This is a genomic window from Micromonospora sp. NPDC005172, from assembly GCF_040608555.1.
Classification (GTDB): Bacteria; Actinomycetota; Actinomycetes; order Mycobacteriales; family Micromonosporaceae; genus Micromonospora.
Window position 1 is genome coordinate 54,761 of record NZ_JBEXIL010000004.1, and the last position, 57,112, is coordinate 111,872.

Annotated in this window: 52 protein-coding genes (2 of these 52 cut by a window edge); 30 read left to right on the plus strand and 22 right to left on the minus strand. The window is 72.2% G+C overall.

Annotation, left to right across the window (positions count from 1 at the left end; all coding sequences use genetic code 11):
• Window positions 1–1,238 carry the final stretch of an ATP-dependent helicase HrpB gene (gene hrpB, locus ABZV06_RS04205; RefSeq protein ID WP_355618704.1) on the plus strand. The gene continues 1,369 nt to the left of window position 1, outside the view, so only the last 1,238 of its 2,607 coding nucleotides appear in the window; its start codon lies beyond the left edge, outside the window; the stop codon is at window positions 1,236–1,238.
• Between the two features lie 7 nt (window positions 1,239–1,245).
• Here the strand turns inward: hrpB and ABZV06_RS04210 are convergent, their stop codons facing one another.
• The gene (locus ABZV06_RS04210) at window positions 1,246–1,971 is read right to left on the minus strand and encodes a protein phosphatase 2C domain-containing protein (protein ID WP_355237819.1); all 726 of its coding nucleotides are present in this window, start codon (window positions 1,969–1,971) and stop codon (window positions 1,246–1,248) included.
• Window positions 1,972–2,221: 250 nt separating this feature from the next.
• On the opposite strand from ABZV06_RS04210, the gene ABZV06_RS04215 reads away from it, so the two are divergent.
• Entirely contained in the window at window positions 2,222–4,831 is a 2,610-nt protein-coding gene (locus ABZV06_RS04215; RefSeq protein WP_355618500.1) for a glycoside hydrolase family 9 protein, read from the plus strand.
• A 67-nt stretch (window positions 4,832–4,898) separates the two neighbouring features.
• Here ABZV06_RS04215 and ABZV06_RS04220 read toward each other — a convergent pair whose 3' ends face one another.
• Window positions 4,899–5,549 (minus strand): HAD family hydrolase, encoded by a 651-nt coding sequence (locus ABZV06_RS04220; protein WP_355237825.1) that lies wholly within the window; start codon window positions 5,547–5,549, stop codon window positions 4,899–4,901.
• Window positions 5,550–6,012: 463 nt separating this feature from the next.
• On the opposite strand from ABZV06_RS04220, the gene ABZV06_RS04225 reads away from it, so the two are divergent.
• Window positions 6,013–7,263 carry a DUF222 domain-containing protein gene (locus tag ABZV06_RS04225; RefSeq protein WP_355618503.1) on the plus strand — a complete coding sequence of 417 codons (1,251 nt, stop codon included), beginning with the start codon at window positions 6,013–6,015 and terminating at the stop codon, window positions 7,261–7,263.
• A 163-nt stretch (window positions 7,264–7,426) separates the two neighbouring features.
• The gene (locus tag ABZV06_RS04230; protein WP_355618506.1) at window positions 7,427–7,960 is read left to right on the plus strand and encodes a GNAT family N-acetyltransferase; all 534 of its coding nucleotides are present in this window, start codon (window positions 7,427–7,429) and stop codon (window positions 7,958–7,960) included.
• A 3-nt stretch (window positions 7,961–7,963) separates the two neighbouring features.
• Here the strand turns inward: ABZV06_RS04230 and ABZV06_RS04235 are convergent, their stop codons facing one another.
• The 5 genes from ABZV06_RS04235 to ABZV06_RS04255 are packed head-to-tail and all read right to left on the minus strand — an operon-like array spanning window position 7,964 to window position 12,527.
• Window positions 7,964–8,221: a UBP-type zinc finger domain-containing protein gene (locus tag ABZV06_RS04235; protein ID WP_355050245.1), complete on the minus strand. Its 258-nt coding sequence runs from the start codon at window positions 8,219–8,221 to the stop codon at window positions 7,964–7,966.
• Window positions 8,218–9,792 carry a Na+/H+ antiporter gene (locus tag ABZV06_RS04240; RefSeq protein ID WP_355618509.1) on the minus strand — a complete coding sequence of 525 codons (1,575 nt, stop codon included), beginning with the start codon at window positions 9,790–9,792 and terminating at the stop codon, window positions 8,218–8,220. Before ABZV06_RS04240 ends, ABZV06_RS04235 begins: the two co-directional genes overlap by 4 nt.
• Before the next feature lie 37 nt (window positions 9,793–9,829).
• A complete protein-coding gene (locus tag ABZV06_RS04245) occupies window positions 9,830–10,795 on the minus strand; it encodes a TIGR03885 family FMN-dependent LLM class oxidoreductase (RefSeq protein WP_355618512.1) in 966 nt (321 codons plus the stop codon).
• A 40-nt stretch (window positions 10,796–10,835) separates the two neighbouring features.
• The gene (locus ABZV06_RS04250) at window positions 10,836–12,251 is read right to left on the minus strand and encodes an NADP-dependent succinic semialdehyde dehydrogenase (protein ID WP_355237840.1); all 1,416 of its coding nucleotides are present in this window, start codon (window positions 12,249–12,251) and stop codon (window positions 10,836–10,838) included.
• A gap of 12 nt (window positions 12,252–12,263) precedes the next feature.
• On the minus strand, window positions 12,264–12,527 hold the full coding sequence (locus ABZV06_RS04255; RefSeq protein ID WP_355237843.1) for a DUF6343 family protein: 264 nt from the start codon (window positions 12,525–12,527) through the stop codon (window positions 12,264–12,266).
• 187 nt (window positions 12,528–12,714) lie between these two features.
• Between ABZV06_RS04255 and ABZV06_RS04260 the strand changes: the two genes are divergently transcribed.
• On the plus strand, window positions 12,715–13,566 hold the full coding sequence (locus ABZV06_RS04260) for a GDSL-type esterase/lipase family protein (RefSeq protein WP_355237846.1): 852 nt from the start codon (window positions 12,715–12,717) through the stop codon (window positions 13,564–13,566).
• Between the two features lie 23 nt (window positions 13,567–13,589).
• Here the strand turns inward: ABZV06_RS04260 and ABZV06_RS04265 are convergent, their stop codons facing one another.
• The 3 genes from ABZV06_RS04265 to ABZV06_RS04275 all read right to left on the minus strand — a co-directional run bounded on the left by ABZV06_RS04265 (window position 13,590) and on the right by ABZV06_RS04275 (window position 15,547).
• Window positions 13,590–14,345: an EcsC family protein gene (locus tag ABZV06_RS04265; protein WP_355618515.1), complete on the minus strand. Its 756-nt coding sequence runs from the start codon at window positions 14,343–14,345 to the stop codon at window positions 13,590–13,592.
• Window positions 14,346–14,391: 46 nt separating this feature from the next.
• Window positions 14,392–14,538, minus strand: a complete 147-nt coding sequence (locus tag ABZV06_RS04270) for a hypothetical protein (protein ID WP_355237852.1) — start codon at window positions 14,536–14,538, stop codon at window positions 14,392–14,394.
• 106 nt (window positions 14,539–14,644) lie between these two features.
• On the minus strand, window positions 14,645–15,547 hold the full coding sequence (locus ABZV06_RS04275) for a peptidase M23 (RefSeq protein WP_355618518.1): 903 nt from the start codon (window positions 15,545–15,547) through the stop codon (window positions 14,645–14,647).
• Window positions 15,548–15,948: 401 nt separating this feature from the next.
• On the opposite strand from ABZV06_RS04275, the gene ABZV06_RS04280 reads away from it, so the two are divergent.
• The 5 genes from ABZV06_RS04280 (at window position 15,949) to ABZV06_RS04300 (ending at window position 18,981) form a co-directional block, all read left to right on the plus strand.
• Complete coding sequence (locus ABZV06_RS04280; RefSeq protein ID WP_355618521.1) at window positions 15,949–16,869, plus strand: PAC2 family protein; 921 nt, start codon at window positions 15,949–15,951, stop codon at window positions 16,867–16,869.
• An 84-nt stretch (window positions 16,870–16,953) separates the two neighbouring features.
• Window positions 16,954–17,751 carry an exodeoxyribonuclease III gene (locus ABZV06_RS04285; protein WP_355618524.1) on the plus strand — a complete coding sequence of 266 codons (798 nt, stop codon included), beginning with the start codon at window positions 16,954–16,956 and terminating at the stop codon, window positions 17,749–17,751.
• A gap of 46 nt (window positions 17,752–17,797) precedes the next feature.
• Window positions 17,798–18,115: an antibiotic biosynthesis monooxygenase gene (locus ABZV06_RS04290; protein ID WP_355237864.1), complete on the plus strand. Its 318-nt coding sequence runs from the start codon at window positions 17,798–17,800 to the stop codon at window positions 18,113–18,115.
• A gap of 70 nt (window positions 18,116–18,185) precedes the next feature.
• Entirely contained in the window at window positions 18,186–18,557 is a 372-nt protein-coding gene (locus ABZV06_RS04295; RefSeq protein ID WP_355618527.1) for an alpha/beta fold hydrolase, read from the plus strand.
• A gap of 1 nt (window position 18,558) precedes the next feature.
• Window positions 18,559–18,981 carry a hypothetical protein gene (locus ABZV06_RS04300; protein ID WP_355618530.1) on the plus strand — a complete coding sequence of 141 codons (423 nt, stop codon included), beginning with the start codon at window positions 18,559–18,561 and terminating at the stop codon, window positions 18,979–18,981.
• On the opposite strand, the gene ABZV06_RS04305 is transcribed toward ABZV06_RS04300, so the two are convergent.
• Together ABZV06_RS04305 and ABZV06_RS04310 are read right to left on the minus strand one after the other, a co-directional pair.
• On the minus strand, window positions 18,908–19,573 hold the full coding sequence (locus ABZV06_RS04305) for a class F sortase (RefSeq protein WP_355238288.1): 666 nt from the start codon (window positions 19,571–19,573) through the stop codon (window positions 18,908–18,910). The genes ABZV06_RS04300 and ABZV06_RS04305 overlap by 74 nt on opposite strands.
• Before the next feature lie 197 nt (window positions 19,574–19,770).
• Entirely contained in the window at window positions 19,771–20,376 is a 606-nt protein-coding gene (locus ABZV06_RS04310; protein ID WP_355238291.1) for a hypothetical protein, read from the minus strand.
• A gap of 178 nt (window positions 20,377–20,554) precedes the next feature.
• On the opposite strand from ABZV06_RS04310, the gene trmB reads away from it, so the two are divergent.
• Entirely contained in the window at window positions 20,555–21,208 is a 654-nt protein-coding gene (trmB, locus tag ABZV06_RS04315) for a tRNA (guanosine(46)-N7)-methyltransferase TrmB (protein WP_355238293.1), read from the plus strand.
• A gap of 75 nt (window positions 21,209–21,283) precedes the next feature.
• Entirely contained in the window at window positions 21,284–23,797 is a 2,514-nt protein-coding gene (locus ABZV06_RS04320) for a DUF3516 domain-containing protein (RefSeq protein ID WP_355237867.1), read from the plus strand.
• Here the strand turns inward: ABZV06_RS04320 and ABZV06_RS04325 are convergent.
• Window positions 23,775–24,857 (minus strand): acyltransferase, encoded by a 1,083-nt coding sequence (locus ABZV06_RS04325; RefSeq protein ID WP_355618533.1) that lies wholly within the window; start codon window positions 24,855–24,857, stop codon window positions 23,775–23,777. The two genes, ABZV06_RS04320 and ABZV06_RS04325, sit on opposite strands and share 23 nt — an antisense overlap.
• 223 nt (window positions 24,858–25,080) lie before the next feature.
• On the opposite strand from ABZV06_RS04325, the gene ABZV06_RS04330 reads away from it, so the two are divergent.
• On the plus strand, window positions 25,081–25,725 hold the full coding sequence (locus ABZV06_RS04330) for a hypothetical protein (RefSeq protein ID WP_355237873.1): 645 nt from the start codon (window positions 25,081–25,083) through the stop codon (window positions 25,723–25,725).
• Between the two features lie 194 nt (window positions 25,726–25,919).
• Window positions 25,920–26,813 (plus strand): hypothetical protein, encoded by an 894-nt coding sequence (locus ABZV06_RS04335; protein ID WP_355618536.1) that lies wholly within the window; start codon window positions 25,920–25,922, stop codon window positions 26,811–26,813.
• 197 nt (window positions 26,814–27,010) lie between these two features.
• Here ABZV06_RS04335 and ABZV06_RS04340 read toward each other — a convergent pair whose 3' ends face one another.
• From ABZV06_RS04340 to ABZV06_RS04360, 5 genes are read right to left on the minus strand one after another with little or no spacing between them, the layout of a single operon-like run.
• Window positions 27,011–27,958, minus strand: a complete 948-nt coding sequence (locus ABZV06_RS04340) for an iron-siderophore ABC transporter substrate-binding protein (protein WP_355618539.1) — start codon at window positions 27,956–27,958, stop codon at window positions 27,011–27,013.
• A complete protein-coding gene (locus ABZV06_RS04345) occupies window positions 27,958–28,932 on the minus strand; it encodes an ABC transporter ATP-binding protein (RefSeq protein WP_355237883.1) in 975 nt (324 codons plus the stop codon). The genes ABZV06_RS04340 and ABZV06_RS04345 overlap by 1 nt, the downstream gene beginning before the upstream one ends.
• Window positions 28,933–28,952: 20 nt before the next feature.
• Window positions 28,953–30,041, minus strand: coding sequence for an iron ABC transporter permease (locus tag ABZV06_RS04350; protein WP_355618542.1), 1,089 nt, complete (start codon window positions 30,039–30,041; stop codon window positions 28,953–28,955).
• Window positions 30,038–31,084 (minus strand): iron ABC transporter permease, encoded by a 1,047-nt coding sequence (locus ABZV06_RS04355; RefSeq protein ID WP_355237889.1) that lies wholly within the window; start codon window positions 31,082–31,084, stop codon window positions 30,038–30,040. The genes ABZV06_RS04350 and ABZV06_RS04355 overlap by 4 nt, the downstream gene beginning before the upstream one ends.
• A 60-nt stretch (window positions 31,085–31,144) precedes the next feature.
• Window positions 31,145–33,088: a multicopper oxidase domain-containing protein gene (locus ABZV06_RS04360; RefSeq protein ID WP_355618545.1), complete on the minus strand. Its 1,944-nt coding sequence runs from the start codon at window positions 33,086–33,088 to the stop codon at window positions 31,145–31,147.
• 122 nt (window positions 33,089–33,210) lie between these two features.
• On the opposite strand from ABZV06_RS04360, the gene ABZV06_RS04365 reads away from it, so the two are divergent.
• Entirely contained in the window at window positions 33,211–33,570 is a 360-nt protein-coding gene (locus ABZV06_RS04365) for a YciI family protein (RefSeq protein ID WP_355237894.1), read from the plus strand.
• Between the two features lie 4 nt (window positions 33,571–33,574).
• Here ABZV06_RS04365 and ABZV06_RS04370 read toward each other — a convergent pair whose 3' ends face one another.
• A complete protein-coding gene (locus ABZV06_RS04370) occupies window positions 33,575–33,943 on the minus strand; it encodes a cytidine deaminase (RefSeq protein ID WP_355237897.1) in 369 nt (122 codons plus the stop codon).
• A 118-nt stretch (window positions 33,944–34,061) separates the two neighbouring features.
• On the opposite strand from ABZV06_RS04370, the gene hrpA reads away from it, so the two are divergent.
• Window positions 34,062–38,108, plus strand: coding sequence for an ATP-dependent RNA helicase HrpA (gene hrpA, locus ABZV06_RS04375; protein WP_355618548.1), 4,047 nt, complete (start codon window positions 34,062–34,064; stop codon window positions 38,106–38,108).
• Between the two features lie 52 nt (window positions 38,109–38,160).
• Here the strand turns inward: hrpA and ABZV06_RS04380 are convergent, their stop codons facing one another.
• Window positions 38,161–39,093: a LysR family transcriptional regulator gene (locus tag ABZV06_RS04380; protein WP_355237903.1), complete on the minus strand. Its 933-nt coding sequence runs from the start codon at window positions 39,091–39,093 to the stop codon at window positions 38,161–38,163.
• An 83-nt stretch (window positions 39,094–39,176) separates the two neighbouring features.
• Here ABZV06_RS04380 and ABZV06_RS04385 point away from each other — a divergent pair, with 83 nt between their 5' ends.
• From ABZV06_RS04385 to ABZV06_RS04415, 7 genes are all read left to right on the plus strand, one after another.
• Complete coding sequence (locus ABZV06_RS04385; RefSeq protein ID WP_255787444.1) at window positions 39,177–39,860, plus strand: succinate dehydrogenase cytochrome b subunit; 684 nt, start codon at window positions 39,177–39,179, stop codon at window positions 39,858–39,860.
• A gap of 1 nt (window position 39,861) precedes the next feature.
• Window positions 39,862–41,799, plus strand: a complete 1,938-nt coding sequence (locus tag ABZV06_RS04390; protein ID WP_355237906.1) for a fumarate reductase/succinate dehydrogenase flavoprotein subunit — start codon at window positions 39,862–39,864, stop codon at window positions 41,797–41,799.
• A complete protein-coding gene (locus tag ABZV06_RS04395) occupies window positions 41,796–42,557 on the plus strand; it encodes a succinate dehydrogenase/fumarate reductase iron-sulfur subunit (protein ID WP_355237909.1) in 762 nt (253 codons plus the stop codon). The genes ABZV06_RS04390 and ABZV06_RS04395 overlap by 4 nt, the downstream gene beginning before the upstream one ends.
• Window positions 42,558–42,666: 109 nt before the next feature.
• Window positions 42,667–43,851, plus strand: a complete 1,185-nt coding sequence (locus tag ABZV06_RS04400; protein WP_355618551.1) for a zinc-dependent alcohol dehydrogenase — start codon at window positions 42,667–42,669, stop codon at window positions 43,849–43,851.
• Between the two features lie 55 nt (window positions 43,852–43,906).
• Window positions 43,907–44,875 carry an SDR family NAD(P)-dependent oxidoreductase gene (locus tag ABZV06_RS04405; RefSeq protein WP_355237915.1) on the plus strand — a complete coding sequence of 323 codons (969 nt, stop codon included), beginning with the start codon at window positions 43,907–43,909 and terminating at the stop codon, window positions 44,873–44,875.
• Between the two features lie 108 nt (window positions 44,876–44,983).
• Entirely contained in the window at window positions 44,984–45,994 is a 1,011-nt protein-coding gene (locus ABZV06_RS04410) for a serine hydrolase (protein ID WP_355237918.1), read from the plus strand.
• Between the two features lie 115 nt (window positions 45,995–46,109).
• A complete protein-coding gene (locus ABZV06_RS04415; RefSeq protein ID WP_355618554.1) occupies window positions 46,110–47,255 on the plus strand; it encodes an MBL fold metallo-hydrolase in 1,146 nt (381 codons plus the stop codon).
• Window positions 47,256–47,279: 24 nt separating this feature from the next.
• Here the strand turns inward: ABZV06_RS04415 and dgt are convergent, their stop codons facing one another.
• Window positions 47,280–48,791: a dGTP triphosphohydrolase gene (gene dgt / locus ABZV06_RS04420; RefSeq protein WP_355618556.1), complete on the minus strand. Its 1,512-nt coding sequence runs from the start codon at window positions 48,789–48,791 to the stop codon at window positions 47,280–47,282.
• A 181-nt stretch (window positions 48,792–48,972) separates the two neighbouring features.
• On the opposite strand from dgt, the gene ABZV06_RS04425 reads away from it, so the two are divergent.
• From ABZV06_RS04425 to ABZV06_RS04435, 3 genes are all read left to right on the plus strand, one after another.
• Complete coding sequence (locus tag ABZV06_RS04425) at window positions 48,973–51,429, plus strand: Tex family protein (RefSeq protein ID WP_355618559.1); 2,457 nt, start codon at window positions 48,973–48,975, stop codon at window positions 51,427–51,429.
• Between the two features lie 78 nt (window positions 51,430–51,507).
• On the plus strand, window positions 51,508–52,398 hold the full coding sequence (locus ABZV06_RS04430; protein WP_355618562.1) for an aminoglycoside phosphotransferase family protein: 891 nt from the start codon (window positions 51,508–51,510) through the stop codon (window positions 52,396–52,398).
• A 21-nt stretch (window positions 52,399–52,419) separates the two neighbouring features.
• Window positions 52,420–52,887, plus strand: a complete 468-nt coding sequence (locus tag ABZV06_RS04435; RefSeq protein WP_355237933.1) for a hypothetical protein — start codon at window positions 52,420–52,422, stop codon at window positions 52,885–52,887.
• Here the strand turns inward: ABZV06_RS04435 and ABZV06_RS04440 are convergent.
• Window positions 52,817–53,764, minus strand: a complete 948-nt coding sequence (locus ABZV06_RS04440) for a DUF389 domain-containing protein (RefSeq protein WP_355237936.1) — start codon at window positions 53,762–53,764, stop codon at window positions 52,817–52,819. The genes ABZV06_RS04435 and ABZV06_RS04440 overlap by 71 nt on opposite strands.
• 226 nt (window positions 53,765–53,990) lie before the next feature.
• Between ABZV06_RS04440 and ABZV06_RS04445 the strand changes: the two genes are divergently transcribed.
• The 4 genes in view from ABZV06_RS04445 to ABZV06_RS04460 are tightly spaced (each overlapping or abutting the next) and all read left to right on the plus strand, a layout consistent with a single transcriptional unit that may run on beyond the window.
• Complete coding sequence (locus tag ABZV06_RS04445) at window positions 53,991–55,118, plus strand: aminotransferase class I/II-fold pyridoxal phosphate-dependent enzyme (protein WP_355237939.1); 1,128 nt, start codon at window positions 53,991–53,993, stop codon at window positions 55,116–55,118.
• The gene (locus ABZV06_RS04450) at window positions 55,115–56,170 is read left to right on the plus strand and encodes a GNAT family N-acetyltransferase (RefSeq protein ID WP_355237942.1); all 1,056 of its coding nucleotides are present in this window, start codon (window positions 55,115–55,117) and stop codon (window positions 56,168–56,170) included. Before ABZV06_RS04445 ends, ABZV06_RS04450 begins: the two co-directional genes overlap by 4 nt.
• A complete protein-coding gene (locus ABZV06_RS04455) occupies window positions 56,167–56,799 on the plus strand; it encodes a sugar transferase (RefSeq protein ID WP_355618565.1) in 633 nt (210 codons plus the stop codon). Before ABZV06_RS04450 ends, ABZV06_RS04455 begins: the two co-directional genes overlap by 4 nt.
• A protein-coding gene (locus ABZV06_RS04460) for an N-acetyltransferase (RefSeq protein WP_355618568.1) crosses the window boundary here: on the plus strand, window positions 56,796–57,112 show its 5' end (the start). It continues 457 nt past the right edge of the window; only the first 317 of its 774 coding nucleotides appear in the window; its start codon is at window positions 56,796–56,798; its stop codon lies off the right edge, out of view. Before ABZV06_RS04455 ends, ABZV06_RS04460 begins: the two co-directional genes overlap by 4 nt.

Sequence of the window (57,112 nt, forward strand, 5' to 3'; positions counted from 1 at the left end):
TCGCCCTGCTCGCCGAGGAGAGCGCCGCCGGCCCGGGAGACGACCTGATGGCCGGCTGGCGTCGGTTGCGCGCCGGAGTCGACGCGGGCGCCACCGCCCGCTGGCGCGTCGAGGTACGCCGCCTGCGCGCCGCGCTGCCCGAGGGAAACCGTGCCGGTTCCGGCCGTGCCCGGGCAGCGGCCGCGCCCGGCACCGCATCGCCGGCCGGTACCGCCGCGACTCCCCGATCCGGCGCGCCCGCTGCCCCCGACCGGCTGACCGATGACCTCGCCGCCGGGCTGATCGTCGGTCTGGCGTACCCCGAGAGGTTGGCCCGGGTGCGGCGGCCGGGCGGGTCGTCGTACCTGATGACGGGTGGCACCGCCGCGGAGCTGGCGGCCGGGTCAGGGCTGGCCGGAGCCGACTGGCTCGCGGTGGCGGTCGCGGACCGGCGGCCCGGGGCGCCGTCGGCGCGGATTCGCCGCGCGACGCCGCTGGACGAGGCGACGGCCCGGGAGGCGGCGGGCCCACTGCTGTCCACACGGCGCGAGGTCGGCTGGTCCGACGGGGACGTGGTCGCCCGGCAGGTGACCCGGCTCGGCGCGGTCGAGCTGGTGGCACGGCGACTGGACCGCCCGGATCGCTCGGAGGTGGCGGCGGCGCTGCTGACCGGCCTGCGTCAGGAGGGGTTGGGGCTGCTGGCCTGGACCCCGGCGGCACGGGGGCTGCGCGAGCGGATGGCGTTCTGCCGGCACCACCTCGGCGACGAGTGGCCCGACGTCGGCGACGAGGCCCTGCTCGCGGCCGCGCCGACCTGGCTGGGGCCGGAGCTGGCGGCCGCCCGGCGACGCGCCGACCTGAGCCGGGTGGACGTGACCTCGGCCCTGCGCCGGCTGCTGCCGTGGGCCCAGGCCGCGCGCCTCGACGAGCTGGCCCCGGAACGCATCGAGGTGCCCAGCGGTTCCCGCATCCGCGTCGACTACGCCGACTCGGCCGCGCCGGTGCTGGCGGTCAAGCTCCAGGAGACGTTCGGTTGGCCGGCGGCCCCACGCATCGCCGGTGGTCGGGTGCCGGTGCTGCTGCACCTGCTCTCCCCCGCCGGTCGCCCGGTGGCGGTCACCGCGGACCTGGAATCGTTCTGGCGTACCGGCTATCCGCAGGTCCGCTCGGAGCTGCGCGGTCGCTATCCCCGCCATCCGTGGCCGGAGGACCCCGGCACGGCGACCCCCACCCGGCGTGCCGCGCCGCGTCGGCGCTGACGGGGCGCTACTCCTCGACGACGTCGGCCACCACGACCGTGACGTTGTCCGGTCCACCGGCGTGCAACGCCAGGTCGATCAGCTTGCCGGCGCAGGCGGACCGGTCGGGGTAGGCGGCGAGCACCTCGGCCAGGGTGTCCGGACGGACGACGTTGGAGAGGCCGTCACTGCACAGCAGCCACCGGTCACCGGCGCGGGGCACCATCGTGGCGTACGACGGTGACACGTCCTCGCCCTGCAACGCCTGGGTGACGACCGCCCGGCGCGGATGGCTGCTGGCCTGGTCCGCGGTGATCACGCCCTGGTCGACGAGCATCTGGACGAAGGTGTCGTCGCGGGTGACCTGCTTGAGCACACCCTCGCGGAAGAGGTAGGCCCGCGAGTCACCGACGTGGGCGAGGGCCAGGCAGCTGCCGGTACGGGCGAACAGCAGGGCGGTCAACGTGGTGCCCATGCCCTGACGCTCGGGGTCGTCGACGACCGCCTGCTTGATCCGAGCGGTGGCCAGCGCGATGCCGTCCTGGAGGGCGGCCACCAAAGCGTCCTCGGGTGTCTCGACGTCCAGCGGAGCGACCGCGTCGATGGTGAGCGAGCTGGCGAGGTCTCCGGCGGCCATTCCGCCCATGCCGTCGGCGACCGCGACGAGCCAGGCGCCGGCGTGCAGGGCGTCCTGGTTTCCGCTGCGGATCAGCCCACGGTCGCTCGTTCCCACGGAACGCAGCTTCAGGGTCATGGGAGGCAGCCTGCCAGGCGAAGGGCTCAGTTGTCTCTAGGAGATCAGGACGACGGCGCGTGGCGCGGCCAATCTCACGTCTCGCATTTCACCGCGTGCCGCTCCCCGCGCCCTCGTCGGACGGCAGATCCCATCCAGTCAGATCAATTGACAGGAGGTATCGCCACTGGAAACATCGAGCTTCGAGCTGGGAGCGCTCCCAGGTCACCACCGCCACCTGCCTCACCTCCCGTCCCGGAAGGACTCCCCCGTGACGTCATCCAAACGCCGCCTCCTCCTGGCCGCGGCGACCACGCTGGCCCTCACCGGCGCGGGCGCCGGCGCGGCCTACGCCGACCCTCCGCCGGACGCCCCCGAGCAGATCGACAACGGGGACTTCAGCGCGGGCGTGAGCCCGTGGTTCTCCTACGGCACCGACCCGCTCACGGTCACCGACGGCCGGCTGTGCGCCACCGTCCCCGGCGGACTCGCCAACCCGTGGGACGCCGGCATCGGTCAGGACGGCGTGCCACTGATCGCCGGCGCCGAATACAAGCTCGGCTTCGACATCACCGCCACGCCCGGCACGGCGGTCAAGGCCGTGCTCCAGCTCGGCAGTGCCCCGTACACGACGTACGCCGCCGTGGACGCCGCCGCCACCGGCACCACCCAGCGCGTCGAGTCGACCTTCACCGTCCCGGACGACAACCAGAACGCTCAACTAATCTTCCAGGTCGGCGGTAGCGCGCAGGCGCAGACCATCTGCCTCGACGACGTGTCGTTGCGCGGCGGCGAGCCACCCGCGCCGTACGAGCCGGACACCGGCCCCCGGGTACGCGTCAACCAGGTCGGCCTCCTGCCGGGGGGCCCGAAGAACGCCACAGTGGTCACCGAGGCGACCACGCCGCTGCCCTGGCAGCTCCACTCGGCGTCCGGGGCCGTCCTCGCGAGCGGCACGACCACCACGCGCGGCGTCGACGCCGCCTCCGGGCAGAACGTGCAGACCGTCGACTTCTCCAGCTACCGCACGCCGGGCACCGGCCTGACGCTCACCGTCGACGGCGAAACCAGCCACCCGTTCGACATCTCCGGCACCCTCTACAAGCAACTGCGCTCGGACTCGATGCAGTTCTTCTACGCCCAGCGTAGTGGCATCGCCATCGACGGTGACCTGATCGGCGACGAGTACGCCCGCCCCGCCGGCCACCTCGACGTCGCGCCCAACCAGGGCGACACCAACGTGCCCTGCCAGCCGGGCGTCTGCGACTACTCGCTGGACGTGCGCGGCGGCTGGTACGACGCCGGCGACCACGGCAAGTACGTGGTCAACGGCGGCATCGCCACCTACCAGCTGCTGAACACCTTCGAGCGGACCAAGACGGCGGCCACCGCCAACGGCGGCGCCGGGCTGGCCGACAGCACCCTGCGGGTGCCCGAGCGCGGCAACGGCGTGCCGGACGTCCTCGACGAGGCCCGCTGGGAGCTGGAGTTCCTCCTGCGGATGCAGGTGCCGGCCGGCAAACCGCTCGCCGGCATGGTCCACCACAAGATCCACGACAAGAACTGGACCGGCCTGCCGCTCGCCCCGCAGGACGACCCGCAGCCGCGCGAGCTGCACCCGCCGTCGACCGCGGCCACTCTCAACATGGCCGCGACCGCCGCCCAGTGCGCGCGACTCTTCGCGCCGTACGACGCGGCGTTCGCGTCCCGCTGCGGCACGGCCGCGAAGACGGCCTACGCCGCCGCCAAGGCCCACCCCGCGGTGTACGCCAGCCCGACCGACGGCACCGGCGGCGGCGCGTACGACGACTCGAACGTCACCGACGAGTTCTACTGGGCGGCTGCCGAGCTGTACCTCACCACCGGGGCGCAGACCTACCTGACCGACCTGACCGCGTCGCCGCACCACACCGGCGACGTGTTCGACCCGCGCGGCTTCGGCTGGCAGAGCGTCGCCGCGCTCGGCCGCCTCGACCTGGCCACCGTCCCCAACGGACTGCCCGCCGCCGAGCTGACCCGGGTGCGTGCCTCGGTCACCGCCGCCGCCGACGCGTACCTCGCCGAACTGCGCCGGCAGGCGTACGGGCTGCCGATGCCCGGTGACGCGAACAGCTACTTCTGGGGCGCCAACAGCAGCATCATCAACAACGCGATCGTCCTGGCCACCGCCTTCGACCTGACCCGCGACGCCCGTTACCGCGACGGCGCCGTGCAGGCGATGGACTACATCCTCGGCCGCAACGCGCTGAACATCTCCTACGTCACCGGTTGGGGCGAGCACGCCGCGCAGAACCAGCACAGCCGGATCTTCGGCCACCAGCTCGACGCCAACCTGCCCCACCCGCCCGCCGGCTCCCTCGCCGGTGGCGCGAACGCCGCACTACAGGATCCGTTCGTGGCGCAGTTGCTCGCCGGCTGCAAGCCGATGTTCTGCTACGTGGACGACATCAACTCGTACTCCACGAACGAGGTGGCGATCAACTGGAACTCGGCGTTGGCCTGGATCTCCTCGTTCCTGGCCGACCAGGGCGACGCCGGCGCGGTACCGGCCGTCACCTGCTCGGTGAACTACGCCAACTACGGCACCTGGGAGGGCGGCACCGGGTTCACCGCGCAGTTGACCATCCGCAACACCGGGACCACGGCCGTCAACGGCTGGAGCGTCCGGTTCGCGTTCACCGGTGACCAGCGCGTCCGGGAGGCGTGGCTCGCAAAGGTCACCCAGTCCGGCGCGACGGTCACGGCGAAGAACGAGTCGCACAACGCCAAGATCGTCCCCGGCGGCACGGTGACGTTCGGCTTCAACGCGACGACCAACGGCGGCGCCAACCCCAACCCGGGGCTGGTCACCGTCAACGGGAACGCCTGCTCGCTGTCCTGACCCCGATCCCTGGTGGCCGCCCCCTCCCCCCTCGGGGGCGGCCACCAGGCCCACCCGGACAGCACAGCTAGTGCCTGTTGTGCCCGGCGACCAGGCCCGGCAGCTCGTGCAGCGAGTCGATGCGGAACAGGCACCGGTCGGCCACGGCCGGCATGTCGAGGATGTGGCCCCAGGGAGAGCGCCGGATCAGGCACGTCTTCATGCCGGCCTGCTGAGCCGGACGGGCGTCGTTGTCGGGCCGATCCCCGACGTACAGGATCGACGAGGCGTCGCCGCCGCCCTCGGCCACGACCCGCTCGAAGAAGGCCGGCGCCGGCTTCGCCACCCCCCAGCCGTGCGACGTGCCGATCACGTCCACGTCAAGGCCGAGAGCCCGCAGGGTCGACTCGGCGTGTGCCGGCTGGTTACCCGCCAAGCCCACCAGCAGGCCCTGGTCGCGCAGGGCGGTCAGGCAGCCGCGCGCGTCCGGGTAGAGATCCTCCGCGCCGAACGTCTCCGGCTGACCGGCGGCCGCCCGACGGGAGAGTTCGGCGTCGAGGTCGAAGTCGGGCCGGAAGGTCCGGAACGTCTCCCGGTAGTCCTGACCCCGCGCGACGACCGCGCCGAAGACCGCCGACAACGTGTGCCGAGGGACGCCGAGCCAGTCCGCCCAGGCCGCGAACTCGCGGGACTCGTCGAGAACAACACCACCGACATCGAAGAAAACCGCCTTGATCACGTACGTCCCCCGTCCTGTTCCAGCCGAAGCCGGAGATCATAGGCGGCGGAAGCCACGGTCGATGTCCCCGTGACGGGCGAAAGTCAGCCGATCCGACCCGCCTCTTCAGTCACGGCGAGAGCCGTGGAGGCGGTGGACTGACCGACGCCGAGCGTCGGGTGTGGCCGACCGAGGTGGTGCCCCGCTGGCGCGAGGACTGCCTCGTCCGTCCGGCCGCCACGGACGCACACGTGATCGCACTGGTGGCGGGCCGCATCTGGGATCTGCTGCTCGCCGACGGGGTCCGGATTGGAGCTGTCGCGTACGTCGCCGTCAGCAGGGCGAGGTGCATCTGGTCGCCGCGGACCGCGGATCCGGCCAGCACCTGGCAGAGCGCCACGCCGCTCGTCCGGCACCATAAGGTGCTTCGCCGCCGTCCCGGTCAACCCCGAAAATTGTCGTACGTGTGTTCTAACATCGATGCATGCTGGAGGGGCTGGCGCAGGCGGGGGCGGCGGTGGCCGACTGCCTCGATGCTCCGGCCTGGGCCCTTTCCGAGCACGACCTCGTCGCGGCCCTCGACGCCGCGCACCGACTCGCGCAACGCCTGGCGGCCGTCCAACTGGCGCTCGTGCGTGAGGTGGACGGCCGGGGCACGGCGCGGGCGCAGGGCGCGTCGTCGACGGCGGTCTGGCTGCGGGACCGGCTGCGGCTCGACGGTTCCGCCGCTCGCCGGCTGGTCGATCTCGCCGGGGCGCTCGATGGCGGAGCGCCCGGGGTGCGCGCCGCGCTGGCCGACGGAGACATCACTGTCGAGCAGGCGCGGGTCATCGGCGAGACCGTCCAGACGGTGCACACGGCCGCTGGCGCCGAGGCGGCCGAGAAGGCGGTCGGCGTCCTCATCCAGTGGGCCGGGACGTTCGAGCCGACCCTACTGCGCAAGCTTGGCACCCGGGTCCTCGACCATGTCGCCCCGGAGCTCGCCGAAGCCGCCGCCAGGGCGGCTTTGGAAGCCGAGGCGCGCCGCGCCGACCGCGACCGGCATGTCACGGTCTCCGAGCTACGCGACGGTCGGCTGCGACTGTCCGGCAACCTGGACGCCGAGGCGGCCGGTCTGCTGCGCGCCGCGCTCGACCCGTTGACCTCGCCGTCCGGTCCGGACGACCCGCGCTGCCCCGGGCAACGACGGCACGACGCGCTCGCCGACCTGTGCCGGCTCGCCCTGCGCACCGGTGAGCTGCCCGAACACGGCGGCGAGCCGGCGCAGATCGTTGTCACCACCAGCTACGACGTGCTGGCCCGGCAGCTCGGCGCGGGTGCCCTCGACACCGGCTTCGGACTGACCGCCGACACCGTGCGGCGACTCGCCTGCGACGCGGCGATCCTGCCCGCCGTGCTCGGCAGCGCCGGCCAGGCGCTCGACGTGGGCCGGCAGCGCCGACTCGTCACCGGCCCCCTGCGTCGCGCGCTGGTCCTGCGGGACCGAGGCTGCGCCTTTCCCGGCTGCGACCGGCCACCCCGCTGGTGCGACGCCCACCACATCCGCCACTGGGCCGACGGCGGCGACACCAGCCTGACCAACGCGGTGCTCCTCTGCGGCCACCACCATCGGCACGTCCACCGGGGCGATTGGGCCGTCCGCATCGGCGGCGACGGCCACCCGGAATTCGTCCCGCCGGCCTGGCTCGATCCCGACCAGTTCCCCCGCCGCAACCACTACCACCGGCGAACGTGACGGAGTTCCAGCCGCCAGCTGCGATGACAAGGCCTCTCGGGCCGCTGCTGTGATCAGCCTCGCGTCGTCCGATACCGCCACCCAGGCCACCGACAGTGAGCGGGCCACCCCGTGCCGACCCGGCGGGCGTTGGACACCCGCCGGGCCTAGCAGAATGCCGGGCATGACGGATCAGCCGACCTTCACCATTCACCGCGGCGGTCCCGACGACGCCGAAGCCGTGCTGCGGCTGCTCGACGTGGCCACCGCCTGGTTGGTGGCGCGCGGCCGGACCGGGCAGTGGGGCACCCAGCCGCCCTCCACCGATCCCGGTCAGATCGCCCGCGCCGACGACTGGGCCGCGAGCGGCGGCCTGTACCTGGCGAAGCGGGGCGACCGTCCGGTCGGGGCGCTGGTGGTGGGTGCCGCCACCGAGCACGTGCCCCCGGCCACCGAACCGGAACTCTACGTCCGGCTGCTGGTCACCGACCGGATGCACACCGGGCTGGGGATCGGGGCCCGGCTGCTGGAACACGCCGCCGACCTGGCCCGGGCACGGGGGTTGGGCCTGCTGCGGGTGGACTGCTACGGCGGCGACGACCGGGCGCTCGTCCGGTTCTACGAGAGCTGCGGCTTTACCGCCACCGAGCCGTTCACCGTCGTGCGACCGGGCCGTGAACCGTGGCCCGGTCAGATCCTCGTCCGTCGGCTCGACTGAGCGTCAGCCGATCTCCTCGTCGACGAAGCACCAGCGCCACGCCTCGCCCGGCTGCGCCGAGCGGATCACCGGGTGACCTGTCGACGCGAAGTGCTTGCTCGCGTGCTGGTTCGGCGACGAGTCGCAGCAGCCGACCTGGCCGCAGCTCAGGCACGTACGCAGGTGCACCCAGTAGGTGTTGCCGATGGCGACGCAGTCCGCGCACTCGTCGGGGGTAAGCGGCTCGGCCGTGCCGGCCTCGGCCAGGTGCTGACAGCTCACTGCTCCACCTCCTGCCGCAACAGCGACTCTTCCAGGTCCAGGTCACGATAGGCCTGCACCAGCACCTCCTCAGGAATCCGACCGGAGTCCCGGGCAGCCCGGAACACGTCCCGCTCGGCGTCGATCATCTCTTGTCGCAGCCGACCGTACGCCTGCGAGGGGGTTTCGCGCTCGTCGCCGCCGAGCCTTTCCCAGGCCATGTTGGTGCGGTCCTCCAGCACCCGGCGCAGCCGGTCCACCACGGGCGCCGGAGCGCTGTCGGCCAGTTCCTCCAACCGTTCCCGCGCTGCCCTGCTGGCCTGCTGCTGCACTCCGGCCGCCGACAACGCGTCCTGCACCGGGTCGTCCTGGGGCAGTTTCAGGCGGCGGGCGACCAGCGGGAGGGTGGCCCCCTGGCCGACCAGGGTGACCACGATCACCGCGAAGGCCAGCCAGATGAACAGGGCCCGCGGGTACGGCTCGTCGTCGGCCAGGGTCAGCGGCAGGGCCAGGGCGGCGGCGAGTGTCACCACGCCCCGCATCCCGGCCCAGCCGATGATGATCGGGATCTTCGGCGACGGTGCCGCGTCCCGGCGGCGGATTCGGGGAACCAACCGGGCCAGGTAGGTGGCCGGGAAGAGCCAGACGAAGCGGGTCAGGAAGACGGTGGCCAGCACCACGAACGTGATCAGGATGAGCGAGCCGGCCGGCTCGTCGAGGTCCCCCAGCACCTCGCGGAGTTGCAGCCCGACCAGGAGGAAGACCAGTCCTTCCAGCAGGAAGCGGACCAGCCGCCAGAACGCGCCCACCTGCAACCGGGACGCCTCCGACAACAGTTGCGGCAGCTTGTGCCCGAGGGCGAGCCCGGTGACGACCACGGCGACCACACCGGAGGCGTGGATGTGCTCGGCGGTGAAGACCACCGCGAACGGGATGATCAACGACAGCGCGTTGTCCAGCAGCGGGTCACTGATCCGCCGGTGCAGGAAGCCGAAGACCACCGCGCCGAGGGCGCCGATCAGGATGCCGCCGCCGGTGGCGCGCAGCACCTCGATGGCCACGTCCGTCGTGCCGACCGCCGAACCGATGGTGGCCATTGTCGCGACGCGCAGCAGCACCAGCGCGGTGGCGTCGTTGACGAGGCTCTCGCCCTCCAGGATCGTGACCACCCGGCGCGGCAGCCCGACGCGACGGGCGACGGCCGTGGCGGCCACGGCGTCCGGCGGCGCGACCACCGCGCCGAGGGCCAGGCAGATCGCGAACGGGACCTGCGGCAGCAGCAGGTGCAGCACGACGCCCACCGCGAACGCGGTGAACAGCACCAGACCCACGGCGAGCAGCAGGATCGGCCGGATGTTGTTCTTGAACGCCGGCACCGACGTCTCCAGTGCCGCGACGTACAGCAACGGCGGCAGGATGCCGATCAGCACCAGCTCCGGCTCGAGGTGGATCTGCGGGAAGCCCGGAACGAAGGACAGGGCCAGTCCGAGTACGACCAGCAGGATCGGCGCGAGCAGACCGAGTCGGCGGGCCAGCGCCGCGCCGAGGGTGGCGATCGCCAGGAAGACGACGACCGGAAACAGGCTTTCCATGGGGTACGAGCCTAGGGGTCGCGTCGCCGAGGTCGGATCAGCCCGTCGGGCGCAGCTTCGGCAGCACCTCGGCGCCGAACGCGTCGATGAACCCGCGCTGCTCCTGCCCGACGTGGTGCAGGGCGATCTGGTCGAAGCCGAGCGCCACGTACTCCTGGAGCCAGCCGACGTGCCGGCCCAGGTCGGCTGAGACGTTCACCACCTGGGCGACCCGCTCGGCGGGTACGTCGGCCGAGGCCACGTCGAAGTGCTCGACGGTCTCCAGGTCCCAGCAGACCGGAGGGGCGAAGACGTTGCTGCGCCACTGGTCGTACGCGATCGCCTCGGCCTGCGCCTGCTCCGTGGCCCAGGAGACGTGCACCTGGAGGTGCAGCGGTCCACGGCCACCGGCGTCCCGGTACGCGTCGATCATCGCCCGCAGGTGCTCCACCGGCGCGTTCACCGTGATCAGGCCGTCGGCCCACTCGGCGCACCAGCGGGCGGTGGCGACGCTGACGGCAGCGCCGACCAGCGCGGGCGGCTCCTCGGGACGCGTCCACAGCCGGGCCCGGTCCACCCGGACGAGGCCGTCGTGGCTGACCTCCTCGCCGGCCAGCAGCGCGCGGATCACGTCCACGCACTCGCGCAGCCGGGCGGAGCGGACGTCCTTGCGCGGCCACACGTCGCCGGTGATGTGCTCGTTGCTGGCCTCGCCGGTGCCGAGGGCGGCCCAGAACCGGCCCGGGTACATCGCGCCGAGGGTGCCGATCGCCTGCGCGATGATCGCCGGGTGGTACCGCTGGCCGGGGGCGTTGACGACGCCGAACGGCATGCCGGTGGCCTGGAGGGCCGCGCCGAGCCAGGACCAGGCGAAGCCGGATTCGCCCTGCCGCTCGCTCCACGGCGAGAAGTGGTCGGAGCACATGGCGGCGTCGAAGCCGGCCCGCTCGGCGTGCATCACCGCTTCCAACAGGGCGCGGGGGTTGATCTGCTCGTGGGAGGCGTGGAACCCGAACGTCGTCATGGGCGCACCTCCTACCCACGACGACGTCCGGTGATGCGTGTTACTCGGCGTGCGCGCCGGCGCCGGCCGACGCCGCCCCCTCGCCCACCCACACCGTCTTGGTGTTGCAGAACTCCCGCATGCCCAGCTCGGACAGCTCCCGCCCGTAGCCGGAGTTCTTCACGCCACCGAAGGGCAGCTCCGGGTAGGAGGTGGTCATGCCGTTGACGAAGACGTTGCCGGCGTCCAGGTCGGTGGCGAAGCTCTCCTGCTCGGCCGGGTCCCGGGTCCAGGCGTTCGACCCGAGTCCGAAGCTCGTGCCGTTGGCCACCTCGATCGCCTCCTCGTAGGACGACACCCGGTACAGGCCGGCGACCGGCCCGAACACCTCCTCGGACCACATCCGCATCTGCGGCGTCAGGTCGGTGACGACGGTCGGCGGGTAGAACCACCCGTCGCCGCTGGGCAGCTCACCGCCGCAGAGCACCGTCGCGCCGTTGTCCACCGCGTCGCGTACCTGGGCGTGCACCTCGTCGCGGCCGTGTTCGCTGGCCAGCGGTCCCACGTCGGTGTCCGCGTCCATCGGGTCGCCGACGCGCAGCGCGGCCATGTTCGCGGCGAACTTCTCGGCGAACGCGTCGAAGACGTCGGTGTGCACGATGAAGCGCTTGGCGGCGATGCAGGACTGGCCGTTGTTCTGGCAGCGGGCGGTCGTGGCCACCTCGGCGGCCCGGTCCACATCGGCCGAGGGCATCACCACGAAGGGGTCGCTGCCGCCCAGCTCCAGGACCGTCCTCTTCAGCTCCCGGCCGGCGATCTGGGCGATGGAGCGCCCGGCCGCCTCGCTGCCGGTCAGTGTCGCGGCGCGTACCCGGGGGTCGGCGAGGATGCGCTCGACGGCGTCCGAGCCGACCAGCAGGGTGGTGAACGCACCCTCCGGGAAGCCGGCGCGGCGGAACACGTCCTCCAGCAGCAGCGCGGTCTGCGGCACGTTCGAGGCGTGCTTGAGCAGGCCCGTGTTGCCGGCCATCAACGCCGGGGCGGCGAACCGCATCACCTGCCACAGCGGGAAGTTCCACGGCATCACGGCGAGCACCACGCCGATCGGCTGGTAACGGATGAACGCCCTGGTCGCCTTCACGGCGGCGGCGTCGGCCGGCTGGTCGGCGAGGAACGCGGACGCCTTGTCGGCGTAGAAGCGGGCGGCCGCGGCGCACTTGGTCACCTCGGCCTGCGCGGCCGCGTACGTCTTGCCCATCTCCGTGGTCATGATCCGGGCGATCTCGTCCCGCTCGGCGTCGAGGAGGTCGGCGGCGGCGTTCATCCACCGGGCGCGCTCGTCGACGCCTGTGCCGCGCAGGTGCCGGTACGCGAGGTCGGTGCGCTCGATGGCGGCGTCGAGCTGTTCGGTGGACATCGCCTCGTAGGTCTTGAGCACCTGACCGGTGGCGGGGTTGGTGGTGGCGATGTGGGGCATCTCGTCCTCCTGTCACTCGAACAGCGAGTGTCGTACGCCCGGCTCCTCGCGGCGGCGGGCGGCGCGGCGGCGTTGGATCACGACCAGGTCGACCACGGCTACGGCGGCGAGGATCGCGCAGAGCACGCCGAGCCAGGCGATGCCGGCCCAGAACGCCAGCACCGCGAAGACCACCATGATCACCAGACCGAAGCTGGCGAGGGTGAGCCGGAGGTTCAGGGCGCTGTACGCGTGGCCGACCGTGCCACGGGCGCGCCGGGGCTGCGATCTCGTCATACCTGACGATCTACCCCCGATCGGCGCGGTTAACCGGTAGCCGAATCCCGACGTGGCAACGCTTATAGCATCCCGTCGGCAGGTCCGGGTCCCGTTCGCCGCATACCCGACAGCAACTTCCCGCCCGACCACGTCCAGCGCATAGAGTTACCGAGCTGTCGCTCTGTGCTGCGAGACGGGGGATGTCATGCCTCGACGCTGGGTCGCCGCCCTGGCCTGCCTCGCCGCGCTGGTGGCGCTGGCCTGTGAGGGCGGCACGTCCGCGTCACCGCGTCCCACGAAGAGCACGCCCTCGTCCGGTGGTCCCGGCGGCATCGCCGCCCTCGGCGACTCGATCAGCACCGGCTTCGCCTCCTGCCTGGTGCTCACCTCCTGCGAGCGCAACTCCTGGTCGACAGGGGACGGCCTGCGGGTGAACAGCCACTACCGGCGGCTGCTCGACCAGAACTCGGCGATCCGCGGCCGGGCGTACAACCACGCGCGGCCCGGTGCCCGCGCCGACGCCCTCGAAGGCCAGGCCCAGGCAGCCGTACGCGACCGCGCCGACTACGTCACGGTGCTGATCGGGGCCAACGACATCTGCCGGGGCGGGGTGGACGCCATGACGTCGGTGACCCAGTTCCGGGCCGACGTCGACCGGGGTCTGCGGGCACTGCGCACCGGCCGGCCGAAGGCCCGGGTGCTGGTGGTGAGCATCCCCGACCTGTACCGGCTCTGGGAGGTCGGACACGACGACGGGCGGGCGACGCGCGTGTGGAAGCGGGGCATCTGCCCGGCGCTGCTGGCCAACGCGACGTCGAACGCGCCCGCCGACAAGGCCCGCCGAGCCGCAGTCCGCGAGCGGATCGACGCGTACAACGCGCAGTTGGTCGCGGCCTGCCGGGCGTACGGCTCGCGCTGCCGACACGACGGCGGCGCGGCGCACCGGGTCCGGTTCACCCTGGACCTGCTCAACCCGCTGGACTGGTTCCACCCCAACGCCTCCGGTCAGGACCGGCTGGCCGAGGTGACCTGGCGCGCCTCCGGCCTGGCCGACTGAGCCCACCCCCCGCGAGGGGCGGGTCAGGGGCGACGCGGCTCCGGGACGTCGGTGCCCCGGCGGCCGTAGAGCGCCCGGGAACGCTCGGCCAGATCCTTCGTGGCGGACGAGTTGGCCCAGGTGCCGAGCACGATCGCGGCCCCCGGGACGATCTTGGCGACGAGTCGCTTGGCCGCCCGTACACCTGCCATCTGGGCCAGCCGGACGCCGAGCTGCACCATGACCCGGCCCAGCGGACGCTGGCCCCCCAGGCCGAACAGCGCGTCGGCGCGCTCCCGGCCGGCAGCCACCCCCAGCGCGAGGCGGGCGCTCTCGGCGACCTTGTGCACCCGCTGGAGCACGAGCAGATCGGTGGCCCGGTCGCTGTGCAGCGGGTCGACGTCGTACGCGGCGGCGACGTGCAGGACCATGCGCGCCTGGGTCCAGGCCAGCACCCCGACGTCGAGGACGGCGCCCGGCAGCCCGGCCGCGCCGGAGACCGCCCCGGACAGGCGGGCCAGGTTGACGAACTTGCGGACCGCCTGGTCGGCCAGGACGTCCGCCGAGACGCCGGGGTTGTCGTGGCGAGCCCGGCCGGCCCACTGCGCGGCCTCCGGCCCGAGTCGGCGTACCGCCTCCAGGGCGAGGTGCTCCGGCGCGTACTGCGGATCGTCGCGCATCCGGTCCCACAGTCGGGCCGGCGGGCCCTCGGGGGCGGCCGCCGGCACGGCCGGCAGACCGGCCGCCGGCTCGGGGGTGGGCGCCGTGGGTTGACCGTTGGCGGGCGGGGTGTCGGTCAACGGGTCTCCCCAGAGGTGGGTACGGGCAGGACGGCCGGTGACGCGGTCAGCGACGGCGGTTGGACAGCCGGGTGGCCAACCCCTTGAGCTTCTGCTGGTTCTCGGGCTTGGCCAGCTCGCGCCGGCCCCGGTCCACCAGCTGCTGACCCTTGGGTGATCGCAGGAACGTGCTGATCCGCTGCATCAGAGACATGTCGTCCTCCTGTCGGTGATCCCTCAGTCATGTGTACCCCGAACCCGCAACGGATGTACCCGGGACGCGACAGGCTCAATCCTCACCGTCCACAGTGGTCGGTAGGCTACCGCCCGCTCGGAACGATGGCGTCGACGACCCGGGTGGCCCGCCACTCGTGCTGCTGGTAGTACTCCGGGTACGCGGAGACCTGGACCGCCTGGGCGGCGTCGGTGAGGCGCATCTGCTGCCAGCCGGGCACCTGCTCAAGTGCCGTGAGGAACTGCCGGGTCGCGAACTCCGGGTCCATCAACCGACCGACCGGACCCCAGCCACTGCTGGAGCGCTGCTGGAACAGTCCGACCGAGTCGTGGTCCCAGCCGACGCCCTGGTGCGGGTAGTCCTGCGACTCCGGCAGGACCCCGCTGGCGACGTTGTAGAGGTTGCTCTCCTGCATGGCGGTCGCCACCGCGATGACCAGGCCACGGCGCGGGATGCCCATCTTGCGGCCGGCGCGGACGATCGCCTCGGCGTTCTCCATCTGGGCCTTGTCGAGACCGGCGACGGGCGCCGGGCGGCTCGGCTTCGTCGGGACGACCTTGCGCGCGCGGGGGGTGGCGTCCGGGTCGGCGGGGGTGGCGGACGCCGACGGGGTGGCGGACGCCGACGGGGTGGCGGACGCCGACGGGGTGGCGGACGCCGACGGGGTGGCGGACGGGGCCGCCGAGCGGTCGAGCCCGCGGGACGCGGCCTGCTGCTCGGCGCGCTGCGCCAGTTCGACGCCGGAGGTCTTCTCGGTCGCCTGCGCGTCGGCGTCCTGGTCCCGGACCTGCGCGACGGCGGCCAGACCGAGACAGCAGACCACGCCGGTGGCGAGTGCCACCCGGGCGCGGCGTCGGCCGCTCAGGTCGCGGGCGTACGCCCGGAGCCGACTCGCGGCGGTTGTCCGTTCGGCTGAGGTGCCTTCCCCTGTTTCGGTAGTGGGGCTGCTCGGGGCGTACGGGTCGTCGAGGGTGCCGTCGTCACGCATCAGCCGAGGCTAGGCAGACGGAAACCCCGATCACGCACAGTGATCACGTGGCCCTCGCCACAGAATCGGGTCACCCCGGTGGACGAGCGGGGCCAGTCGACTCGCCCGAGGAACGGACCTCGCGTACCGGAGAAAAGCGGCGGACCTCGTGCGGCGACACGGACGGCGACACGGACGGACATCGGACCGCGCGACCCGACATGATCGACAAACTCGGCCTTTGGGTTGAACCGCCCATCGGCCGATTGGCGTAATCGGGTGGTTCGTCCGATCGTGCCCAGCGGGCGGGCGACGGATCGCCCGACTCAGGAATGCACCAGGATGGCCTGTACGTTGCCCGAACCGGGTGCCACCCGTCGCGACGGCATCCGAGTAGGCACATTCCAGGGAGGTCCGCACCGGTGCTCGACCCACACGAGCTCTACCAGCTCACCGACGATCTGCCCGAACTCGGGCAACCGGTCCTGATCCAGGCCCTCACCGGGTTCGTGGACGCCGGCAACGCCAGCCGGCTCGCCCGCGAGCAACTGCTCACCTCGCTCGAGGGCCGGCCGATCGCGACCTTCGACGTGGACCAGCTCTTCGACTACCGCTCCCGGCGACCGGTGATGACCTTCAACGAGGACCACTGGGAGAGCTTCGACGCGCCGGAGCTGGAGCTGCACCTGCTGCACGACGACGACGAGACTCCGTTTCTCCTGCTCACCGGCCCCGAGCCGGACCTTCAGTGGGAGCGGTTCACCGCCGCCGTCGCAGGGCTCGCCGCCCGGCTCGACGTACGACTCACCGTCGGGCTCAACTCGATCCCGATGGCGGTGCCGCACACCCGGCCGACCGGCGTGACCGCCCACGCCACCCGCCCCGAACTGATCAGCGGGTACGAGCCGTGGCTGCAACGGGTCCAGGTGCCCGGCAGCGTCGGCCACCTGCTGGAGTTCCGCCTCGGCGAGCAGGGCCGCGACGCGCTCGGCTTCGCCGCACACGTGCCGCACTACGTGGCGCAGACCGAGTACCCGGCCGCCGCCGAGGTGCTGCTGAGCGCCGTGTCCCGCAGCACGGGCCTGCTGCTACCCGGCGACGGTCTGCGCTCGGCCGCCGAGGTGGTCCGGGTGGAGATCGACCGGCAGGTCGCCCAGACCGAGGACGCCGCCGCCCTGGTCCAGGCACTGGAAGAGCAGTACGACGCCTTCGCCCGAGGCCGCGGCGAACGCAGTCTGCTCGCCCCGGACGCCGGTCCGCTGCCCACCGCCGACGAACTCGGCGCGGAGCTGGAACGGTTCCTGGCCGAACAGACCCGCCCCGGCGACACCCCGGGCAACTGAGCCGGCAGCCCTCCGCCGCCACGGACGCCGACACGGCGCGCGGCTGAGCCCGCGTCGTGGCGGCGGATGCGGCAGGGTGGAGGCATGCGCCTGGCGACCTGGAACGTGAACTCGGTGAAGGCACGGCTCCCCCGGCTGCTGGAGTGGCTGGCCGGCACCGCACCCGACGTCGTCTGCCTGCAGGAGACGAAGTGCCCGGACGGCGCCTTCCCGGTGGCCGAGGTGGGCGAGCTCGGCTACCGCGTCGCCAGCCACAGCGACGGCCGCTGGAACGGGGTCGCGATCCTGTCCCGGGTCGGCCTGGAGGACGTCCGCGTCGGCTTCGCGGGTGAGCCCGGCTTTCCCGAGCCGGAGGCCAGAGCCATCTCCGCCACCTGCGCCGGGGTGCGGGTCTGGTCGGTGTACGTCCCCAACGGGCGTACGCCCGACGACCCGCACTACGCGTACAAGCTGGCCTGGTTCGCGGCGCTGCGCGACGCGCTGGAAGCGGAGCTGGCCGGCGGCCTGCCGTTGGCCGTCTCCGGCGACTTCAACGTCGCACCGACCGACGCCGACGTCTGGGACCCGGCGGTGTTCACCCACTCCACGCACGTCACCCCGGCCGAGCGGGCCGCCCTGGCCGCGCTGCGCGACCTCGGGCTCGACGACGTGGTGCCCACGCCGATGAAGGGGCCGCACCCGTTCACGTACTGGGACTACCGCGCCGGGATGTTCCACCAGAACAAGGGCATGAGAATCGACCTGGTGTACGCCTCCGCGCCGTTCGCCCGGGCGGTCCGCTCGGCGTACGTCGACCGGGAGGCCCGCAAGGGCAAGGGCCCCTCCGACCACGCGCCGATCGTGGTCGACGCGGACCTCGTTCCGGCGGTCGAGGCGTTCTGACCGCTCGCCGCCACCGGAGGCCGTCAGCGCTGGTTAGGGTGGGCAGATGGCAGTCGTGAAGATCAACGCAATCGAGGTTCCCCCGAACGCCGGCCCCGAGTTGGAGAAGCGGTTCGCGGCGCGGGCCGGCGCGGTGGAAGGCTCCCCCGGCTTCCTCGGCTTCGAACTGCTCCGCCCGGTCGCCGGCGAGACCCGCTACTTCGTCTACACGAGGTGGGAGAGCGAGGAGGCTTACCAAGCCTGGGCCTCGGGTTCGTCGCGCCAGGCCCACGCCACCGCCGAGGGCGACACGCCCCGCCCGCCGGTCTCCAGCGGCGCGACCCTCCTGGAGTTCGAGGTGGCCCTGCACGTCCCCCAGCCCTGACCACCGACCGGCACTCCCGGGCTCCACGGAACCCCGTCCCGCCGGTGACGTGCGCTGATAGCGTCCGGTCATGTTCGACGGGTTCGAGGAATTCGACATCGCCACGTCCGGCACGACGATCCATGGCCGGCGTGGCGGCGACGGACCTCCCGTCCTGCTGCTGCACGGCATCCCCGAGACGCACCTCATGTGGCACCGGGTCGCGCCCCGGCTCGCCGAGCACTTCACCGTCGTCACCACCGACCTGCGCTCTACACGAGTCCCGCCTCTGCACGCCTCCCGCGCTCTGCCTGGCCTGCGTTCTGCACCCGGCCGGCGCTTTGCGCGTGTCCTGCCTCTGCATGCGTCCTTTGCTCTGCTTCAACCAAGGCGACACCGGAAGGCCACGAGCGTTTCCTCCGCTGAAGCAGAGCAAAGGACGTATCACCCCACCCACGCCTGAGGTGCTGGTCGACTACATGCTGGAGAACTGGCCGGAGGGCAAGGACGCCTTCCCCGCCGAGGTACGGGCGGCTTACGTGCGGCAGTTCGGTGATCAGGCCAGGGCGCACGCGATCTGCGAGGAGTTCCGGGCGGCGGCGACGCTGGACTACGACCAGGACCAGGCCGACCGAGAGAGCCGAAAGATCGCCTGCCCGCTGCTGTTCCTCTGGAGCCAACACGGCCGGGTCGCCACGCTCTACGACGACCCGCTGCTTGATCGACTCGGGTTCGGCGAAATGGGGGTGTCAGCGCTACCGGGACACCACACCATCGCCGATCTCGTGTTGATCAAGGCAAGGCCGGCGCGGGTCAGGGCTTGCGGGACGACTGGAGGGTGGCGAAGGCGATCACGTTGTCGGCGTAGCCGGTGCGACCGCCGATGAACTGGCCACCGCAGGTGATCAGCCGCAGCCCTGCCGGTCCGTCGTGGCCGTAGATGCGCTCGGCGGGTAGCTGGTCCTTCGGGAAACGCTCGACGGTGTCGACCTTGAACACCACCGTCGACCGGTCCGCCCGGGCCACCTCGATCAGGTCACCGGGCTTCAGCTTGCCCAGGTCGTAGAAGACCGACGGACCGCTCTTGGTGTCCACGTGCCCGACGATGACCGCCGGACCGGGCTCGCCGGGCGTCGGCCCCCGGTCGTACCAGCCGGTCTCGTTGTGCTTCTCCAGCGGCGGTACGGCGATCGTCCCGTCCCGCGCCTGCCCGACGGGCGCGACCGGCGCGGCCACCTTGATCGCCGGAACGGTGAGTCGTACCGGGCGGCTGGCCGACAGCCCGACCGTCTCGCTGCGGGGCGGACGGTCGTCGCCGGCCGGAGTCAGGTCGAGCGGACCGACCGAACGGCCCAGTCCCGCGCCGGTGGCGAAGACGCCCACCAGCACCAGCACCACGGCCAGCGGCACCGACCAGGGGCTGCGCCCTGGTGCACGGCTGCGCCGGGGAGCGACGGCGGTCGGCGGACGGGCGGCCACCGCCGGCCGGTCACCGGAGACACGCGACGAGCGGGACACCGCCGACCCTGCGGAGGGCCCCGCGCCAGCGGGCGGGCGCGAATCGTCGGGCAGGCGGGCATCGCCGGGCAGCCACGCGCCGCCGGACGGACGCGAGCCGGCGGACGGACGCGAGCCGTCCGGCGGCGGTGTGGGGCGGAAGATCTCCATGGCGGGGCTCAGCGGCGCCCGAGGCCACGGACGGCACGGGGCCGACGCAGGGCCACCACCGCGATGACCAGCCCGGCGACGGTGAGCGCCGCGCCGCTGGGCAGCAGCAGCCTGCCGGTAACTCCCCCGGCACTGCCACCGAAGCCGGTTGCCGGGCCTCGACTGGGGTGGGGGGAAGGCACCGTCTTCACCACCTGCAACATGGTCGACGCCGTCTCACCGTCGCGGCACTCCAGCTTGACCCGGTAGTTCCCGGGACGGGTGCGCTCGCGCACCATCGGCGCGGCGGTGAGCACCCCGCCCTGCGGTTGCACGCCGACCGCGCCGAACGCGTCCGAGACGACGGTGGCGCCGACCGAGTTGTCCCGACAGCTGGCCCGGATGCCGACCAGATAGCCGGGCTGCACCGTGCTCGGGCTCACCTCGACGAAGACGTCCACCACGGGAGTGGGTTGGGGAGCGCCACCCGGTACGCCTCCGGGCTGCGGCGCGGGCGCGGCAGCGGGGGCCGACAGCGCCGCAGGAGCGGCGTGTGCGGGAGCGGTGGCCAGCAGGGGAAAGGCGAGCACTGTCGCCACCGACAGGAGCACGCCGCCGCGGGTCACTGCCACGATGCCCCCTCTCGACGCCGTCGGACCGCGCCGGGTAGCGGACCGCCCGGCCTGCCGTACCAACTGGATCCTCTCATTCCCGGTCGCACATCACATCCGATCCGCGGACGACGTCGCGTACGCTCGGGTCGCTGTGACCACCACCGACCCTGATCCCGCCACCGTCGCGCCTACGGCCCGGATGATCCGCACCTTCCACCCCCGCCGGGGGCGGATGAGCAGCCGACAGACCGAGGCGCTGGACCGGCTGTGGTCCTCGTACGGCCTGGACGTGTCGGGCGAGCCCGTCGACCTGGCCGCCCTCTTCGGCCGCCGAGCCCCGGTGGTGCTGGAGATCGGCTCGGGCATGGGTGACACCACCGCCACGATGGCCGCCGCCGACCCGGACCGAGATTATCTGGCGGTCGAGGTGCACACGCCGGGAATCGCCAACCTGCTCGACCTGACGGACCGCGCTGACCTGGGGAATGTACGGGTGGCGCGGGGTGACGCGTTGGAGCTGGTCAGCGGCCTGCCAGAGGGTGCGCTGGCCGCCGTACACGTGTTCTTTCCGGATCCGTGGCCGAAGGCCCGGCACCACAAGCGGCGGATCATCCAGCCGGCCCACGTGGCGCTGCTGCGGTCCCGGCTGGCCCCCGGCGGCGTGCTGCACTGCGCGACCGACTGGGCCGAGTACGCCGAGGCGATGCGGGAGACCCTGGACGCGGACCCGGAGCTGGTCGACGCGTACGGCGGCTACGCGCCCCGGCCGGCGCACCGCCCGGTGACGAAGTTCGAGCGGCGGGCGATCACGGACGGCCGGCCGGTCGCCGATCTGATCTACCTCCGGCGCTGACTGATCGTCCGGCTGCGCGCTGGAAACAGCGCCGGTTGGCGCCGGAGGGCATGATCCAGGCACCATGGACAGGCTATGACGCTCACCGCCGCGCTGCCGACAAGCGCCGACCCCGACACCCTCTTCGACGCGTTCGCCGGCTGGGCGAAGGAGCGTGGTCTCGACCTCTACCCCCATCAGGAGGAGGCGGTCATCGAGATCGTCTCCGGCGCGAACCTGATCATGAACACGCCCACCGGCTCGGGTAAGAGCCTGGTGGCGGTCGCCGCGCACTTCGCGGCCCTGGCCGACAACCGGACGACGTTCTACACCGCGCCGATCAAGGCGCTGGTGTCGGAGAAGTTCTTCGCGCTCTGCGAGGTCTTCGGCGCCGAGAACGTCGGCATGCTGACCGGCGACGCCAGCGTCAACGCCGACGCCCCGATCATCTGCTGCACCGCGGAGATCCTGGCCAACCTGGCGCTGCGCGAGGGTGAGCGGGCCGACGTCGGCCAGGTGATCATGGACGAGTTCCACTTCTACGCCGAGCCGGACCGGGGTTGGGCGTGGCAGGTGCCGATCATCGAGCTGCCGCAGGCCCAGTTCATCCTGATGTCCGCCACCCTGGGCGACACCACCCGGTTCGTGGACGACCTGACCCGGCGTACCGGACGGCCGACCGCCGTCGTGCGCTCGGCCGAGCGGCCGGTCCCGCTCATCTTCTCGTACGCGATGACGCCGCTGCACGAGACGCTCGAAGAGCTGCTGGAGACCAAGCAGGCCCCGGTGTACGTCGTCCACTTCACGCAGGCCGCCGCGCTGGAACGCGCCCAGGCACTGATGAGCGTCAACGTCTGCACGCGCGCCGAGAAGGACATGATCGCGCAGGCGATCGGCGGTTTCCGGTTCACCTCCGGCTTCGGCAAGACGCTCTCCCGGCTGGTCCGGCACGGCATCGGCGTGCACCACGCCGGCATGCTGCCCAAGTACCGCCGTCTCGTCGAGACCCTCGCCCAGGCCGGCCTACTCAAGGTCATCTGTGGCACCGACACCCTCGGCGTCGGCATCAACGTGCCGATCCGCACGGTGCTCTTCACCGGCCTGAGCAAGTACGACGGGGTCCGCACCCGCCTGCTCAAGAACCGCGAGTTCCACCAGATCGCCGGGCGGGCCGGCCGGGCCGGCTACGACACCATCGGCCGGGTCGTGGTGCAGGCCCCCGAGCACGTCATCGACAACGAGAAGGCGCTCGCCAAGGCCGGCGACGACCCGAAGAAGCGGCGCAAGGTGGTCCGCAAGAAGCCGCCGGAGGGCTCGATCGGCTGGGGGCAGCCCACCTTCGACCGGCTGGTCGACGCCGAGCCGGAGCCGCTGACGTCCAGCTTCCAGGTCAGCCACTCGATGCTGCTCAACGTGATCGGCCGCCCCGGGGACGCGTTCACCGCGATGCGGCACCTGCTCACCGACAACCACGAGGAGCCCACCGCCAAGCGCCGGCACATCCGCCGCGCCATCGCCATCTACCGGGCGCTGCGCGCCGGCGGGGTGGTCGAGGAGCTGCCCGAGCCGGACGAGACGGGCCGACGGATTCGCCTCACCGTCGACCTCCAGCTCGACTTCGCCCTCAACCAGCCGCTCTCCCCCCTCGCCCTGGCCACCATCGAGCTGCTCGACGCCGAGTCCCCGTCGTACGCCCTGGACGTGCTCAGCGTGATCGAGTCGATCCTCGACGACCCCCGGCAGATCCTGTCCGCGCAGCAGTTCAAGGCGCGCGGCGAGGCGGTCGCCGCCATGAAGGCCGAGGGCATCGAGTACGAGGCGCGCATCGAACTGCTCGACGAGGTGACCCACCCGAAGCCCCTGGCGGAGCTGCTGGAGGCCGCGTACGAGATGTACCGGCAGGGCCACCCGTGGGTCGCCGACCACCAGCTCTCCCCCAAGGCCGTCGTCCGCGACATGTACGAGCGGGCCATGACGTTCACCGAGTACGTGCAGTTCTACGGGCTGACCCGCTCGGAGGGCCTGGTCCTGCGCTACCTGGCCGACGCGTACAAGACGTTGCGCCAGACCGTGCCCGAGGACGCCAAGACCGAGGAGCTGATCGACCTCATCGAGTGGCTGGGCGAGCTGGTCCGCCAGGTCGACTCCAGCCTCATCGACGAGTGGGAGCGGCTGCGCAACCCGTCGGACGTGGCCGAGGTGGCCCAGGCGCACGCGGCACTGACCGATCGGCCGCCGGCTGTGACCCGCAACGCGCGGGCGTTCCGGGTGCTGGTGCGCAACGCGCTGTTCCGACGCGTCGAGCTGGCCGCGCTACGCCGCTGGGACCTGCTCGCCGAGTTGGACGCCGAGGACGGCTGGGACTACGACGCGTGGGCCGACGCCCTGGCGCCGTACTTCGAGGCGTACGACTCGATCGGGGTCGGCCCGGACGCCCGCGGCCCGGCGCTGCTCATGATCGAGCAGGGTCGGGAGCGGTGGACCGTACGGCAGATCTTCGACGACCCGGACGGCGACCACGACTGGGGCATCAGCGCCGAGATCGACCTCGTCGCCTCGGACGAGGTCGGCGCGGCGGTCGTGCGGATCACCGACGTCGGCCAGCTCTGAGGTGTCGATCGGCGCGGTGCCGACCGGCGGCGCCCGACCGAGGGCCCACCGGTGTCGGGGTACGTCGGGCGGCCACGTCCTCGATCCAGCCGAGCAGCAGCGCCGCCCCGACGGTCAGTAGGCACACCCCGGCCAGCCGCAGTGTGATCGAGGCGACCGAGGTGTACGGGAGCACCGGCGCGAGCAGCAGGAACATCCCGAGGCTGGCGGGGATGTGCCACAGGTAGATGGTGACCGCCCGCGCGTTGACGAATCGCAGCACGGCGTCCAGCGGCACCCGGCCGACGAGCCTGGGCCGCACTCTCAGGAGCACGGCGACGAGGGCCATCGACCACAGTGTGGTGCCACCCGCGATGTGGTTGAGGTCGACCGCCACGCCGGCCACCATGGCGGTCACGACCCACGTCCCGCCAGCCACGGCCAGACCCCCGACGAGGCAGCCGTACCAGCGCAACGGCACGCGGTGCAGCAGCCGATCGTGGTGGGCGAAGCCCAGCAGCCAACACGACAGGTAGGCGGCGACGAAGTATCCGGTGTGCACCTCCGCGAGGTGCATCCCGATCGGCAGGGCCGTGGCGGCCCCGATGCTGGGCCACGGCCAGCGACGCAACACCCGCAGAAGGACCGGCGACATCAGCACCAGCCACAGGTAGGTGACGACGTACCACAGTCCGATGTGGAAGGCCCAGGCCCAGGACGGCCCGCCCACGGGAGGCACCCGCAGGGGCAGGACCCACCAGAGCAGCTCTGCCCAGCCGGCCACGCCCCTCGGACGCCAGCCGAAGGAGAGCACCGCCAGGGTGATCACTCCGAACGCCCACAGCGGCAGCAGCAGCCGGCGCAGCCGCCGGCGCACGGCCGACGGACCGTGCCGGTCCAGCGACGCCGCCATCAGCGAGCCGGCGATGCCGAACATCAGACCCATCGCCGGCACCAACAGGCTCAGCCAGACCCAACCGGTCACGTGGAAGAGCACGACGCGGCCCAGGGCGAGCGTCCGCAGCAGGTCCAGGTAGCGGTCCCGGTGGACGGCGGGGTCGGCGGACGGGACGGTTCGCACCGCCCCGCCCCTGCCAGGGCTGACGACCCTGGACGTCACACCAATGACCACAAGGCACAATAACGCCACAAATGCCGCAAAGTTGCTGCATCTCGAAGCCGGGTGAGCGATTGGCAGGGCGCGCTTCACCCCGGAACTTCGCTGGGCAATGTCAGACCCGTCGATTAGAATGTATGTACTAATAGAGATCCTGACCTGCAGGATTACGACTGGGAGGACGCCCGTGACCGCGCCCACCTCCACGCCCCTGACGCCCTACACCACCCTGCTCGGCTTCACCCGCTACGTCGACCGCACCGGCCCCACCAAGGCGACCTTCGTGGGTGGTCTGCGCAAGCAGCGCGCCAGCCGCTCCGGCTTCAACCCGCACGGCCAGTTCGTCAAGGCGCTCAAGGCCGACATCGCCTTCCACACCGGCGGCACGCATCTGTCCGGGGTGGTCGACGTCGTCAAGCCACGCTGGCGCCCGCTCTACCAGGCGCTGGTGCCCGGCGCGACGGCCTGGCTGCACTCCCTCGGCGACCCGGCCACCCTCGATCTGGCCCAGACCCGCGACGCCCTGGCCATGCTGGGCGACCTGCCCGTCAAGATCAACCCCCATTTCGGCGTACGTCACGCCGACGGTCGCGCCGACGCGGTCCGACTGCACTTCGACGAGGCGCCACCGAGCGAGGAGTCGATGCTCGCCACCCTGCACCTGATGGCCCGCCACATGGACGCGGTCCTCCCGCACGCCGAGCCGGTCCTGGTCGACGTCCGGCGCGGTCAGGCCCACCGCATGCCCACCGACGCCAAGCCCGAACAGATCGAACGCTGGCTGGCCGGCGAAGCCGCCGCCTTCCGCGCCATCTGGTCCACCGCCGCCTAACCGCAAACCCCGACCGGCCCCCGCCCACGCCCACCCGCCCAACCAAGATCCGCGCAACATCAGGGATACTGCTGCCTCCCGCGACTGGGAGGCAGCAAGACCACTGACGTTGCGCGGATCTTGGCGAATCTAACCCCGGTGGGAGTTATCCACAGGGGCTGCCGGCGGCCGCCTCTGGCCGTCAGGGTGTCGTCATGCCTGCTTCTCCACGACGTCCGGCGAGACTGCAGGGGCGTGTCTTCCGCGGTTCCCTCGCCGTCGCCGACGGTCTGCTCACCCCTGCGGAACTACGCAGCTCGGCATGGCGCCCACTCTTCCGAGACGTCTATGCCGATGCCCAACTCGAGATCACCCATCGCACTCGTTGCGCCGCCGCAGCCCAGCTCGTGCTACCGCCTGGTGTGGTGATCGCCGGGCGCAGCGCGGCAGCGCTCTACGGCGCGACGACGATCGACCGCAGCGAACCCGTCGACGTGCTCGTGCCCACCGGCCAACGGTTCGGACCGGTGTCGGGGCTCGTCGTCCACGTCGGCGCGATCGACGACGCCGACGTCACCCGACACCAGGACATCCCGGTGACCACCCCGACGCGCATCTGCTGGGATCTGGCCCAGTGGTTGCCGACCGAGGAGGCAGTCGCCATCGTGGATCGGCTCGCTCACCAGCACCTGGTGGCGCTCGCGCCGCTGCGGGCGAACGCCCGAGCGCGGATCGGCCACCGAGGGTGGAGACGCATGGTGCGGGTGGCCGATCTTGCTGACGCGGGCTCGGAGTCGACACCGGAGTCCCGACTTCGCGTGCGGATCGTGCTCGCCGGGGTGCCGACGCCGGTCACCCAGTTCGTGGTCGAGCGCGAGGGGAGATTCGTGGCCCGTCTCGACCTGGCATGGCCGCATCTCAAGGTCGCCGTCGAATACGACGGACTGTGGCATGACGATCCCGAGCAGTTCCACCGCGACCGCCGTCGCCTCAATCGACTTGTCGGTGAGGACTGGATCGTGCTGCACATAACGGCGAAACGATTCCGGGAGGACTTCGACGGCTTCCTCGACGAACTCCGTCAAGCCCTCCGCTCCCGCTCCCGCTGACCCCCACCCCACCCCCCACCCTCCGGCCCCCGGCCCCCACCCCCCGGCCCCAAGATCCGAGCAACTTCAGGGTTACTGCTGCCTCATCGGCTTGCGAGGCAGCAGTTTCCCCGAAGTTGCTCGAATCTTGGGGCTCGTGCGCGGGGGCGCGGCGCGCGGGGGCGCGGCGCGCGGGGGCGCGGGGGGCGTCGGGGTGATCAGGTGGCGGGGAGGTACTTCGCCAGGTCGTCGAGGATCTTGTTGGCGGCGCCGACGCCGATGCCGGTCATCCAGACCTCGTCGGAGACCGGGTACGCCTTGCCGGCCCTGACCGCGCCGAGGCCCTTCCAGAGGGTTCCGCCGGCCACCTTGGTCTGCTCTGCGGCGGCCTTGTCGCCGTACGCGGTCACGAAGATGACGTCGCCGTCGACCTCGTCGATCCGCTCGGGGCTGACCAGGTCGAAGCGCTTGTCCTCCTTGTTGGCCAGCATCTGCCGCTCGGGACGACCGAGACCGGTGTCGCCGATGACGATGCCGGAGAAGGAGTCCGGCCCGTACACCCGGATGTTGCCCGGGATGAAGCGCACGATCGACACCTTGCGGGCGGCGGGGTCGCCGAGGGTGGCGCCGAAGTCCTTGGCCCGCTTCTCGTACGCGCCGAGCAGGTCCTTGGCCTGCTGCTCGCGGCCGAGCGCCTTGCCGTCGAGGAGGAAGTTGTCCTTCCAGGTGATGCCCACCTTGTCGGTGAACACCGTCGGCGCGATGGCGGCCAGCTCGTCGTAGAACTTCTCCTGGCGGAACTTGCTGCCGAGGATCAGGTCCGGCTTGAGCGCGTTGATCGCCTCCAGGTCGGGCTCGGTGAGCACCCCGACCTCCTTGATGCCGGCGAGCTTGTCCGCGCCGAAGTACGTCGGCCAGCTCTTGGCCTCGCCGGCGGTGGCCGCGCCGACGGGCGTGATGCCCAGCGAAAGCGCCGTGTCGATCTTGTCGGTGTCGAGCACGACGACGCGCTTGGGCTCGGCCGGGACCTTGGTGGTGCCCATGGCGTGGGTGATCTCCCGGGTCTCCCCGGTGGCGGAGCCGGCGACCGGGTCGCTCTCACCGCAGGCGGTGAGGCCGGCCCCGAGGGCGACGGCCGCGGCGAGAGCGGCGACGAGACGACGCATCAGTGTCCTTTCGAGGGGTACGTGCCGGCGAGCGGGGTGGCCGCGTCGCCGTCGGCGGATCGGGCGTCCGGTACGGACGCCGTCGACGAATCGGGGTCGCCAGGGCCAGCGGCAAGCGCGGCGGACCCGGCAGCAGCAGCGGCCGGCGCAGAGCCAGCGGCAGGCGCAGCGGGACCGGCAGCGGCGGGAAGGGCCGGGCCGCCGGTGTGGGCGGGAATCACCAGCGGGGCGCCGGTCACCGGGCAGGGAACCACGACGCAGGCCAGCCCGAAGACGTCGCGGACCAGCTCGGCGGTGAGGATCTCCCGGGGTGGGCCGGCGGCCACCACCGCGCCGGCGCGCATCGCGACCAGGTGGTCGGCGTAGCGGGCGGCCTGGTTGAGGTCGTGCAGCACGGCGACCACGGTCCGGCCCCGCTCGACGCGGAGCCGGTGCAGCAGGTCCAGCACCTCCACCTGGTGGGCCAGGTCGAGGAAGGTGGTCGGCTCGTCCAGCAGCAGCGCCTCGGTGTCCTGGGCGAGGGTCATGGCGATCCACACCCGTTGCCGCTGGCCGCCGGAGAGGCTGTCCACCGGCCGGTCGGCCAGGTCGGCCACGTCGGCCAGGGCCATCGCCTCGTCGACCGCCGCAGCGTCGGACGACGACCACTGCCGCCACCACCGCTGGTACGGCTGCCGGCCACGTCCGACCAGGTCGGCCACGGTGACGCCCTCGGGCACCAGCGGACTCTGCGGCAGGACGCCGAGTCGACGGGCCACGTCGCGGGTGGGCAGGTCACGGATGGCGGTGCCGTCCAGCAGGACGGTGCCGCGTCGCGGGGTGAGCAGCCGGGCCATCGTGCGCAGCAGGGTGGACTTACCGCAGGCGTTGGGGCCGACGATCACGGTGAACGCGTCGGTGGGCAGGTCCAGGGTGAGCCCGTCGAGCACGGTCCGCTCGTCGTAGCCGACGACCAGGTCGCGGGTGGAGAGCATCACACGACTCCTTTGAGGCGTCACGACGACCGCCGCCGTCCACGAAGCAGCAGGAAGATCAGGTACGGGCCACCGATCGCGGCGGTGAGCACGCCCGCCGGCAGTTGGGTGGGCGCGAACAGTCGGCGACCGGCCAGGTCGGCGAGGACCAGCAGCAGTGCCCCGAGCAGCGCGGCGCAGACCAGCGGGGGCCGTTCGGCGCGGACCAGTCGACGGGCCACCTGAGGCGCGACGAGCGCGACGAAGTCGACGGCGCCGACCTGGGCGGTGACCATCGCGGCGACGAGCACGCCGGTGCCGGCCAGGCCGATCCGGCGGGCCACCGGGCGCAGGCCGACGCCTCGTGCGGTGTCGTCGTCGAGGGCGGTGCTGTTCAGGGCCCAGCCGGCCCAGGCCAGCACCGGCAGCAGCACCAGCAGGGTGCCGGCGATCCAGGCGGCCTCGGTCCAGCCCTTGCCGGCCAGGGTGCCGATCAGCCAGATCTGTGCCCGCAGACCGTCGATCGGGTCGGCCGTGAGCATCACGACCTCGGTCAACGCCCGGAACGCGAAGGCGACCGCCACGCCGGCGAGGACGAACCGCTGCGCGGCCAGCCCGTGCCGGGCGCCGAGGGCGAAGAGCAGCACCGCCGCCAGCAGACCGCCGACCAACGCGCTCGGTGCCACCAGCACCGCCGCCGCACCGCTGGTCAACGCCACGGTCGCGGCGAGCCCGGCGCCCTGGGTGATACCGATGACGTCCGGGCTGGCCAGAGGGTTGCGCGCGACGCTCTGGATCAGCGTGCCGGCCACGCCGAAGGCCGCGCCGGCCGCCGCCGCCAGCACGACCCGGGGCAGCCGAAGATCGAAGACCACCAGGTCGTACGGGGTGTTGGCGCCGGAGAGCGCCCGCAGCACGTCGGCCGGGGCGACGTACGGGGTACCCAGCGAGAGGCTGAGCACGACGGCCAGCAGGAGCAGCACTGTCAGCACGGCGGCCACCAGCGTCGCGCGGCGGCGGATCAGCAGGCTGACCGGGCCGATCCGCACCAGCGACCGCCCCGACACCCGGGCCTGACCGGCGGCCGGTGCTGCGGCGGGCGCGGCAGCCGGCAGGCTGGCCCGGGTCACGCGGTCACCACCCGGGCGCGGCGGACCAGCACGGCCAGCAGCGGCGCGCCGATCAGGGCGGTGACGATGCCGGCCGGTATCTCGCCGGGCGGGGCGACGAGTCGGCCGACGACATCTGCCCCGAGCAGTAGTGCGGGCCCGAGCAGGGCCGAGACGGCGAGGGTCCAGCGGTGGTCGGCGCCGACCAGGGCACGGGCGAGGTGCGGCACGGCCAGTCCGACGAAGGCGACCGGGCCAGCCGCGGCCACCGCCGCGCCGGTGAGCAGCACGGCGGCCAGCCCACCGCCGAGGCGGACCAGGCCGATGCGGTGGCCCAGGCCACGGGCCACGTCGTCGCCGAGGGCCAGCGCGTCCAGGCCCCGGGCCACCAGTGCGGCGAGCAGCAGCCCGACGAGGACGAACGGCAGCACCTGGGCGGTGACACCGAGGTCCCTCCCGGCCAGCCCGCCCACCACCCAGAACCGGTACTCCTCGAAGGTGCGGGCGTCGATGCTGAGCAGCGCGTACACCATGGAGGCCAGGCTGGCGTCGAGCGCCGCGCCGACCAGCGCGAGGGTGACCGGGCTCGCGCCCTCTCGGGCCCGGCTGGCGATGGCGAAGACCAGCAGGCCGGCGGCGAGCGCGCCGGCGATGCCGAACCAGACGTACCCGGCGAGCGTGCCGATGCCGAAGACGGAGATGGCGAGCACCACGCCGAACGACGCGCCGGCGCTGATGCCGAGGATGCGGGGCTCGGCGAGGGGATTGCGGGTGAGCGCCTGGAACAGCACGCCGGCCACGGCGAGCGCGAGCCCGACCGCGAGGCCGAGCGCGGTACGCGGCATGCGCAGTTCCCGGACGATGGTGCTCGCATCGCTGCCGTCCGGCGCGACGAGGGCGTGCCAGACCGCGCCGACTCCGAGTTGCCGGCTGCCCAGCGCGAAGCTGGCCAGTACGGCGAGCAGCAACACCAGCGCGGCTCCGACGGTGACGACGACCCGCCGGCCGGTGCGGGCACCGGAGGAGTTGCGGGCCGACGTCGGCCGGGCGACGAGGGTGGTCACGAGTCTCCTGCACGTTCGAGCTTAGGTTCGCCTAACCTTAGCCGACCTGCGGAAAGTGACCTAACCGGCGTCGGTCGATGCTGTCGCGGCGGCCTGCGGCAAGCCCGCCGAGCCGCCGTCCCCGGCCGCCGCGCCGCCGCGTGGGAGCACGTTCAGCGGGCGCATCATCTCGTTGTCCTCGTGCTCCAACAGATGGCAGTGCCAGGAGTAGTGGCCCGGCAGGTCGAAGTGGGCCTTGATGCGGGTCACCTCCCACGGGTACGCGAGCACCGTGTCCATCCACCCGCGCTCCCCCGGCCGCGGCTCCGACCGGCCCGACCGCCCTCGACCCAGCAGCTCGAACTGGACCTGGTGCAGGTGGACGGGGTGGACGTTGCGGGTGAAGTTGCGCACCTCCCACACCTCGGTCGCGCCGAGGAGGGGCTGTTCGGTCGCCGGATCGGTCCAGCGCATCGGCAGACCCCGGCCGCGCTCGTCGAGGGTGCCGAGCAGCATCACCATCGACCGGCCGGACATGCGCTCGTTCAGCGACAACCGCCGGACCCGTTCCGCCGGGCCGAGGCGCGGGTGCGCCGGCAGTTGCAGGTGCTCCGGCGGCACACTCGGGTCCGCGGCGGTCGCCTCGGTGACGACGAACCGCATCACCTGCCCGGTGCTCCGCGGGTCGGACGGCGCGAAGTCCACCCCGGGCTGGCCGCCGTCGTACGCCCATTCGGGTCCCTCGTTGACGAGGTACAGCTCGGTGCCGACGGGCACGCCGGTGAAGTCGACGATCACGTCGGCCCGCTGGGCGGGGCCGAGGGTGAGACCTTGGTGCGGCACCGGTTCGGGCAGGAAACCGCCGTCGCTGCCGATCTGCCAGATGGGTAGCACCGGGCGGGCCGGCCGCGCGGTGGCGTGAGCGGCGACGCTGAGCATCAGGAAGCGGCTGTTGCAGCCGTTGAGCAACCGGAACCGGTAGCGCCGGCGCTGCACCGTCAGGTTGGGCCAGGTGCGACCGTTGACCACGATGGTGGAGCCGGAGAACGCCGACGTCCACGCCGAGCCGTCGTGGTGATTTCCCGGGTAGACCAGCTCGCCGTCGGGGCTGAAACTGCGGTCCTGGATCAGCAACGGGATGTCGTGGTAGCTGGTGTCCGGCGGGTCGTCGTGACCGGGCGCCGGGCCGGGCAGCACCCCGTCGGGCAGGTCGTCGCCGCCGAGCAGGTAGAACCCGGCCGGTCCGGCGTAGATGTTCTCGCGGGTGAGACCCAGCGCGTGGTCGTGGTACCAGAGGGTGCAGGGCCGCTGGTCGTTGTCGTACTCGAAGGTGGCCGAGCCCGCCTCCCAGCGCAGGCCGGACCGCTCGGCGAAGCGGGACCGGAAATCGTTGTACGCGCTGCCCGTCACGGCGAAGTCGGTCGGCAGGTCGCGGGCCACCGGCAGGTACCACGCCTCGGCGTGCCCGTCGCTCTCCTGCGTGCTGTGCCCGCCGTGCAGGTGGACCACCTGGGGCACCGGCCCCCGGTAGCCCCGGCGGCTGCCGTCGGGGTGGCCGTGCCCGTCGCGGTTCGCCCTTCCACCGGCCGGGTTGGCCCAGTGCAGGGTCGGGTCGACGGGCAGCAGGTGCGGCAGGTAGTCGCCCCGGTGGTCAACGAGCTCGTTGACCCAGGTCACCCGGACGGGACGGTTCACCTGCGCGACGATGCTGGGCGCCGGATAGCCGAAGCTGTCGGGGTGGGCGGTGGAGCCGTAACCCCACACCGTCGTCCGCGGCCAGGACGACGGCAGGATCTGCTGGCGGAACTGGCGTACACCGACGACGTACGTGTCCCGCTCCGGGTCGGACGTCACGCGCGGCATGGCCGGTGGGATTCGCAGCGGGGTGACGTACTTGGGGATGTCGGCGCCCCGAAGCTGGGTCGACGCGGCGAGCGCGCGGCCCGCGGCCGTCGAGCCTGCCGGAACCAGAATCGCGGCGCCACCGGCGGCACCGGCAACGAGCACCTGTCGTCTGCTGACCATGCCGCACCTCCCACTCGCATCCGTTCCTCAATAAAGAGAATGAGATTCGCGGACGAGGGCAAGTGGCGTGGACGACGAATAACACCCGTAAGAGGTACAGAAAGCGCCATAGGGTGTGAGACATGCGATTCGACCAGCACACGGTCGTCCTCCTGGTCCGACCGTCGGACCCACCGGACCTGCCCGGCGAGGCGATCGACCGGTTACGCGACGCCCATCTGGCGCACCAGGCGGGTCTCGTGGAACAGGGACTCGTGCTCGCGGCCGGGCCCCTCCTGGATTCCGACGACGACCGGATGCGAGGCTTCGTCGTGTTCTCCATCGCCCCGGACGAGGTACGCGGGCTCTACGCCGACGATCCGGCCGTTCGCGCCGGCCTGCTCACCGCGCGGGTGGCGAGTTGGATGGTGCCCGAGGGCAACCTGCGGTTCGAGAGCGTGCCGATCCCCGTGTCGATGGTCGAGGCGGCGGCCGGCGACTGACCCGTCAGCCGGGCAGGTCCTCGATCGGCAGTACCCGCAGGTCGTCCGACTCGCCCACGATGACCCGCAGCGCCGGGAAGTAGGCCGTCAACACCGGCCGGCACCTGTCGCACGGCCCGACGACCGCCCGGCCCCGGTCGGCGACCGAGACGATCGTCTCCAGCTCGGTCACGCCCTGTGTGGCGGCGGCGCCGACCACGATCAGCTCCGCGCAGGTGTCGCCGCTGTCGTGCTGGACGTTCACGCCGGAGAACACCCGCCCGTCGGCGGTCCGCGCGGCCGACGCGCCGGTGTGGCGCTGGCTGCGGCACCGCAGCTTGGCGACCGCCGTGGCGGCCTGCACCAGCGCCCGATCGGTGTCCCGCAGCTCCATCCCGGCCCCCCGCGCTCGACGTCGGCCGCAACTGTAGACCGCCGTCGACGCACCGGAGCGCCCACGCGCGGTAACCCAGGGGCGGCGCGCCGCCGGGCTGCCTATCCTTGGGCACGACATGCAGAATCAAGCCTCCTCCGCCGCGACCGATCCCGTCCGCGACCTGCACCGCCGCCTCAGTCCCCTGATGTTCCGTGACCAGCGCCGGCTCCAGCGGCGGTTGGACGGCGCCCGCAAGCTGCGTGACCCGCAGCGCCGGGAGGCGGCCCTGACCGAGATCACCGCCGAGCTGACCCGGGCCGAGCAGCGGCTGGCCACCCGGCGAGCGGCGGTGCCGGTGATCACGTACCCGGCGGGGTTGCCGGTCAGTGAGCGCAAGGACGACATCGCCGCCGCCATCCGCGATCATCAGGTGGTGATCGTGGCCGGCGAGACCGGCTCCGGCAAGACGACCCAGCTGCCGAAGATCTGCCTGGAGCTGGGGCGCGGCATCAACGGCCTGATCGGGCACACCCAGCCCCGGCGGCTGGCCGCCCGCACGGTGGCCGACCGCATCGCCGACGAGCTGGGTACCGAGCTGGGTGACGTGGTCGGCTACAAGGTGCGCTTCGCCGACCAGGTGAGCGAGCGCAGCCTGGTCAAGCTGATGACCGACGGCATCCTGCTGGCCGAGTTGCAGACCGACCGGATGCTGCGCCAGTACGACACGCTGATCATCGACGAGGCGCACGAGCGCAGCCTCAACATCGACTTCATGCTCGGGTACCTGCGGGAGCTGCTGCCCCGCCGGCCCGACCTCAAGGTGATCATCACCTCGGCGACCATCGAGACCGACCGCTTCGCCAAGCACTTCGCCGACGCCGAGGGCAGTCCGGCGCCGGTGGTCGAGGTGTCCGGGCGGACGTACCCGGTCGAGGTCCGCTACCGGCCGCTGGTCGAGGTCGCCGAGAGCGAGGAGGACGGCGACGCCGACGAGGAGAACGTCCGCGACCAGATCCAGGCGATCGGCGACGCCGTCGAGGAGCTGGCCGCCGAGGGGCCGGGCGACGTCCTGGTCTTCCTCAGCGGGGAACGGGAGATCCGGGACACCGCCGACGCCCTCGGCAAGCTGGTGCAGAAGAAACGGTCGCTGCTCGGCACCGAGATCCTGCCGCTGTACGCGCGGCTCTCCAGCGCCGAGCAGCACCGGGTCTTCGCCGCGCACAGCTCGCGTCGGGTGGTGCTCGCCACCAACGTCGCGGAGACCTCGCTGACCGTCCCCGGCATCAAGTACGTGGTCGATCCGGGTACCGCCCGCATCTCCCGCTACTCCAGCCGGCTCAAGGTGCAGCGGCTGCCCATCGAGCCGGTCTCGCAGGCGTCGGCCAACCAGCGCAAGGGCCGCTGCGGTCGTACGTCGGACGGCATCTGCATCCGCCTCTACGACGAGCAGGACTTCCTGTCCCGCCCCGAGTTCACCGACCCGGAGATCCTGCGCACCAACCTGGCGTCGGTCATCCTCCAGATGACCGCGATCGGGCTGGGCGACCTTGCGGCGTTCCCGTTCATCGACCCGCCGGACAAGCGCAACATCACCGACGGCGTCAACCTGCTGCACGAGTTGGGCGCGCTGGACCCGACCGAGGCCGACCCGGCGAAGCGCCTCACCGCGCTGGGCCGTCGCCTGGCCCAGCTTCCGGTCGACCCGCGGTTGGCCCGGATGGTGGTCGAGGGCGAGCGCAACGGCTGCGCCACCGAGATCCTGGTGATCGCCGCCGCGCTCTCCATCCAGGACCCGCGCGAGCGCCCGGCGGAGAAGCAGGCCCAGGCCGACCAGGCGCACGCCCGGTTCGCCGACAAGGAGTCCGACTTCGTCGCGTACCTCAACCTGTGGCGCTATCTGCGTGAGCAGCAGCGGGAGTTGTCGTCGAGCGCGTTCCGCCGGATGTGCAAGGCGGAGTACCTGAACTACCTGCGGATCCGCGAGTGGCAGGACATCGTCGGTCAACTGCGCCAGGTGCTGCGTACCCCGGCCGAGGGCGACCGGCGTGGCGGGCGGCCGGCGCGCGACACCTCGGCCGACGCGGACGCCGGCCGGGGCCGCCGGGGTGGCGCGGACCTGCCGGAGGAGATCGACACCCCGAAGGTGCACCAGTCGCTGCTGCCCGGCCTGCTCTCGCACATCGGCCTCAAGGACGCCCAGAAGCACGAGTACCTGGGTGCGCGGGGCGCGAAGTTCGCGCTGTTCCCCGGGTCGGCACTGTTCAAGAAGCCGCCGCGCTGGGTGATGGCCGCCGAGTTGGTGGAGACCTCCCGGCTGTGGGGGCGCATCGCCGGGCGGGTCGAGCCGGAGTGGGTCGAACCGCTGGCGCAGCACCTGGTCAAGCGCAGCTACAGCGAGCCGCACTGGGAGAAGAAGCAGGCCGCGGTGATGGCCTACGAGAAGGTCACCCTGTACGGCATGCCGCTGGTCGCGTCGCGGAAGGTCAACTTCGGGCGGATCGACCCGACGCTGAGCCGGGAGCTGTTCATCCGGCACGCCCTCGTCGAGGGCGACTGGCAGACCCACCACGGGTTCTGGGCCGACAACAAGCGGCTGCTGGGCGAGATCGAGGAGCTGGAGAGCCGGGCCCGCCGCCGGGACATCCTGGTCGACGACGAAACGATCTTCGGCTTCTACGACCAGCGGATCCCCGCCGACGTGGTGTCCGGCCGCCACTTCGACACCTGGTGGAAGAAGACCCGCCACGAGCGGCCCGACCTGCTCACCTTCACCCGCGACGTGCTGGTGAACGACGGCCGGGCCGGGGTGGACGAGAGCGACTACCCCGACGAGTGGCAGACCCAGGGGGTGACCCTCCCGCTGACGTACCGGTTCGAGCCGGGCACGGCGACCGACGGCGTCACCGTCGACATCCCGCTGCCGCTGCTCAACCAGGTCCCGGCGGACAGCTTCGACTGGCAGGTGCCGGGGCTGCGCGAGGAGACGGTGATCGCGCTGATCCGCTCGCTGCCCAAGGCGATCCGCCGCAACTTCGTGCCGGTGCCGGACTACGCCCGCGCCGCCCTCGCGGCGATCACCCCCGGCGAGACGTCGCTGCTGGACGCGCTCACCCGTGAGCTGCGGCGGATGACCGGTGTCACCGTGCCCCGCGACGCCTGGGAGCCGGACAAGCTGCCCGCCCACCTGCGGGTGACCTTCCGCATCCTGGGCGACGATGACAAGCCGGTCGCCGAGGGCAAGGACCTGCCGGCCCTGCAACGTCAACTGCGCCAGGAGGTACGCCAGGTCGTGGCCGCCGCCGCTCCGGAGGTCGCCCGGACGGGCCTTCGTGAGTGGAGCGTCGGCGATCTTCCTCGCACCATCGAGCAGGTACGCGCCGGCTACGCGGTGACCGCGTACCCGGCACTTGTCGACGAGGGCGCCACCGTCGGGGTGAAGGTGTTCGACTCCCCCGCCGAGGCGGAGGCGGCGCACTGGGCCGGCACCCGCCGACTGCTGCGGCTCACCGTGCCGTCCCCGGCCCGGTTCCTGCAGGGTCGGTTGAGCAACGAGGCGAAGCTCGCGTTGAGTCGCAACCCGCACGGCGGCGTGCAGGAGCTGATCGAGGACGCAGCCGGCGCAGCCATCGACCGGCTGATCGACGCCGCCGGTGGGCCGGCGTGGGACGCCGACGGCTTCGCCGCGCTGCGCGAGAGGGTCCGCGCGGATCTGGTCGACACCGTCGTCGAGGTGATGGACCGCGCCCGCAAGGTCCTCGCCGCCGCGTACGCCGTGGAGCAGCGGCTCGGCGCGACACGCAACCTGACGGTGGTGGCGGCGCTGGCCGACATCCGCAAGCAGCTCGCCGGCCTGGTGCACGCCGGTTTCATCACCGAGACCGGGTACGCCCGCCTGCCCGACCTGCTCCGCTACCTCACCGCCATCGAACGTCGACTGGACCGCCTCGGCGGCAACCCCCAGCGGGACCGTCAACAGCAGGACCGGGTCGCGGTGGTGCAGAAGGAGTACGACGACCTGCTCGCCGCCCTGCCGCCCGGCCGTCGGCAGGAGGCAGCCGTCCGACAGATCCGCTGGATGATCGAGGAGTTGCGGGTGAACGTCTTCGCCCAGGCGCTGGGCACCCCGTACCCCGTGTCGGAGCAGCGGATCTACCGGGCGATGGACGACGTCGAGGGCCGCTGAGCACGCCGGCCGGGCCGCTGCCGTCCTCTTCGCGGCGGCGGCCCCGGCCGGATCAGGTCAGTGGCTCGACGCCGGGCGGCAGCTCGCCACGGTCGATCGCGGACTGGACGTAGTCGAGCAGGATGCGCCGGAGTTCCCGGCCGGCGTGGGTGGGGACGACGTCGCGGCGGCGGGCCACCGCGATGGTCCGCCGCACCCCGGGGGGCGCCAGCGGAGTGATGCGGACCCCGGGCCGGCGGGCCAGCACGATGCCCGGCACCAGGGCGATGCCGAGCCCCGCCTCGACGAAGCTGAGGACGGCGTCCATCTCGCCGCCGTCCACCGCGAAGCTCGGTTCGAAGCCCGCCGCCCGGCACGCCTGGATGGTGGCGTCGCGCAGGTCGTAGCCCTCCCGGAACATCACCATCGGCTGGTCCCGCAGGTCGGTGATGCGCAACTCCCCGGTGTCCGACGCGGTCGGCACCTCGTCCACCGAGGCCACCACCAGGCTCTCGCGCAGGACCGGATCGACACGCAGGCCCGGGTCGGCGCCCTGCGACGGCATGATGATCAGGGCCAGGTCGAGGTCACCGCGCAGCAGATCGCGGACGAGATCCTGAGATCCACTCTCCTCGACGCGCAGGTCGACGGTGGGGTGCGCGTCGCGGAACCGACGCAGCACCGGCGGGGCGAGCGAGGTGGCCAGGCTCGGGGTGGCCCCGAGTCGTACCCGCCCTCGGCGCAGGCCGACCAACTCCTGCACCTCGCGGGTCGCGGTCTCCACGTCGGCGAGGATCCGGGTCGCCAACGGCAGGAGCACCTCCCCGGCCGCGGTGAGGGCGATGTTGCCCCTTAGCCGTTCGAACAGCGGGGCACCGAGGTCGGTCTCCAAGGCGTGAATTTGCTTACTCAACGAGGGCTGGGTTATGCCGACGATGTCGGCGGCTTGGGTGAAATGTCGTACTTCGGCCACCGCGACGAAGTACCGGAGCTGATGGAGCTGCATCTACATAGCCTACGGCTATCAACGCTGCGAGTTTGATGCATTGGACGACTGATCGAAGTGCTCCTAGCGTCGGTCCCGTGGTAATGACGAAAACTCGGTCGCCCATTCGCTCGAACGTCGGCCTCAAGGCCGTCATGGCGGTGACGGGCATCCTGCTGGTGCTGTTCCTGATCGCGCACATGCTCGGGAACCTGAAGGTGTTCACGGGGGAGACCTCGTTCGACCACTACGCGCACTGGCTGCGTGACATCGGCAAGCCGCTGCTGCCCGGCGTCTGGTTCCTGTGGATCCTGCGCACCGTCCTCGTGGTGGCCGTCGTCGCCCACATCTGGGCCGCCACCGTGCTGGCGCTGCGGGCCCGCGCCGCCCGTCCGGTGAAGTACGCCCACCGCAAGAAGGTCCGGGGCAGCTACGCGGCCCGCACCATGCGCTGGGGTGGCGTGATCATCCTGCTGTTCGTGATCTACCACCTCCTGGACCTGACCACCGGCACGCTGAACCCGGTCGGCACCGAGGGCAAGCCCTACGGCAACGTCGTCGCCGACTTCGCGCCGGAGCGCTGGTACGTCACGCTCTTCTACACCCTGGCGATCGTCACGCTCGGCTTCCACCTGCGGCACGGCGCGTTCAGCGCGTTCCGCAGCCTCGGCCAGCAGACGCCCCGGGGCGAGCGCCGGGCGCGCAACGCCGCGCTCGTCTTCGCCGTGGTGCTCTGCGCCGGATACCTGGTGGTCCCGTTCGCCGTACTCACCGGATTGGTGTCCTGACATGGAACTCTTCACCGAAGGCGACCCGATCGCCGACACGAAGGCGCCCACCGGCCCGATCGAGAAGCGCTGGGAGACCCGGCGTTTCGAGGCCAAGCTGGTCAACCCGGCGAACCGCCGCAAGATGACGGTGATCGTGGTCGGCACCGGCCTGGCCGGCGGATCGGCCGCCGCGACCCTGGCCGAGCAGGGCTACCACGTCAAGTCCTACTGCTACCAGGACAGCCCGCGCCGGGCCCACTCGATCGCCGCGCAGGGCGGCATCAACGCCGCGAAGAACTACCGCAACGACGGCGACTCGGTGCACCGGCTGTTCTACGACACCGTCAAGGGCGGCGACTTCCGCTCCCGGGAGTCGAACGTGCACCGCCTGGCCGAGGTGTCGGTCAACATCATCGACCAGTGCGTCGCCCAGGGCGTCCCGTTCGCTCGCGAGTACGGCGGCCTGCTGGACACCCGCTCGTTCGGCGGCGCGCAGGTGCAGCGCACCTTCTACGCCCGGGGCCAGACGGGTCAGCAGCTCCTGCTGGGCGCGTACCAGGCCCTGGAGCGGCAGATCGGCCTCGGCAACGTGGAGATGAACGCCCGGCACGAGATGCTGGAGCTGGTCATCGTCGACGGCAAGGCCCGCGGCATCATCGTCCGGGACCTGGTCACCGGTGAGATCAGCACCGAGATGGCCGACGCGGTCGTCCTCGCCTCCGGCGGCTACGGGAACGTCTTCTACCTCTCCACCAACGCCAAGGGCTGCAACGTCACCGCCACCTGGCGGGCGCACCGCAAGGGCGCGTACTTCGCCAACCCCTGCTACACGCAGATCCACCCGACCTGCATCCCCGTCTCCGGCGACCACCAGTCGAAGCTGACCCTGATGAGCGAGTCGCTGCGCAACGACGGCCGGGTCTGGGTGCCGAAGGCCAAGGGCGACGACCGCAGCCCGAAGGACATTCCCGAGGACGAGCGGGACTACTACCTCGAGCGGATCTACCCGTCCTTCGGCAACCTGGTCCCCCGCGACATCGCCTCCCGCGCCGCCAAGAACGTGTGCGACGAGGGCCGGGGCGTCGGTCCGACCAAGCTCGGCGTCTACCTCGACTTCGCCGACGCCATCGACCGGCTGGGCCGCAAGGCCATCGAGGCCAAGTACGGCAACCTCTTCGAGATGTACGAGCGGATCACCGGCGAGGACCCGTACGAGGTGCCGATGCGGATCTACCCCGCCGTGCACTACACGATGGGCGGGCTCTGGGTCGACTACGACCTCCAGTCCAGCATCCCGGGCCTGTTCGTGATCGGCGAGGCGAACTTCTCCGACCACGGCGCGAACCGGCTCGGCGCGTCGGCGCTGATGCAGGGCCTCGCCGACGGCTACTTCGTGCTGCCCACCACCATCGCCAACTACCTGGCCTCGGGCCCCCTCGAAAAGGTCGACGCCAGCCACCCGGCGGCGGTCGAGGCCCGTACCGACGTCGAGGACCGCGTCCAGCGGCTGCTGGCCGTCAACGGCGACCGGACCGTGGACTCGTTCCACCGCGAGCTGGGCCAGATCATGTGGGAGCACTGCGGCATGGAACGCAGTGAGGCCGGGCTGCGCAAGGCGATCGGTGAGATCCGCGACCTGCGCGAGCAGTTCTGGCAGCGGGTCAAGGTGTCCGGCACCGGCGAGGAGCTGAACCAGTCGCTGGAGAAGGCCGGCCGGGTGGCCGACTTCTTCGAGCTGGCCGAGCTGATGTGCATCGACGCCCTGCACCGCGAGGAGTCCTGCGGCGGTCACTTCCGGGCCGAGCACCAGACCCCCGACGGGGAGGCGCAGCGCGACGACGACCGGTTCGCGTACGTCGCGGCCTGGGAGTTCACCGCCACCGGTGAGCCCTCGGTGCTGCACAAGGAAGACCTGAAGTTCGAATACGTCCACCCCACGCAGCGGAGCTACAAGTGAACCTGACCCTGCGCATCTGGCGCCAGAAGGGCCCTGAGGACAAGGGTCGGATGGTGACCTACCCGGTCGACGACGTGTCCCCGGACATGTCGTTCCTGGAGATGCTCGACGTGCTCAACGAGCGGCTGATCCTCGACGGCGAGGACCCGGTGGCGTTCGACCACGACTGCCGCGAGGGCATCTGCGGCATGTGCGGCCTCATGATCAACGGCGACGCGCACGGGCCGCAGCGCGGCACCACGGCGTGCCAGCTGCACATGCGGCAGTTCAAGGACGGCGAGACGATCGACATCGAGCCGTGGCGGGCCAGCGCCTTCCCGGTCATCAAGGACCTGGTGGTCAACCGGAGCGCCTTCGACACCATCATCGCCGCCGGTGGCTACATCACCGCGCCGACCGGCAGCGCACCCGAGGCGCACTCCACCCCGGTCGCCAAGGCCAACGCGGACGCCGCCTTCGAGTCGGCGGCCTGCATCGGCTGCGGCGCGTGCGTGGCGGCCTGCCCGAACGGCTCCGGCATGCTCTTCACCGCCGCCAAGCTCACCCAACTCTCGCTGCTGCCGCAGGGCCAGCCGGAGCGCTACACCCGGGTGATCGGCATGGTCGACGCGCACGACGAGGCCGGCTTCGGTGGCTGCACCAACGCCGGCGAGTGCACGGTGTCCTGCCCGAAGGGCATCCCGTTGAACACGATCGGCCGCCTCAACCGCGACTACCTCGCGGCCACCGCCAAGGGCGGCAACACCCCCGGCTCCTGACAGCCACTCCGCGCCCCCCGGCCCGTACTTCACGGGCCGGGGGGCGCGGCCGGTTCAACTCCTCCTCCCCGGGTAGCAGACAGACAGGACCGAGGGAGGGCAGCCGGACATGAAGGCGTTGACCTGGCAGGGCAAGCGGGACGTACGGGTCGAGGACGTGCCCGATCCTCGGATCGAGGAACCGACCGACGCGATCGTCAAGATCACGTCGACGGCGATCTGCGGCTCGGATCTGCACCTGTACGAGGTGCTGGGGCCGTACCTGAAGCCCGGCGACATCCTGGGCCACGAACCGATGGGGGTCGTCGAGGAGGTCGGGTCGGAGGTGACCGGGCTCAAGCCCGGCGACCGGGTGGTGGTGCCGTTCAACATCTCGTGCGGCAACTGCTGGATGTGCCGACGTCAGCTCTACGCCCAGTGCGAGACGACCCAGGTGACGAGCGAGGGCAAGGGCGCCGCGCTGTTCGGCTACACCTCCCTCTACGGGTCGGTACCCGGCGGGCAGGCCGAGTACCTGCGCGTTCCGCAGGCCCACTTCGGGCCGATCAAGATCCCGGAGACCGGCGCGGACGAGCGCTACCTCTACCTCTCCGACATCCTGCCCACCGCCTGGCAGGCGGTGAAGTACGCGGACACCCCGCCCGGCGGCACCCTGGCCGTCTTCGGGCTGGGCCCGGTCGGCCAGTTCTGCGCCCGCATCGGTCGCCACCTCGGCGCGGAGCGGGTGATCGGGCTGGACCTGGTGCCCGAGCGGCTTGAGCTGGCCCGCCGGCACGGCATCGAGGTGCTCGACGTACGCGAGTTGTCCGACGTGCCGGGCGCGCTTATCGACCTGGTCGACGGACGTGGTCCGGACGCCGTCATCGACGCGGTCGGCATGGAGGCGCACGGCTCCCCGGTCGGCAAGCTGGCCCACGCGGCCGTCGGGCTGCTGCCGGACAAGCTCGCCCAGACGATGACGGACCGGGTCGCCGTGGACCGGCTCGCCGTCCTGCACGCCGCTCTCAAGGCGGTCCGCCGCGGCGGCACCGTCTCGCTCTCCGGGGTCTACGGGGGCGAGGCCGACCCGATGCCGATGATGGAGATGTTCGACCGGGGCATCCAGCTACGCATGGGCCAGTGCCACGTGCGCCGCTGGGTCGACGAGATCATGCCGTTGCTCGCTGGCGACGACGACCCGCTGGGCGTGGAAGACCTGCGCACCCACCGGCTGCCGCTGAGCGACGCGCCGCGCGCGTACGACATGTTCCAGAAGAAGGAGGACGGCTGCATAAAGGTGGTCCTCGCACCGTGAGTGCGAGGAGTGAGCCGGGGTTGCGAGCCCCGCAGTCACGAACCAAGGCTGCACCGTGAGTGCGAGTCGGGTGGTGCTGGTCGCGGGCGCGACCAGCGGGATCGGCCGGGCGACGGCGCGGGCGTTCGCCGAGCGCGGCGACCGCCTGGTCCTCGCGGCCCGCGCGCCGCAGACCCTCGCCGAGGTACGCGAGGAGTGCGCGGACGTCGAGGTCCTGACCGTGGCGACCGACGTCACCGAGGCAGGGGCGCTGGACGCGTTGGCGGAGGCGGCGATCGAACGGTTCGGCCGTATCGACGTCTGGGTGCACACCGCCGCGGTGATGGCCTACGGGCGCTTCGACGAGCTGCCGGAGCGGGTGTTCGAGCAGGTGGTGCGGACGGATCTGCTGGCCGCCGCCGGTGCGGCCCGGGTGGCGCTGCGGCACTTCCGGGCCACCGGCGCCGGAACGCTGATCCTCACCGGGTCGGTGCTGGGGCACATCACCGCGCCCTACATGAGTGCGTACGTGACCAGCAAGTGGGGGTTGCAGGGGCTGGCCCGCACGCTCCAGCAGGAACTGCGCGACTGTCCGGAGATCCGGCTCTGCCTGGTCAATCCGGGCAGTGTGGACACACCCGTCTACCAACAGGCGGCGAACTACCTCGGCCGGGTCGGCCGGCCCCCACCGCCGGTCGCCGGGTCGCAGCGGGTGGCCCGGGCCATCGTCGACTGTGTGGACCGTCCTCGTCGCGAGGTGTCGGTGGGCCGGCTGAACGTGGTGCTGCGGGCGGGCTTCACGGTGCTGCCGGGCGTCTACGACGTACTCGTCGGACCGTTGATGCGGCTCGCGGGCCTGAGCCGGCGGCCGGTCCCGGCGCACGACGGCACGGTCTTCGCCCCGAACCCGGCTGGCGAGGCGGTCCACGGCGGCCATCTGCCCGATCTGGGGCAGCTCGCCCGGGCGGTGGCCGGTCCGGCCGCGCAGCTCGGCGGCGCGGCGGCCGGAGCGATCGGTGCCGCGCTGCGCCGACGGCCTAGGTGACACTGTTCGGAACTGTTCGGAACCTTTTCCGGGGGCGTCATGGATAGATCAACTCGTCTAGCGTGGTGGGCCGGCAAGCGCTCCGGCGCCCCACGACGGGAGAGACGATTGACCATCCGACTGAACCGCAGGACAGCACTCGGACTGGGCACAGTGGCCACCGCCGGCACGGTGCTCGGCGCTGCCGCCCCGGCCAACGCGGCGAGGAGCAATGAGGCATCGCCGGTCACGCCCGCCCAGGCGGCTCGCCGGGTCGCCACCGCCGTCACCCAGCACCGCACCGAGGCCGGCGGCAACTGGCAGGCGTACGTCAGCGTGGCCGACCCGGCGGGCGCTCCGGTCGTCGCGGTGGCGGTGGACCCGGACCGGACGATCGAGGCGTACAGCGTCAACAAGATCGCGGTGGCGACGGCGGTGTTGGACAAGGTCGACCGCGGGCTGCTGTCGCTGGACCAGCGGGTCGAGGTGACCGAGTCGATCGTGGTGCCGGGCGGTGACGGCATCTTCAGCCTGGACGGCGCGTACCCGAGCAGTGTGACGCTGGGACACGTGCTGGCGAACCTGCTGACCGTCTCGGACGACACGGCGGTACGGCTGTGCGGGCTGGTCGCCCCGGCTGCCGAGATCAACTCGATCCTGGTCGCCAAGGGTTTCCCGAACACCCAGGTCGAGCCGGTGGCCAACCCGAACCGGTTCTTCCTCGGCACGAGCACTCCCCGGGAGACGCACGACCTGCTGCGCGCCCTGGTCGCCGGCACGCTGCTCTCGCCGGCGTCGACGGCGCACCTGCTCGGGCTGCTGCGCTCCCCGGTGGCCTTCACCGACGGCATCCGGCGCACCATGTCCTCCGACGAGCGGGCCCGCATCGCCACGAAGGCCGGCTGGTACGCCGACGCCCGGCACGAGGCCGGGGTGATCTTCGACCGTTCCGGGACGGCGGTGCTCACCTACGCCCTCTTCGCCGACGGGCAGGCCGACCCGGACAACTTCGGCGCCACCCATCCGGCGGTGCAGGCCCGGGCCGCCATGGGTCCGAAGCTCCTCGCCGCGGTGGACCGCCTCGCCGGCACGGGCACCGCGTACCGGACGACCGTCCAGCGTCCGAGCAACGGCGGTTGAGACGGGCCTCGGGCCGGCCGCCTCGGCAGCGACCGGCCCGAGGCGGGCGACCGCCGGGGCACGGACCTCGTGAGGTGACTACCGTGTAGTGCGGGACACGGCGGAGGGACGGGCAATGGCACCAGCGAAACGCACCGACGGGCAACGGTCGCTCGTGCGACGGATGGGCGGCCCGGCCGGACTGGCCGCGCTGGCCGGCCTGGCCTGGGTGGCCCGGGACGTGCCGGCGGCGCTGGGCGGCCGGCTCGCCGGGGCGCGAGCCGAGCGGGCGGCCCGCTCGCCCCAGTTCCGCGACGGCACCTTCCACAACCAGGCCGACGTCCGCACGATGGTCGCCGCCGAGCCGGGTCGCAACCTGGTCCGGGAACTGATCTTCGGCAAGCAGAAGCGTCGCCCCACCGCACCCGTGCCGCTCGTGCGGCCCGATGCGTCGCCGGCCGCCGACACCGCCGACGAGCTGAACATCGTCTGGTACGGCCACGCGTCGGCGCTCATCGAGATCGAGGGCCGGCGGGTCCTGCTCGACCCCGTCTGGAGCGACCGCTGTTCACCGTCGGGCGCGGTCGGCCCGCGCCGACTGCACGAGCCGCCGGTGGGCATCGACGAGCTGCCCCCGCTGGACGCCATCCTGATCTCCCACGACCACTACGACCACCTCGACATGCCCACCGTGCGGGCGCTGGTCGCCGGGCAGTCGGCGCCGTTCGTGGTGCCGCTCGGAGTGGGCGCCCACCTGGACCGGTGGGGAGTGCCCGCCGAACGGATCATCGAGCTGGACTGGTCCGAGTCGCACCGGGTCGACGGGTTGGAGATCACCGCCACCGCCGCCCAGCACTTCTCCGGTCGCGGACTGCGCCGCGACGGCACGCTCTGGAGCTCCTGGGTGGTCGCCGGGGCACGGCGCAAGGTCTTCTACACCGGCGACTCCGGCTACTTCGCCGGGTACGCGGCCATCGGCGCCGAGCACGGGCCCTTCGACGTCACGCTGATGCAGATCGGCGCGTACGACCGGGCGTGGCCGACGATCCACATGTTCCCCGAGGAGGCGGTCGACGCCCACCTGGACCTGCGCGGCGGGCTGTTCATCCCGGTGCACTGGGCGACGTTCAACCTGGCCCTGCACGACTGGTCGGAGCCGGTGAACCGGCTGTGGGCCGAGGCGAAGGCCCGCGACGTGCGACTCGCCGTGCCCCGCCCGGGTGAGCGAGTGGTGGTCGACGCCCCGCCGGCCGTCGACGGTTGGTGGCAGTCCGTCGCCTGAGCCGTGTCGGACGCTGGTACGGGGTCAGAGCACGAAGGCATCGGTCCAGAGCGCGCCGGAGCGGCCGGAGAGCGCGTCCAGCATGGCGACCGCCTGGCCGTCGGTGAGCTGCGCGACGAAGTCCACGATGGCACGTCCCCGGGCGCGGCCGATCCGGTGCGGCGTACGCGGGTGCAGCTCGGCCTCGGCCAGCTCGACCAGGTCGTGCAGCCGGCGCGGCAGGCGCGACTCCTCCTCCGGGTCGAGCAGCCACTCCCACAGCGCCTCGACGAGGGTGCCCAGCAACCGGGCCTGACCACGCTGGTGCAGGGCCAGGTCGGGGCGGGCCAGCACGAACCGGTGGTGGACGAACTTGAGCACCTGCACCTCGTGCCACTGCGCGCAGCCCAGCAGCACGTACCCGGAGCGCACCGACGGCTGGTCGGTCATGGTGATCGCGTCGACGAAGCGGGTGGACCAGCGGGCCGAGAAGCGCGCCACGTACTGCTCCGCCTCGATCGAACCGTCGAACGGCATCGCGAGCAGCCCGTCCACCAGCTCCTCGCGGACGTGCTCGACGGCGGCGGCGAACGCGTCGTCGTCGGCGATCCAGGCGTCCTTGCGGTGCAGTTGCCGGCGTAGCCGCTCGATGGCCGCGCCGGGCCGGCGGGCCGAGGTGGCCAGCGCCGCGCCGGTGATCGCCCGGAAGTGCCCGCTCTCGCGCTGCCACGCCATCAGCTCGGCGGACACCGCGCCCTGCTGGAGCACACCGACGCGGTAGAAGTCCTCCACGTCGTGGATGGCGTACGCGATGTCGTCGGCGGTGTCCATGACGGACGCCTCGACGGTCTGCTGCCAGTCCGGAATACGGCCGGCGAACGGCTCCCGGGCCTGCCGCAGGTCGTCCAGCTCGGTCCGGTACGCCCCGAACTTCGACGAGCCGCTCTCCGGGTCGTCGGGCGGTGGGGTGGCGCCACGCGGCGGCGGGTCCAGGAGGCGCGGGTGGGGGTCGGGGTAGTCCAGCCTCGTCCACGGGTACTTCAGCATCGCCGCGCGGACCGCGGCGGTCAGGTCCAACCCGGTGGTGGCCGCGCCCCGGATCTCGGTGCTCGTGACGATCCGGTACGACTGCGCGTTGCCCTCGAACCCGTCGGCGAGGCCGAGGCGCTGGCGGGCCAGCCGGTCGAGCACCCGCTCCCCCAGGTGGCCGAACGGCGGGTGGCCGAGGTCGTGGGCGAGCGCGGCCGCCTCCACCACGTCGGGGTCGAGGCCACCGAGCTTGTCCAGCAGGTCGCTCCACCTGTCGTCGCCCGTCAGCCGCTCGGCGATCGCCCGGGCCACCTGGGCGACCTTGAGGCTGTGCGTGAGCCGGTTGTGCACCAGCAGCCCGGAGCCGACCGGGCTGATCACCTGGGTCACCCCGCCGAGTCGGGCGAAGAACGGCGAGCCGACGATCCGGTCCCGGTCGGCGCGGAACGGGTTGGCCGTGAGGTCGCCGAGGGCGCGGGCGCTGCCGCCGAAGAGCCGCCGGGCGCGCGACTCCGCAGGTGATTCCATGATCGCCACGCTAGCGCAGGCCCGGTGGGCTCGGTCGAGGGATGGACCCGGCGCGGGCGCGGAGGCGCGACGACGCGACGCACGACCGGCCGGGCGCGACGACGGCGGTCGGGGGCGCCCGGCAGAATGCAGGCGGTAGCCGCTTTTCGAAGGCGGATCGAGTCGAAGGCGGATCGAGATCGTGACCCAGTCTGTTCATCAGCGGATCGCCGACGAGCTCGGCGTGGCCGAGCGTCAGGTGCGGGCGGCCGTGGAGCTGCTCGACGGCGGCGCCACCGTGCCGTTCATCGCCCGCTACCGCAAGGAGGCCACCGGCCTGCTCGACGACACCCAGCTGCGCACCCTGGAGGAGCGGCTGCGCTACCTGCGGGAGCTGGACGAGCGACGGGCCGCCGTACTGGAGTCGATCCGCGGCCAGGGCAAGCTGGACGAGTCGCTGGAAGCGCAGATCATGGCCGCCGACTCGAAGTCGCGGCTGGAGGACATCTACCTGCCGTACAAGCCGAAGCGGCGGACCCGGGCGCAGATCGCCCGCGAGGCCGGCCTCGCGCCGCTGGCGGAGACGCTGCTGGCCGACCCGTCCCAGGACCCGAAGGCCATCGCCGCCGGGTTCGTCGATGCCGAGAAGGGCGTCGCCGACCTCGCCGCCGCTCTGGAGGGCGCGCGGGCGATCCTGATCGAGACCTTCGCCGAGGACGCCGACCTGATCGGCACGCTGCGCGAGCAGATGTGGTCGCGGGGCCGTCTGGTGTCCCGGGTACGCGAGGGTCAGGAGACCGCCGGCGCGAAGTTCGCGGACTACTTCGACTTCTCCGAGCCGTACCCGAAGCTGCCCTCGCACCGCATCCTCGCGATGTTCCGGGGCGAGAAGGAGGGCGTGCTCGACCTGACCATGGAGCCCGAGGAGGCCGGCGAGGCGGACGCCGTGCCGACGGGCCCGAGCCGGTACGAGGCGGTGGTCGCCGGCCGGTTCGGGGTCTCCGACGCCGGCCGCCCCGCCGACCGCTGGCTTGCCGACACGGTCCGCTGGGCGTGGCGTACGCGAATCCTCATCCACCTCGGGGCCGACCTGCGGATGCGGCTGTGGCAGGCGGCCGAGGAGGAGGCCGTGCGGGTCTTCGCGACCAACCTGCGCGACCTGCTGCTCGCCGCGCCTGCCGGTACGCGGCCGACGATGGGCCTGGACCCGGGCCTGCGGACCGGGGTGAAGGTCGCCGTGGTCGACGCCACCGGCAAGGTCCTCGCCACCGACACGATCTATCCGCACGAGCCACGCCGACAGTGGGACGCGTCGATCGAGACCCTCGCCCGGCTGGCCGGCGCGCACGACGTGGAGCTGATCGCGATCGGCAACGGCACCGCCTCCCGGGAGACCGACAAGCTGGCCGCCGACCTGATCAAGCGACACCCGCAGCTCAACCTGACGAAGGTGATGGTCTCCGAGGCCGGCGCGTCGGTCTACTCCGCCTCCGCGTACGCCTCGCAGGAGCTGCCGGGCATGGACGTGTCGCTGCGCGGGGCCGTGTCCATCGCCCGCCGCCTCCAGGACCCGCTCGCCGAGCTGGTCAAGATCGACCCGCGCTCGATCGGTGTCGGCCAGTACCAGCACGACCTGTCCGAGGTGAAGCTGTCCCGGTCGCTGGACGCGGTGGTGGAGGACTGCGTGAACGCCGTCGGGGTGGACGTCAACACGGCTTCCGCGCCGCTGCTGACCCGGGTCTCCGGGATCGGGGCCGGGCTGGCCGAGAACATCGTGCTGCACCGGGACGCCAACGGGCCGTTCCGGTCGCGGACCGAACTGAAGAAGGTGGCCCGGCTCGGGCCGAAGGCGTTCGAGCAGTGCGCCGGCTTCCTGCGTATCCCCGACGGGGACGACCCTCTGGACTCGTCGAGCGTGCACCCCGAGGCGTACCCGGTGGTGCGGCGCATCCTCGCCAGCACCGGGCAGGACCTGCGCGCGGTGATCGGCCGGAGCGCCATCCTGCGCGGGCTGCGTGCCACCGACTTCGTCGACGAACGGTTCGGCCTGCCCACCGTCACCGACATCCTCGCCGAGCTGGAGAAGCCGGGGCGCGACCCACGGCCGGAGTTCCGCACCGCCACCTTCGTCGAGGGCGTGGAGAAGATCAGCGACCTGACGCCGGGCATGGTGCTGGAGGGCGTGGTCACCAACGTGGCCGCCTTCGGCGCGTTCGTGGACGTCGGGGTGCACCAGGACGGCCTGGTACACGTGTCGGCGATGTCCCGGACGTTCGTGAAGGACCCCCGTGAGGTGGTGAAGTCCGGCGACGTGGTCAAGGTACGGGTGCTCGACGTGGACGTACCCCGAAAGCGCATCTCTCTGACCCTGCGCCTGGAGGACGAGCCGGCCGCCGGTGGTCGGACGAGTCAGGAGGGGCGCGGCGGCCCGGCGCAGCGCGGACCGCAGGCCGGTCGCGGTGGCCAGGGCGGGTCCGGCGGTGGCCAGGGCGGGTCCGGTGGCCAGGGCCGGTCCGGTGGCCAGGGCGGGTCCGGTGGCCAGGGCGGGTCCGGCGGTCGCGGCGGGCAGGGCGCACGGGGCGGGCAGCAGCGACAGGGTGCGCCGGCGCCGGCGAACGACGCGATGGCGGAGGCTCTGCGCCGCGCTGGCTTGGCCTGATCGGTTGTCGCCCACTCGCCGTGCGGGCGGGCGGAAAAGGGCGCGCGTTTCCGCCCGTTCCTGGGTGATGATCTCGCGATGCGGATGCATGCCGACCAGGTGGACGTGGGCGCGGACGTGGTTGCCGCGTTGGTGGCCGAGCAGTTTCCCCCCTGGCGAGGGTTGCCGGTCCACCCGCTCCCCTCGGCCGGCACGGTGCACGCTCTGTTCAGGCTCGGCGGGGACGTGGTGCTGCGGTTTCCGTTGCGCCCGTCCGCCGATCCGGAGCTGCGCGCGGAGCTGCGGCGGGAGCAGGAGCACGCCGTGCTGCTCGCCGCGCACCTGCCGGTCGCGGTACCCGAGCCGCTCGGCATCGGCGAGCCGGGTGCCGGGTACCCCGGGCCGTGGATGGCGCACCGCTGGATCGCCGGGGAGACGGCCCAGCCCGACCGGATCGACGATCTGGAGGTGTTCGCCCGCGACCTGGCCGCCGTCGTGGTCGCCCTGCACGGCATCGACACCGGCGGACGGGCGTGGCCGGGGTTCGGCCGGGGCGGGCCCCTGGCGGACCAGGACGACGACGTACGGGCCGCCCTCGCTGTCAGCGGCGAACTCGCCGACACCGCCGCGCTCGCCGAGGTGTGGCACCGGTGCCGGGACGTACGCCGGGACGACCCCGCCGACGTGTGGCTCCACGCCGACCTGATGCCGGGCAACCTGCTGGTGCGCGACGGCCGGTTGGTTGCCGTCATCGACCTGGGGACGGTCGGCGTGGGCGACCCGGCTGTCGACCTGATGCCGGCGTGGAACCTGCTCGACGTCAGCGCGCGCCAGACGTACCGGCGGGCGGTGGGCGTGGACGACGCCACCTGGGAGCGGGGGCGCGGGTGGGCCCTGGCACAGGCGATCAACGCGCTGCCGTACTACGTCGACACCAACCCGGTGATGGCCGACACCGCCCGGCACACCCTGCGGGCCGTGCTGGACTGAGTCGGGGCGTACCGTCGCCTCGTGGGTGAGGACGACGGCCGTGAGTGGCGGGAGCGGCAGCAGCACGCGGTGCGGGCGCACGCCGACGCGGACGCGCGGCGGCGAGCCGCCGAGCAGGCGCAGGCCGCGGAGCTGGTGGCCTGGTTCGTGGCCGAGGCCGCCCGGCGCGGGCTGCCCACCACGCGGCTGGTCGCCAGGGGTTACGACGGGCGCGGTCGCTACCGGACCGGGCTGACCGGCTGGTACGTCGACCGGGCCGAGACCCGGGCGGTGGACGTGGCCGGGCGGTTCCATCTGCTGACCGTGCCGGGCGGCCTGCGGGCCCGACTCCTCGGCGTCGACCCGCAGCCCAGTCCGCCACCGCTGGTGGTGGGTGCGGGCGGACGCGACGGTGAGTCGATCCCGTTGCGGACGCTGCTCACCCGGCTGCTCGACGGCGGGACCGACGAGCCAGGTTCCACCACCAGAGCTGCTGCACCACGAGGGTGAGCAGGCCGGCCAGGACGATCGCGCAGAGGTTGATCACCAACTGGAGGGCCGAGCCGGCGGCCTCGTCCCACACCCGGTAGGCGGCGGCGACCGCCACGTTCGCCGCGGCCGGCACGGTGGTGACCGAGATCAGCACCCCGACCAGGCTGCCCGACTTCTTCGAGGTCAGCGAGAGCATGCCGGCCACACCGGCGAGCAGGCCGACCACCCAGGACAGCGCGTCCGGTCGCCAGATGAAGTCGGTGAGCGGTCGATCGGCGAGCAGCATCCCCTTGCTGACCAGGCCCGCGGCGGTCAGCGCCCAGGTGCTCAGCACGGTCGCCACCATGGCCGCCAGGAAGCCGACCGTGAGGGCCTGCACCGAGCGGCCGATCACGTCGAGGCGGCGGCGTAGCAGCGCCACGCAGAGCGCGGCGAGGGGGCCGAACTCCGGCCCGACCACCATCGCCCCGACGATGAGGATCGGCTGGTCGAGCAGCACACCGATGCCCGCGATCATGGTGGCCACCACGATCAGCACCAGATAGGTGCCGGACAGTTCGGTCTGCTCACCGGTCTTCGCGGCGATCTCGTCCCAGACCACGGCGTCCGCGCCGCTGCCGGGCGCCCGCTCGGCCGCCCGGTCGGCCGCCGCCGAGATGGTCAGCTCGACGTCGTCGGCGGCGATCCCACCGCGCGCGTCCACCCCGAGGCGCTGAAGGCCTTCCAGGACGGTGTCGGCGCTCTCCCGGACCACGTCGCACTCGACGAGGTCGCCGCGCGGCTGCCGGGCGGCACCGGGCAGCACCACCAGGTGGGTCACGCCGGGGTCGGCGGCCAGCAGGTCGGCCACCGCCTCCGACTGGTCCGTCGGTGCGATCACCCTCAGATGCAGCACCCACAGGCTCCCTTCGCGCGTTGAGCCCACCGGTGGGCGCGGCTCGCAGCACTGTAGCCGCCGCTGACGAGGGCCCGACGTGAAGAGCCTTCCGGGATCGGGACCCCCGCGACGAGTGGAATATCCCGAAAACAGCCTCGAATAGCGGAAACGCAGGTATGGGAGCTGGACCGATGGTAAAACCGGTTTGTCAGTTTGGCCCGGCGACGGCGGGAGTCATCCGAGCATGAGCAAGGTCTACCTCTCCCCGCCCGACGTCGGCCAGCTTGAGGAGTCGTACGCGCTGGCCGCCATCCGCTCCGGGTGGGTCGCGCCGCTGGGTCCGGATGTCGACGCCTTCGAGGCCGAGCTGGCGGAGCGGATCGGCACGTCGTACGCCGTGGCCACCAGCTCCGGGACGGCCGCCCTGCACCTGGCGCTGCTGGCTGTCGGCGCCGGCCCCGGGCAGGTCGTCGTCATGCCGACCCTGACCTTCGCGGCCACCGCCAACGCCGCCGTCTACACCGGCGCCGAGCCGATCTTCGTCGACTGCGACCCGATGACCGGCAACATCGACGTGGACCTGCTCGAGGCGCTGCTCGACCGGCTCGACGCCGAGCAACGACAGGTCGCTGCGGTCGTACCGGTGGACATGTTCGGCGTCTGCGCCGACTACGACCGCCTGCTTCCGGTGTGTGCCCGTGCCGGCCATCCGGTCATCGAGGACGCCGCCGAGGCGCTCGGCGCCACCCGGTCCGGCCGGGCCGCCGGGTCGTTCGGCCGGGCCGGGGTGCTGTCCTTCAACGGCAACAAGATCATGACCACGTCCGGCGGCGGCATGCTGCTCACCGACGACGCCGAACTCGCGGCCCGCGCCCGGTACCTGGCGACCCAGGCGCGACAGCCCGTCGCGCACTACGAACACACCGACATCGGCTACAACTACCGGCTGAGCAACGTGCTCGCGGCCATCGGGAGGGCGCAGCTGTCCCGGCTGGACGGCATGATCCGCCGCCGCCACGAGCTGCGTGACCAGTACGCCAAGCTGTTCGCCGCGGTGCCGGGGGTCCGACTGCTCGGCGACGGCGATCCAGGCGCCAACTGCTGGCTGACCACCATCGTGGTGGAGCCGGAGATCTCCGGGTGGTGGCCCGGGGAGTTGGCCGCCCACCTCGCCGCTCAGGACATCGAGACGCGTCCGGTGTGGAAGCCGATGCACCTGCAACCGGTGCACGCCGGGGCGCAGGCCGTGCTCAGCGGCGCGGCGGAACGGCTCTTCGCCACCGGTCTCACCCTGCCCAGCGGCTCGGCGATGGCCGAACACGAGGGCGACCGGGTCCGCCGGGCCATCGACGAGTTCCTGAGCCGCCGGTGACCAGCGGATTCACGGTGACCGGCCCCGGCGCTCCGGCAGCCGTACTGGACGCCTCCTGCCCTGACGTCTACTTCACGGCCGGCTACGGCCGGGCGGCCGCCGGGACCGAATCGGGCAGCTGGCAGATGATCCACGAGCACGACCGGCTCATGCTGCCCCACGTACTCCGGCCGGTGAGCGACACCGACGCCGACGCCGCGAGCCCGTACGGCTACTCGGGGCTGCACGTCGACGCCGGGTGCACCACCGCGGACCTGGTCAGCTTCTGGTCCCGTGCGGTCGCACACTGGCGGGACTCCGCGGTCGTCGCGCTCTTCCTGCGCTTCTCGCCGCTGGATCCCGCCTCGGTCGAGGCGGTCCGGGGGCTCGGGTCCGTCGAGCTGACCCGCCGGGCCGACACCGTCACCGTCGACGTGTCGCAGGGGCCGGACGAGGTGTGGAGCGGCATGGAGGGCCGATCCCGCACCGCCATCCGCAAGGCCCGCAGGAGTGGTCTGACCGGCACCGTCCGTCCCGCCCGGCAGGAGGACCTGCTTCCCGGCACGCCCTTCCGCCGGCTCTACGAGTCGACAATGGTCCGACTGGGCAGCCAGCCCTGGTATCTGTTCCCGGACCGCTACTACCGGCAGCTGGCCGCCGGGCTGGACAAGGCGCTGTCCATCGCGGAGATCCGCGATGCCGACGGCGCCGTGGTGGCGGCCGCCCTCGTGCTGCGGCACCGGGACCGGGCCCACTACCACCTGGCCGGGTCCGACCCGCTCGCCGCGCGCGCCGGCGCCAACAACCTGCTGGTCTGGAGCATCCTGGAGTGGGCCACGGAGCACGGGTGCCGGCTGGTCCACCTCGGCGGCGGCGTCCGCGCCGACGACGGGCTCTTCCAGTTCAAGCGCTCGTTCGGCGGTGTCCGCACCCCGTTCTGGACGGGCTCGGCCGTCATCGCCCCGGGCCGCTACCGCGAACTGGTCGCCGCGCGGGCCAGACGGCTCGACCGCACGGCCGAGGACCTGGAGTCCAGCGGCTACTTCCCGGCGTACCGGGCAGGTGTCGCATGAGCACCGCGACACTCGACACACAACGTCGGATCAAACGGCTCATCGACGTCGTGGTGAGCCTGACCATCCTGGTCGCGCTCTCTCCGGTGCTGGCCCTGGCCGCGATCCTGATCCGCCTGCGACTCGGCGGGCCGGTCCTGTTCCGCCAGCAACGAACCGGCCAGGCGGGCCGCCCGTTCACCGTCTACAAGCTGCGCACGATGACCGACGAGCGCGACGCGCACGGCGTGCTCCTGCCGGACGGAGAACGCTGCAAGGGCATCGGTCTGCTGCTGCGGCGGGCGAGCATCGACGAGCTGCCCCAACTGGTCAACGTGCTCAAGGGTGAGCTCAGCCTGGTCGGGCCACGTCCGCTGCTGCCCCGGTACGACCCGTTCTACACGGACCGGGAGCGGCTGCGCTTCGAGGTACCCCCGGGGATCACCGGACTGGCGCAGATCCACGGACGCAACGGGCTTGCCTGGAACGAGCGTCTGGAACTCGACGTCGTCTACGTCACGAACTGGTCGCTCGGACTGGAGCTGCGGATCATCGGCCGCACCGTCCGCGCGGTCCTCACCGGTGCCGGCGTCGCGGCGGATCCGTCCGCGCAGATGCTCGACCTCGACCGGGAGCGGATGCTGACGTGACCGTCCTGGTGTCGCGGACCGGCATCACCACCGTCGACGAGCCGACCGATCCGCACCTCGACGGGATCGTGGAACTGCTCCGCCAGTCCATACCCGCCGAGTGCGCGGGTCTGACGCCGTACCACGCGGCGACCTTCGCCGCCTTCCTCGGCGCCGCCGTCGCCCCGCCCAGCGGCCTCCGCACGGTCGTGCTCCGCTGCGTCCGCGACTCCTCCCGGGTACGGGCGGTCGCCGACTGGCGGGTGATCGGCAGGCGACTCTTCCTCAACGGCATAGCGGTCGCCGCAGGGCAGCGGGGACGAGGGTGGGGCGG

Excerpts from the sequence above, each read along its gene's own strand:
- ABZV06_RS04210 (WP_355237819.1), bottom strand. The coding sequence starts at position 1,971 with ATGACCCTGAAGCTGCGTTCCGTGGGAACGAGCGACCGTGGGCTGATC.
- ABZV06_RS04225 (WP_355618503.1), top strand. The coding sequence starts at position 6,013 with ATGCTGGAGGGGCTGGCGCAGGCGGGGGCGGCGGTGGCCGACTGCCTC.
- ABZV06_RS04230 (WP_355618506.1), top strand. The coding sequence starts at position 7,427 with ATGACGGATCAGCCGACCTTCACCATTCACCGCGGCGGTCCCGACGAC.
- ABZV06_RS04240 (WP_355618509.1), bottom strand. The coding sequence starts at position 9,792 with ATGGAAAGCCTGTTTCCGGTCGTCGTCTTCCTGGCGATCGCCACCCTC.
- ABZV06_RS04245 (WP_355618512.1), bottom strand. The coding sequence starts at position 10,795 with ATGACGACGTTCGGGTTCCACGCCTCCCACGAGCAGATCAACCCCCGC.
- ABZV06_RS04250 (WP_355237840.1), bottom strand. The coding sequence starts at position 12,251 with ATGCCCCACATCGCCACCACCAACCCCGCCACCGGTCAGGTGCTCAAG.
- ABZV06_RS04255 (WP_355237843.1), bottom strand. The coding sequence starts at position 12,527 with ATGACGAGATCGCAGCCCCGGCGCGCCCGTGGCACGGTCGGCCACGCG.
- ABZV06_RS04260 (WP_355237846.1), top strand. The coding sequence starts at position 12,715 with ATGCCTCGACGCTGGGTCGCCGCCCTGGCCTGCCTCGCCGCGCTGGTG.
- ABZV06_RS04270 (WP_355237852.1), bottom strand. The coding sequence starts at position 14,538 with ATGTCTCTGATGCAGCGGATCAGCACGTTCCTGCGATCACCCAAGGGT.
- ABZV06_RS04275 (WP_355618518.1), bottom strand. The coding sequence starts at position 15,547 with ATGCGTGACGACGGCACCCTCGACGACCCGTACGCCCCGAGCAGCCCC.
- ABZV06_RS04285 (WP_355618524.1), top strand. The coding sequence starts at position 16,954 with ATGCGCCTGGCGACCTGGAACGTGAACTCGGTGAAGGCACGGCTCCCC.
- ABZV06_RS04290 (WP_355237864.1), top strand. The coding sequence starts at position 17,798 with ATGGCAGTCGTGAAGATCAACGCAATCGAGGTTCCCCCGAACGCCGGC.
- ABZV06_RS04295 (WP_355618527.1), top strand. The coding sequence starts at position 18,186 with ATGTTCGACGGGTTCGAGGAATTCGACATCGCCACGTCCGGCACGACG.
- trmB (WP_355238293.1), top strand. The coding sequence starts at position 20,555 with ATGATCCGCACCTTCCACCCCCGCCGGGGGCGGATGAGCAGCCGACAG.
- ABZV06_RS04320 (WP_355237867.1), top strand. The coding sequence starts at position 21,284 with ATGACGCTCACCGCCGCGCTGCCGACAAGCGCCGACCCCGACACCCTC.
- ABZV06_RS04335 (WP_355618536.1), top strand. The coding sequence starts at position 25,920 with ATGCCTGCTTCTCCACGACGTCCGGCGAGACTGCAGGGGCGTGTCTTC.
- ABZV06_RS04340 (WP_355618539.1), bottom strand. The coding sequence starts at position 27,958 with ATGCGTCGTCTCGTCGCCGCTCTCGCCGCGGCCGTCGCCCTCGGGGCC.
- ABZV06_RS04345 (WP_355237883.1), bottom strand. The coding sequence starts at position 28,932 with ATGCTCTCCACCCGCGACCTGGTCGTCGGCTACGACGAGCGGACCGTG.
- ABZV06_RS04360 (WP_355618545.1), bottom strand. The coding sequence starts at position 33,088 with ATGGTCAGCAGACGACAGGTGCTCGTTGCCGGTGCCGCCGGTGGCGCC.
- ABZV06_RS04365 (WP_355237894.1), top strand. The coding sequence starts at position 33,211 with ATGCGATTCGACCAGCACACGGTCGTCCTCCTGGTCCGACCGTCGGAC.
- ABZV06_RS04370 (WP_355237897.1), bottom strand. The coding sequence starts at position 33,943 with ATGGAGCTGCGGGACACCGATCGGGCGCTGGTGCAGGCCGCCACGGCG.
- hrpA (WP_355618548.1), top strand. The coding sequence starts at position 34,062 with ATGCAGAATCAAGCCTCCTCCGCCGCGACCGATCCCGTCCGCGACCTG.
- ABZV06_RS04380 (WP_355237903.1), bottom strand. The coding sequence starts at position 39,093 with ATGCAGCTCCATCAGCTCCGGTACTTCGTCGCGGTGGCCGAAGTACGA.
- ABZV06_RS04385 (WP_255787444.1), top strand. The coding sequence starts at position 39,177 with ATGACGAAAACTCGGTCGCCCATTCGCTCGAACGTCGGCCTCAAGGCC.
- ABZV06_RS04390 (WP_355237906.1), top strand. The coding sequence starts at position 39,862 with ATGGAACTCTTCACCGAAGGCGACCCGATCGCCGACACGAAGGCGCCC.
- ABZV06_RS04400 (WP_355618551.1), top strand. The coding sequence starts at position 42,667 with ATGAAGGCGTTGACCTGGCAGGGCAAGCGGGACGTACGGGTCGAGGAC.
- ABZV06_RS04415 (WP_355618554.1), top strand. The coding sequence starts at position 46,110 with ATGGCACCAGCGAAACGCACCGACGGGCAACGGTCGCTCGTGCGACGG.
- dgt (WP_355618556.1), bottom strand. The coding sequence starts at position 48,791 with ATGGAATCACCTGCGGAGTCGCGCGCCCGGCGGCTCTTCGGCGGCAGC.
- ABZV06_RS04430 (WP_355618562.1), top strand. The coding sequence starts at position 51,508 with ATGCGGATGCATGCCGACCAGGTGGACGTGGGCGCGGACGTGGTTGCC.
- ABZV06_RS04445 (WP_355237939.1), top strand. The coding sequence starts at position 53,991 with ATGAGCAAGGTCTACCTCTCCCCGCCCGACGTCGGCCAGCTTGAGGAG.
- ABZV06_RS04455 (WP_355618565.1), top strand. The coding sequence starts at position 56,167 with ATGAGCACCGCGACACTCGACACACAACGTCGGATCAAACGGCTCATC.